Origin of the sequence: Nocardia sp. NPDC049737, assembly GCF_040674755.1 — a bacterium.
Lineage (GTDB): Bacteria > Actinomycetota > Actinomycetes > Mycobacteriales > Mycobacteriaceae > Nocardia.
In genome coordinates this window covers 57,672-115,342 of the sequence record NZ_JBFANH010000020.1, presented here as the reverse complement: position 1 = coordinate 115,342, position 57,671 = coordinate 57,672, and the positions used below count along the sequence as shown (strand labels likewise).

Annotated in this window: 49 protein-coding genes and 1 tRNA gene (2 of these 50 cut by a window edge); 33 read left to right on the top strand and 17 right to left on the bottom strand. The window is 66.0% G+C overall.

Annotated elements, in window-relative coordinates:
- On the bottom strand, positions 1 to 1,231 hold the 5' portion of the coding sequence (locus tag AB0J47_RS25820; RefSeq protein ID WP_364351145.1) for a TM0106 family RecB-like putative nuclease. Its footprint begins 467 nt before the window's first position; 1,231 of the gene's 1,698 nt are visible here — the first part of the coding sequence; it begins with the start codon at positions 1,229 to 1,231; its stop codon lies beyond the left edge, outside the window.
- A 465-nt stretch (positions 1,232 to 1,696) separates the two neighbouring features.
- Here AB0J47_RS25820 and AB0J47_RS25815 point away from each other — a divergent pair, with 465 nt between their 5' ends.
- From AB0J47_RS25815 to rraA, 9 genes are all read left to right on the top strand, one after another.
- Positions 1,697 to 2,347: a DUF6474 family protein gene (locus AB0J47_RS25815; RefSeq protein ID WP_364350947.1), complete on the top strand. Its 651-nt coding sequence runs from the start codon at positions 1,697 to 1,699 to the stop codon at positions 2,345 to 2,347.
- A gap of 8 nt (positions 2,348 to 2,355) precedes the next feature.
- Positions 2,356 to 2,895 carry a hypothetical protein gene (locus AB0J47_RS25810; RefSeq protein WP_364350944.1) on the top strand — a complete coding sequence of 180 codons (540 nt, stop codon included), beginning with the start codon at positions 2,356 to 2,358 and terminating at the stop codon, positions 2,893 to 2,895.
- A gap of 42 nt (positions 2,896 to 2,937) precedes the next feature.
- Positions 2,938 to 3,597, top strand: a complete 660-nt coding sequence (locus tag AB0J47_RS25805) for a YcnI family protein (RefSeq protein ID WP_364350941.1) — start codon at positions 2,938 to 2,940, stop codon at positions 3,595 to 3,597.
- A 20-nt stretch (positions 3,598 to 3,617) separates the two neighbouring features.
- Positions 3,618 to 4,148, top strand: coding sequence for a copper resistance CopC family protein (locus tag AB0J47_RS25800; protein ID WP_364351142.1), 531 nt, complete (start codon positions 3,618 to 3,620; stop codon positions 4,146 to 4,148).
- Positions 4,149 to 4,170: 22 nt separating this feature from the next.
- Complete coding sequence (locus AB0J47_RS25795) at positions 4,171 to 5,100, top strand: CopD family protein (RefSeq protein ID WP_364351139.1); 930 nt, start codon at positions 4,171 to 4,173, stop codon at positions 5,098 to 5,100.
- Positions 5,101 to 5,157: 57 nt separating this feature from the next.
- Positions 5,158 to 5,616, top strand: a complete 459-nt coding sequence (locus tag AB0J47_RS25790; RefSeq protein ID WP_357476007.1) for an SRPBCC family protein — start codon at positions 5,158 to 5,160, stop codon at positions 5,614 to 5,616.
- Between the two features lie 44 nt (positions 5,617 to 5,660).
- Positions 5,661 to 6,041, top strand: coding sequence for a DUF5313 family protein (locus tag AB0J47_RS25785; RefSeq protein ID WP_364350937.1), 381 nt, complete (start codon positions 5,661 to 5,663; stop codon positions 6,039 to 6,041).
- A gap of 63 nt (positions 6,042 to 6,104) precedes the next feature.
- The gene (locus AB0J47_RS25780) at positions 6,105 to 6,470 is read left to right on the top strand and encodes a DUF5313 family protein (RefSeq protein ID WP_364350934.1); all 366 of its coding nucleotides are present in this window, start codon (positions 6,105 to 6,107) and stop codon (positions 6,468 to 6,470) included.
- A gap of 152 nt (positions 6,471 to 6,622) precedes the next feature.
- A complete protein-coding gene (rraA, locus tag AB0J47_RS25775) occupies positions 6,623 to 7,084 on the top strand; it encodes a ribonuclease E activity regulator RraA (RefSeq protein ID WP_364351136.1) in 462 nt (153 codons plus the stop codon).
- A 10-nt stretch (positions 7,085 to 7,094) separates the two neighbouring features.
- Here the strand turns inward: rraA and AB0J47_RS25770 are convergent, their stop codons facing one another.
- Positions 7,095 to 7,316 carry an RNA-binding S4 domain-containing protein gene (locus tag AB0J47_RS25770; RefSeq protein ID WP_364350931.1) on the bottom strand — a complete coding sequence of 74 codons (222 nt, stop codon included), beginning with the start codon at positions 7,314 to 7,316 and terminating at the stop codon, positions 7,095 to 7,097.
- A 172-nt stretch (positions 7,317 to 7,488) separates the two neighbouring features.
- Between AB0J47_RS25770 and lysX the strand changes: the two genes are divergently transcribed.
- On the top strand, positions 7,489 to 10,785 hold the full coding sequence (lysX, locus tag AB0J47_RS25765) for a bifunctional lysylphosphatidylglycerol synthetase/lysine--tRNA ligase LysX (RefSeq protein ID WP_364351133.1): 3,297 nt from the start codon (positions 7,489 to 7,491) through the stop codon (positions 10,783 to 10,785).
- 128 nt (positions 10,786 to 10,913) lie between these two features.
- Positions 10,914 to 11,141 (top strand): hypothetical protein, encoded by a 228-nt coding sequence (locus tag AB0J47_RS25760; RefSeq protein ID WP_364350928.1) that lies wholly within the window; start codon positions 10,914 to 10,916, stop codon positions 11,139 to 11,141.
- A 58-nt stretch (positions 11,142 to 11,199) separates the two neighbouring features.
- Here the strand turns inward: AB0J47_RS25760 and AB0J47_RS25755 are convergent, their stop codons facing one another.
- Positions 11,200 to 12,711 (bottom strand): MFS transporter, encoded by a 1,512-nt coding sequence (locus tag AB0J47_RS25755; protein ID WP_364350925.1) that lies wholly within the window; start codon positions 12,709 to 12,711, stop codon positions 11,200 to 11,202.
- Positions 12,712 to 12,819: 108 nt separating this feature from the next.
- On the opposite strand from AB0J47_RS25755, the gene AB0J47_RS25750 reads away from it, so the two are divergent.
- Positions 12,820 to 13,527, top strand: a complete 708-nt coding sequence (locus tag AB0J47_RS25750) for a helix-turn-helix domain-containing protein (RefSeq protein ID WP_364350922.1) — start codon at positions 12,820 to 12,822, stop codon at positions 13,525 to 13,527.
- 15 nt (positions 13,528 to 13,542) lie between these two features.
- Here AB0J47_RS25750 and AB0J47_RS25745 read toward each other — a convergent pair whose 3' ends face one another.
- Entirely contained in the window at positions 13,543 to 14,121 is a 579-nt protein-coding gene (locus AB0J47_RS25745) for a Uma2 family endonuclease (RefSeq protein ID WP_364350918.1), read from the bottom strand.
- Positions 14,122 to 14,199: 78 nt separating this feature from the next.
- On the opposite strand from AB0J47_RS25745, the gene AB0J47_RS25740 reads away from it, so the two are divergent.
- The gene (locus AB0J47_RS25740; RefSeq protein WP_364350915.1) at positions 14,200 to 14,817 is read left to right on the top strand and encodes a histidine phosphatase family protein; all 618 of its coding nucleotides are present in this window, start codon (positions 14,200 to 14,202) and stop codon (positions 14,815 to 14,817) included.
- A gap of 159 nt (positions 14,818 to 14,976) precedes the next feature.
- The gene (locus AB0J47_RS25735; protein ID WP_364350912.1) at positions 14,977 to 15,309 is read left to right on the top strand and encodes a hypothetical protein; all 333 of its coding nucleotides are present in this window, start codon (positions 14,977 to 14,979) and stop codon (positions 15,307 to 15,309) included.
- 90 nt (positions 15,310 to 15,399) lie between these two features.
- Here the strand turns inward: AB0J47_RS25735 and AB0J47_RS25730 are convergent, their stop codons facing one another.
- The 4 genes from AB0J47_RS25730 to aroQ all read right to left on the bottom strand — a co-directional run bounded on the left by AB0J47_RS25730 (position 15,400) and on the right by aroQ (position 24,211).
- Positions 15,400 to 16,299, bottom strand: a complete 900-nt coding sequence (locus tag AB0J47_RS25730; RefSeq protein WP_364350909.1) for a cutinase family protein — start codon at positions 16,297 to 16,299, stop codon at positions 15,400 to 15,402.
- 381 nt (positions 16,300 to 16,680) lie between these two features.
- Positions 16,681 to 18,150, bottom strand: coding sequence for a glutamate synthase subunit beta (locus AB0J47_RS25725; protein ID WP_364350906.1), 1,470 nt, complete (start codon positions 18,148 to 18,150; stop codon positions 16,681 to 16,683).
- Between the two features lie 53 nt (positions 18,151 to 18,203).
- The gene (gene gltB, locus AB0J47_RS25720; protein ID WP_364350903.1) at positions 18,204 to 22,856 is read right to left on the bottom strand and encodes a glutamate synthase large subunit; all 4,653 of its coding nucleotides are present in this window, start codon (positions 22,854 to 22,856) and stop codon (positions 18,204 to 18,206) included.
- 764 nt (positions 22,857 to 23,620) lie between these two features.
- Complete coding sequence (gene aroQ, locus AB0J47_RS25715; RefSeq protein WP_364350900.1) at positions 23,621 to 24,211, bottom strand: gamma subclass chorismate mutase AroQ; 591 nt, start codon at positions 24,209 to 24,211, stop codon at positions 23,621 to 23,623.
- A gap of 248 nt (positions 24,212 to 24,459) precedes the next feature.
- Here aroQ and AB0J47_RS25710 point away from each other — a divergent pair, with 248 nt between their 5' ends.
- Together AB0J47_RS25710 and AB0J47_RS25705 are read left to right on the top strand one after the other, a co-directional pair.
- Positions 24,460 to 26,223, top strand: a complete 1,764-nt coding sequence (locus AB0J47_RS25710) for a DUF4407 domain-containing protein (RefSeq protein ID WP_364350897.1) — start codon at positions 24,460 to 24,462, stop codon at positions 26,221 to 26,223.
- A 761-nt stretch (positions 26,224 to 26,984) separates the two neighbouring features.
- Positions 26,985 to 28,556, top strand: coding sequence for an adenylate/guanylate cyclase domain-containing protein (locus AB0J47_RS25705; protein ID WP_364350894.1), 1,572 nt, complete (start codon positions 26,985 to 26,987; stop codon positions 28,554 to 28,556).
- Positions 28,557 to 28,814: 258 nt separating this feature from the next.
- Here the strand turns inward: AB0J47_RS25705 and AB0J47_RS25700 are convergent, their stop codons facing one another.
- Positions 28,815 to 30,344: an MFS transporter gene (locus AB0J47_RS25700; RefSeq protein WP_364351130.1), complete on the bottom strand. Its 1,530-nt coding sequence runs from the start codon at positions 30,342 to 30,344 to the stop codon at positions 28,815 to 28,817.
- An 88-nt stretch (positions 30,345 to 30,432) separates the two neighbouring features.
- On the opposite strand from AB0J47_RS25700, the gene AB0J47_RS25695 reads away from it, so the two are divergent.
- The 5 genes from AB0J47_RS25695 (at position 30,433) to AB0J47_RS25675 (ending at position 35,225) form a co-directional block, all read left to right on the top strand.
- Positions 30,433 to 30,978 (top strand): TetR/AcrR family transcriptional regulator, encoded by a 546-nt coding sequence (locus AB0J47_RS25695; protein ID WP_364350891.1) that lies wholly within the window; start codon positions 30,433 to 30,435, stop codon positions 30,976 to 30,978.
- A gap of 103 nt (positions 30,979 to 31,081) precedes the next feature.
- The gene (locus AB0J47_RS25690; protein ID WP_364350888.1) at positions 31,082 to 31,903 is read left to right on the top strand and encodes a hypothetical protein; all 822 of its coding nucleotides are present in this window, start codon (positions 31,082 to 31,084) and stop codon (positions 31,901 to 31,903) included.
- On the top strand, positions 31,900 to 32,946 hold the full coding sequence (locus AB0J47_RS25685) for a DUF4129 domain-containing protein (protein ID WP_364350885.1): 1,047 nt from the start codon (positions 31,900 to 31,902) through the stop codon (positions 32,944 to 32,946). The genes AB0J47_RS25690 and AB0J47_RS25685 overlap by 4 nt, the downstream gene beginning before the upstream one ends.
- Complete coding sequence (locus tag AB0J47_RS25680) at positions 32,943 to 33,926, top strand: MoxR family ATPase (RefSeq protein WP_364350882.1); 984 nt, start codon at positions 32,943 to 32,945, stop codon at positions 33,924 to 33,926. Before AB0J47_RS25685 ends, AB0J47_RS25680 begins: the two co-directional genes overlap by 4 nt.
- Positions 33,927 to 33,929: 3 nt before the next feature.
- Positions 33,930 to 35,225, top strand: a complete 1,296-nt coding sequence (locus AB0J47_RS25675; protein WP_364350879.1) for a DUF58 domain-containing protein — start codon at positions 33,930 to 33,932, stop codon at positions 35,223 to 35,225.
- 206 nt (positions 35,226 to 35,431) lie between these two features.
- Here AB0J47_RS25675 and AB0J47_RS25670 read toward each other — a convergent pair whose 3' ends face one another.
- Positions 35,432 to 36,238, bottom strand: coding sequence for an RDD family protein (locus AB0J47_RS25670; protein ID WP_364350876.1), 807 nt, complete (start codon positions 36,236 to 36,238; stop codon positions 35,432 to 35,434).
- Between the two features lie 41 nt (positions 36,239 to 36,279).
- Here AB0J47_RS25670 and AB0J47_RS25665 point away from each other — a divergent pair, with 41 nt between their 5' ends.
- A complete protein-coding gene (locus AB0J47_RS25665; protein ID WP_364350873.1) occupies positions 36,280 to 37,311 on the top strand; it encodes a stage II sporulation protein M in 1,032 nt (343 codons plus the stop codon).
- Between the two features lie 724 nt (positions 37,312 to 38,035).
- On the opposite strand, the gene AB0J47_RS25660 is transcribed toward AB0J47_RS25665, so the two are convergent.
- Positions 38,036 to 40,201, bottom strand: coding sequence for an MMPL family transporter (locus tag AB0J47_RS25660; RefSeq protein ID WP_364350870.1), 2,166 nt, complete (start codon positions 40,199 to 40,201; stop codon positions 38,036 to 38,038).
- An 89-nt stretch (positions 40,202 to 40,290) separates the two neighbouring features.
- Between AB0J47_RS25660 and AB0J47_RS25655 the strand changes: the two genes are divergently transcribed.
- Positions 40,291 to 40,923, top strand: coding sequence for a TetR/AcrR family transcriptional regulator (locus tag AB0J47_RS25655; RefSeq protein ID WP_364350867.1), 633 nt, complete (start codon positions 40,291 to 40,293; stop codon positions 40,921 to 40,923).
- Here AB0J47_RS25655 and AB0J47_RS25650 read toward each other — a convergent pair.
- Positions 40,916 to 42,295 carry a hypothetical protein gene (locus AB0J47_RS25650; protein WP_364351127.1) on the bottom strand — a complete coding sequence of 460 codons (1,380 nt, stop codon included), beginning with the start codon at positions 42,293 to 42,295 and terminating at the stop codon, positions 40,916 to 40,918. The genes AB0J47_RS25655 and AB0J47_RS25650 overlap by 8 nt on opposite strands.
- A 48-nt stretch (positions 42,296 to 42,343) precedes the next feature.
- On the opposite strand from AB0J47_RS25650, the gene AB0J47_RS25645 reads away from it, so the two are divergent.
- Entirely contained in the window at positions 42,344 to 42,982 is a 639-nt protein-coding gene (locus AB0J47_RS25645; RefSeq protein WP_364350864.1) for a methyltransferase domain-containing protein, read from the top strand.
- Here AB0J47_RS25645 and AB0J47_RS25640 read toward each other — a convergent pair whose 3' ends face one another.
- Positions 42,983 to 43,750: an SDR family NAD(P)-dependent oxidoreductase gene (locus AB0J47_RS25640; RefSeq protein ID WP_364350861.1), complete on the bottom strand. Its 768-nt coding sequence runs from the start codon at positions 43,748 to 43,750 to the stop codon at positions 42,983 to 42,985.
- 56 nt (positions 43,751 to 43,806) lie between these two features.
- Positions 43,807 to 44,175, bottom strand: coding sequence for a MerR family transcriptional regulator (locus AB0J47_RS25635; RefSeq protein ID WP_364350858.1), 369 nt, complete (start codon positions 44,173 to 44,175; stop codon positions 43,807 to 43,809).
- Positions 44,176 to 44,229: 54 nt separating this feature from the next.
- Between AB0J47_RS25635 and AB0J47_RS25630 the strand changes: the two genes are divergently transcribed.
- The gene (locus AB0J47_RS25630) at positions 44,230 to 45,081 is read left to right on the top strand and encodes a polysaccharide deacetylase family protein (protein WP_364350855.1); all 852 of its coding nucleotides are present in this window, start codon (positions 44,230 to 44,232) and stop codon (positions 45,079 to 45,081) included.
- Between the two features lie 42 nt (positions 45,082 to 45,123).
- Positions 45,124 to 45,600 (top strand): hypothetical protein, encoded by a 477-nt coding sequence (locus AB0J47_RS25625; protein WP_364350852.1) that lies wholly within the window; start codon positions 45,124 to 45,126, stop codon positions 45,598 to 45,600.
- Between the two features lie 132 nt (positions 45,601 to 45,732).
- On the opposite strand, the gene AB0J47_RS25620 is transcribed toward AB0J47_RS25625, so the two are convergent.
- The 3 genes from AB0J47_RS25620 to AB0J47_RS25610 all read right to left on the bottom strand — a co-directional run bounded on the left by AB0J47_RS25620 (position 45,733) and on the right by AB0J47_RS25610 (position 47,944).
- Entirely contained in the window at positions 45,733 to 46,629 is an 897-nt protein-coding gene (locus tag AB0J47_RS25620) for a DMT family transporter (RefSeq protein ID WP_364350849.1), read from the bottom strand.
- A 450-nt stretch (positions 46,630 to 47,079) separates the two neighbouring features.
- Positions 47,080 to 47,625, bottom strand: a complete 546-nt coding sequence (locus tag AB0J47_RS25615; RefSeq protein WP_364350846.1) for a DUF2231 domain-containing protein — start codon at positions 47,623 to 47,625, stop codon at positions 47,080 to 47,082.
- A 236-nt stretch (positions 47,626 to 47,861) separates the two neighbouring features.
- Positions 47,862 to 47,944, bottom strand: a tRNA-Leu gene (locus AB0J47_RS25610).
- Positions 47,945 to 48,168: 224 nt separating this feature from the next.
- Between AB0J47_RS25610 and AB0J47_RS25605 the strand changes: the two genes are divergently transcribed.
- From AB0J47_RS25605 to pknB, 7 genes are all read left to right on the top strand, one after another.
- Positions 48,169 to 49,584: a DUF3662 and FHA domain-containing protein gene (locus AB0J47_RS25605; RefSeq protein WP_364350843.1), complete on the top strand. Its 1,416-nt coding sequence runs from the start codon at positions 48,169 to 48,171 to the stop codon at positions 49,582 to 49,584.
- A gap of 200 nt (positions 49,585 to 49,784) precedes the next feature.
- Positions 49,785 to 50,252, top strand: a complete 468-nt coding sequence (locus AB0J47_RS25600; RefSeq protein WP_014980860.1) for an FHA domain-containing protein — start codon at positions 49,785 to 49,787, stop codon at positions 50,250 to 50,252.
- The gene (locus tag AB0J47_RS25595) at positions 50,249 to 51,733 is read left to right on the top strand and encodes a protein phosphatase 2C domain-containing protein (protein ID WP_364350840.1); all 1,485 of its coding nucleotides are present in this window, start codon (positions 50,249 to 50,251) and stop codon (positions 51,731 to 51,733) included. The genes AB0J47_RS25600 and AB0J47_RS25595 overlap by 4 nt, the downstream gene beginning before the upstream one ends.
- Entirely contained in the window at positions 51,733 to 53,208 is a 1,476-nt protein-coding gene (locus AB0J47_RS25590; protein WP_364350837.1) for an FtsW/RodA/SpoVE family cell cycle protein, read from the top strand. Before AB0J47_RS25595 ends, AB0J47_RS25590 begins: the two co-directional genes overlap by 1 nt.
- Positions 53,205 to 54,671: a penicillin-binding protein 2 gene (locus tag AB0J47_RS25585; protein ID WP_364350834.1), complete on the top strand. Its 1,467-nt coding sequence runs from the start codon at positions 53,205 to 53,207 to the stop codon at positions 54,669 to 54,671. Before AB0J47_RS25590 ends, AB0J47_RS25585 begins: the two co-directional genes overlap by 4 nt.
- A gap of 37 nt (positions 54,672 to 54,708) precedes the next feature.
- Positions 54,709 to 56,226, top strand: a complete 1,518-nt coding sequence (locus tag AB0J47_RS25580) for a protein kinase (RefSeq protein ID WP_364350831.1) — start codon at positions 54,709 to 54,711, stop codon at positions 56,224 to 56,226.
- Positions 56,223 to 57,671, top strand: the 5' portion of a protein-coding gene (pknB, locus tag AB0J47_RS25575) for a Stk1 family PASTA domain-containing Ser/Thr kinase (RefSeq protein ID WP_364350827.1). The gene runs 456 nt beyond the window's last position; only the first 1,449 of its 1,905 coding nucleotides appear in the window; it begins with the start codon at positions 56,223 to 56,225; its stop codon lies off the right edge, out of view. The genes AB0J47_RS25580 and pknB overlap by 4 nt, the downstream gene beginning before the upstream one ends.

The following is a 57,671-nucleotide window of genomic DNA, read 5'->3' as shown; positions in this document are numbered from 1 at the left end:
GCGAATAGCAGTACGCGGCAAAGGTTTTCCCGGCCGCGATGGCCTCGGCGCGGACGGTCATCAGCCAGGTCCAGAATTCGCCGAAGGAGCGGCCCTCATCCTCGGTGGGCAGCGGATCCCAGGTGACGAACGGGCGGTACACGCCGTCGAGCAGCGTGCCCCACAGGTATGCGCCGTACTCCTGGAAGCTCTCCAGATCGACATCCACCTCGACATCGGCCCGGCGCACCCAGACCCGCTCGACCCGGCGCACCAGCGGTGCACCCGCGAGCCAGGCACGTGCGGTCACCACGGCCTCATCGAAGGGGCCGTGCTGCCAGTCCTCCGGATCGTCGCCGACCCAGGCGGCCAGATCGTCGATGGTCTCGACGCCGTGGCCGCGCAACACCTCGGCGCGGGAACCGGGCGCGACCAGGCTCACGTCCCGATGTTCGGTCAGCCAGCCCTCACAGCTCTGACCCGCGACCCGCGCCTCATCGGCGGGTGCTTTGCGCGTCCACCACGGGCACTGGCGGCATTCGGGCACCTTCGACGGAACCGTCGGCAATTCCCCGCGCACCACCGCGATTCGATCGGCATAGCGCCGGTCGTAATCGGCGAGCAGCGGGCCGAGATCGTGCACCAGGATGCGGTCGAAGTGGTAGCCGATCACGCCGCCGACCAGCGCCGGACTGGCCAGACCGTGCCGCTGCAGCATCCGGTACAGATGCGCGAGCCGCTGTTGATCGCGGGGCTGCGGGCGCAGTTTGCGATGCGGGTCCGGTTGCGGATCCCAGTGATACGGGTCCGAGGTGGTGGGGTGGAAATCGGCCGGTTCGGGTTGCCGCGGATCGGTGACCTTGTGATTGACCACGATCACCGGGATGTAGCCGCCGCGATCACGGTCACGCAGCAGGATTTCCGAGCCGCCGCGGCGGCCGGTATCCGGCTCCTGCGGCAGCAGTCCGCCCCAGATGTGTTGCGCGCCTTCGGCACACGCGCGCATGGTGGCCGCGGCCCGCTCCCCGGCGCGTAACGTCGGATCGATCACCACCCAGTTGTCCGGATCCGCGGCGATCAGCGCTTCACGCACCCTGGCGCGATGCGCGGTCGCGGCCTCCCGGCGCTGACGGACCCCGGCATCCTCGATCACCCCGGTCAGCAGGTCCGGATTGGCGGCGTTCAAATGCAAGCGGTGCCGACACCCGATCAACGCTCTGGCATCGACGAATGCGGTCGGCTCGGCGGGCATCGGCGCAGTATTCAACTCGGTCTGCCGCTCGTCGGCTACGCCTTCGTGATTGCGACCCTCGCGGTCACCGCTGCCCGAATACACATACGCAGTATGGTCCAGACCTCTGACAACTCTGTGATCGCATGACGTGGTCGGCCCCCAAGTCGCACAGCAGCCATTGAGTCGCGTGGTACACCGGTGAGCGGCGTGGTAGACCTGTGCCCGGTAGACGAGCAGCGAGATGATTCAATATCAACGCAGCCCGTTCGGAATCAACGCAGCCCGTTCGGAGCGAGTCTTACGAGCGACGTTCGCGGCCCGTCTCGCGGTCGAGCGGTCGAAGCGCACGCGACGAAGTCGCGAGTCTCGACCGCGCCGCTAGCGACTGCTTGCAGGTCGCTCGAAAGGGTCGGCCGCGAGACACCGGGGGACCGCGAACACGCCGGGCCGCAGGCGCGGCAAATTCGACACAGGAGGGCCTCGATGGGGTTGTTCACGAAGCGCAAGCGGCGGCCGAGCCGCAGGGCCGAGGCGAAGGCCCTCAAGCACAAGGCCGCCATGGAGGCGAAACTCGGCGCCAGGAACGACCGCAAGGCCCGCCGCGCGGAGGCCCGCACCCAGAGCAAGGTCGCCAAGGCGCAGATCGCCGCATTGCAGGCAGAGGAGAAGGCAGCACTCAAGGTGGCGGCCAAGGCCGAGCGGGATCCGTTCACCGCGAGCCAGGTCCGCAAGTACCTCGGTGTGGCTCGGGTGCTGGTGCCCGTACTCGCACCGCTGGCCTACCGTGCCGCGACCTATATCCGCGGCCGGATCGATACCCGTCGGGCGCATCAGCTCGGCATCGGCGTCGAACAGCTCGGTGACTTCAGCGGTCACGGCGGTCGACTGCAGGCGCGGATCTCCAATACCGAAGCCGCCCTCGACAAGATCGGCACGCAGTCCAGCGACAAGGCGGGCAAGGGCGAGACCCAGAAATTCGTCGCCGCCACCCAGGATCGACTCGGCAATCTGACCGCCGCGATTCGGACCGCGGAACAGATGCCCGCGCCGCGCCGTCGCGCCGTACACGCGTCGATTTCGAGCGAGCTGTCCGGTATCGAGGCGGATGTCTTGGCGCGCCTCGGCGTCAGCTGATCCACCCGATGTCTCCCGGCCAGCCCTCCGGCAGCCCGCGTGGCTGTCTGGTCGGCGGCACAGTCGGTGCGCTCGCCATCGCCGCACACGGTGCGGCGGGTGGTGGATTTCCGGATTCGGCCGAATCCGCACTGCTGCTGCTTGTTTCGGCGTTGACGGGTTGGGCCGCGGGGCGACTGTGGCAGGGCACCGACGGCCGTTGGGCCGTACTCGGTCCGCTCGCGCTCGGACAGCTCGCCGGGCATGCGGTGCTCTCCGGGCTGATCGACCACACCCACACCCACGCCGCCGCACCGCAAGTCGACCGGTATCTGCCCACCGGCTGGATGTTGTTGGCGCACTCGAGCGCAACGCTCGGCTGCGTCGCGCTGATCCTGATGGCCGAGCGGCTCTACGGGATGGCATCCAGCGTCATTCGCGCGGTTTCCGCCACCGGATCACCGCTCGTGCTCACCCGCCCGGTTCGCTGGTCCGATCCAGTTCCGCGGCCCTACCGCTTTCATCCGAACGGCGCGATCGGTCCGCGCGCGCCTCCGGTGTCGGCCTGATCCGCCACACCCAAACCCCTTCGGACAGAAAGCACTTCACCCATGCGTACGCAGATCACGCGCGCCTGCACGGCCGTGGCCGCCGCCGGTTTCGTTCTCCTCGCGGGCGGCACCGCCTCCGCACACGTCACCGCCGACGCACCCGGCGCGACGCAGGGCGACTACTCGGTGATCACCTTCAAGGTGCCGACCGAATCGGAGACCGCGAACACCACGGCCCTCACCGTCGCCCTGCCCAATCTCAAGAGCGCCCGCACCGAACCCATTCCGGGTTGGAACTCCAAGGTCGACCGCAATGACAAGGCCGAGGCCACCTCGGTCACCTGGACCGCTGATCCCGGCACGCCCGGTGTGCGCCCCGGCCAGTTCCAGCGCTTCGTCCTCTCGGTCGGACCGCTGCCGACCCAGAACGAGGTCAGCTTCCCGGCAACTCAGACCTACAGCGACGGCAAGGTCGTCAAGTGGGATCAGCCCATGGGCGCGGACGGTTCCGAACCCGAACATCCGGCACCGACGCTGACCCTCGCGGCGGCCACCGGCGACGGCCATGACGGCCACCACGTCGGCAGTTCGGCCGCCGCCTCCGAGCAATCGAAGGACACCGACAACACCGCGCGCTGGCTCGGCGGCATCGGTCTCGCACTCGGCCTGCTCGGCGTCGCGCTCGGTCTCGGCAATGTGATCCGCGGACGCCGGGCATGAGTGGCACCGCCCTGCGTCGCATGGTCGGCGGGTTGGTCGCGGGGGTGCTCTTTCTCGGCATGGGCGCGCTCGCGGCTGGAACGGCGGCGGCCCATTCCACGCCGGTCAGCAGCGTGCCCGCCGACGGCGCGAGTATCGAAACCGGTCCGGAGCGGGTGAGCATCACCTTCAACGAACCACTGCAGGAAGGCTTTCCAGCACTCACCGTGGTGGGGCCGGACGGGAATCTGTGGTCCAAGGGCGACCCGAAGGTGGACGGCCCGACCGTGAGCGTCGCCGTCGGCGAACTCGGCCCGACCGGCGTCTACAAGATCGGCTACCGAGTCACCTCCGCCGACGGCCACCCGGTCAAGGGTGAGCGGACCTTCACCCTCACCAAGGCGGGCAACGGAACCCCGGGCCCGAAGGCCAACGCCCAGAACAACTCCGGCGGAGGTGGCGATTCCGACGGAATTCCGCTGTGGGTCTTCATCATCGGCGCGGTCGTCCTGTTCGGCGGTGGGCTGGCATTCGCCCTGTTCGGCGGCAGGAGCCGCAAATCGCAGCGGTGAGAAGAGCACGCGGGTGAACAAGGTGCAGCCGACGACCGGTGGCGGAAACGCGCAAGCTCTGCTGCTGGTCGTCCCGGCCGGGCTGCTGGGGGTGGCGCTCGCGCTGATCCTGGCCGTCCCGGCCCCCGCACAGTCCGAGAGCATCGTCCGGGTGCTGGCGGACTGCACCGGGGCGACCGTGCTCGGGCTGGCCGCACTGCCCCGGCTGCACGATCGGCTGCGGCCACCGTGGCGGGTGCTCGCGGTACTGGCCGGGATCTGGTGTGTCACCGAATTCATGGTGCTCGTCTTCGAGGCGGCGGCCGTCGTCGGAGTGCCCGTCGGCACGCTCAGCGCTAGGCAGTTCGGCAATTTCCTGGTGGAGATCAGCGCCGGTCAGGTCGGCATCGCGGTACTGATCGGCAGTGGTGCGGTCGCCTGCTATTCGGCGATCGCGTTCCGACGACCGGAAACCGCATCGGCGGATCTGGTGTTGGTCTTCACCGCAGTGGCGTTAGCGCTGCGGCCGATCACCGGGCATATGTCACAGCAGCCGTTCGGCTCGGTGCTCGCGGCGGTGCACGCGCTGGCGGCGGCGTCCTGGTTCGGGCTGTTGGTCGCGCTGGCACTGGTAGTGCGCGCCCGGGGTGAGTGGGCGGTGACGCTGCCCCGGTATTCGGCGGTGGCGCTGCCGCTGGTCGGCATCGTCACGGTCACCGGCCTGGTCAACGGGTTGGTGCGGGTCGGCGGGATCGCCCCGTTCGTGACGACCGGCTACGGCCGCATTCTGCTGGCGAAAACCCTTGTGCTGGTTGGATTACTGGCGCTGGGCTGGTGGTGGCGACGGAGCTGGGTACCGCAGGCGACGGGACATCGAATGCCTGCGGAATCCTCACTGCGTCGGGCGATCATCGAGGTGGCGGTGATGTCCGTGGCCTTCGGACTGGCGGCTACCCTGGCGGTCACCGCTTGACGCTTGCAAATGCAAGCACCTGCTGCCGGGCCGATAGCAACCCGTTACAGTTGTGCCATGACCGAGGTGAAGATCATCGAAGACTGTGCGGCATCGGCCGAAACAGCCTTCGCGTATGTCAACGACTACCGGAATCTGTCGCGTTTCATCACCGAGGTACAGGACTTCACACCGATCACCGAGCAGGTCGAGGGTGTCGGAGCGACCTTCGACGGCACCATCAAACTCGGTCCCGCCGCGCTGCATTCGCGCCTGCAGGTCGTGCGGTGGGAGGAGAACTACGCGATCGCGGTGAAGTCGATCAAGGGTTTCGAGATCGAATCCACCTTCCTGTTCCACGCCAAGGGGACCGACAGTTGCACGGTCGACGCGATCGTCGACTATCGCGTGCCGGGCGGGATCGCGGGCAAGGTGCTCGGCAAGACCATCGAGCCGTTCGTGAAGCTCGCCGTCAAACACTCCACACACAACCTGACCACCCAGATCGCCGAATTCCACGCCAGCAGGCAGGGCTAGCCAGAACTTGTCCGAGCCGGTCCGCCCGGAGGATGCTTGGCACTATGGTCGACCGAACGACACCAACATTCGCGCAGCGCATCGCCTACATCTGCGGGCGCACGCTGCCGGAGTCGATGTCGGCGTGGGTGCTCGAGGATCTGACCGGCCCCGGTGCGGCACGTCGCTATCTGATGCGCTTCCTCATCCCGATGATTCCGGTACTGAGCCTGTTCCTGCTGGTACCCGGACCGAAATGGATGGGCCTGGCGATGATGGCCCTGCTGTATCTGCCGCTGATCTATTTCACCGCGGCGCTGATGTATGTGTATCGCAGGGCGCGTCTGGTCAAGCACGGCCTCGATCCAGCGCTGGCCGACGCCGCGTCCAGCAAGCGCGCGGAGACCGAGCGGCGGGCCTACGAACGCCGCCACGGTCGCGCTTGATTCCGGCTGCCGAATATTCGCCGAACCTGGCGATGACGCATCTCACAGGCATAGCCTGAACATATGAAACGCCCCACGATAGGCCAGCGGATCTCTTACGATCTCGGCCGCGAGCTCCCCGAGGAGCTGCACGAGTGGGTCATCCACGACCTCGTCGGGCACGGGGCCGAGGTGCGCTATCTCGTCCGGTTCATCGTTCCATTCATCCCGCTCTTGCTGGTCCCGCTGCTGTTCCCCGGGCCGATCGCATTGAAGATCGGCGTGATCATCATGATGGTCGTGCCGCTGGTCGTGTTCACTGTGGCGCGCAGCTATGTCTGGCGCCGCTACCGGATGAGGCAGCACGGCCTCGACCCGCAATGGATCAACCACAACAAGATGCGCGAAACCGAGCGAATCAAGTACCAGATGCATTACGGGCATCGCTAGCGACCGGGTTTGCAGCGGGCGCGCCGGTGAATGCCGACCATCGTCACCCACTCGACCACGACGGAGCGAGTCTTACGAGCGACCGTTCGCAGACACCAGGGGGCCGCGAACACGCCGCGCCGAAGGCGCGGCAGAATGTCACAGTGGACACCATTGCTACCGCGGACCTCGCCGACGAGATCGGCCCCGAAATCCGTAGCTGCGATACGCAGTTCATCCAGTTCGGTGGGCGCGCGGAGTTCTCCGGGCGCATCACCACGATCCGCTGCTTCCAAGACAACCTGCTGGTCAAGCAAACGCTGAGCGAGCCGGGCAACGGCGGCGTGCTAGTCGTCGACGGCGGCGCCAGCGTGCACACCGCACTGGTCGGCGACATCATCGCCGGACGCGGTGTGGCCAACGGCTGGTCCGGCGTCATCGTCAACGGTGCGGTGCGCGACTCGGCCATCCTGCGCACGCTCGATATCGGCATCAAGGCACTCGGCACCAATCCGCGCAAGAGCACCCAGACCGGCTCCGGCGAGCGCGATATCCCGGTCGAATTCGGCGGTGTGACGTTCGTGCCCGGCCATATGCTCTACAGCGACCACGACGGCATCGTGGTCCGTGCTTGAGCCCGAGCGACTAGACCGCTGCCACCCTGGCCTTATGACCGGCGATGGCCACAATGTCGCCGATATGCAATTGCCGTCCGCGACGCAGTTCCACCTCCTCGTTCACCCGTACCAGACCCGCGGCGATCACGGTCTTGGCCTCCGATCCGGAATCGATCAGATTGGCCAGCTTGAGGAACTGACCGAGTCGAATGACGTCGTCATCGATTGGTACATCGACTGCATCGGACATGGGATACATCCTTACTCCGTTGCCGTCGAACCGGAAATCCAACCCCCCGCCCACACGACCCGACACTCATGAATGACTCGCCGATAACCGACATGCCCGGGTGGTCTTCGAGCACCACTACCGCGGCACCGTACACACTGGTGCTGTGACAACCACGCACGCCGGGCAACGCATCGACACCGAAGCACCCCCGGAAAGATCGGCACCACCGGTTCCGCATCGCGGACACGGACGGCTGCGGGAGGTCCCACATATCGCGGGTCTGCTCCTGGGTGTCTTCGCCGTGCTCTGCTTCCTGTGGAGCCTCTCGCCCGGACTGCGATATCTGACGCATGTGCCGCGGCGCTACATCGACCTGTACTACTTCGACGCACCGGATACCAGCCTCGTGTGGGCGCTGGTGGTCGGGTTGCTCGCGGGGGCGACGGCCAGCCGCAAGCGCATCGCCTGGTGGTTGCTGCTCGGCTATATAGCGCTCTACGCCCTCGCGAATGTGCTCGAATTCGCCGACGAGGCCAATATGCACGCACTGGTGGCCGCGGTGGTACAGATCGCCGCGATCGGCGTGCTGCTCGCGTCCTGGCGGGAGTTCTACACAAAGGTGCGCCCGGGGGCGGGCTGGAAGGCGTTGGGCGTACTGGCAGGCGGTCTCGCGGTCGGCTGTCTGCTCGGCTGGGGTCTGGTGGAGTTGCTCCCCGGTTCGCTGCCCCGAGGCGTGCAGCGGCCGCTGTGGTCGATCTATCGGGTGACGGCCGCGGTGCTGGTGGACAACGAACATTTCGACGGCCATCCGCGCCCGTTCGTCAACTTCCTGCTCGGCCTGTTCGGCGCCATCGCCCTATTGGCCGCGGTGGTCATCCTGCTGCGCTCGCAACGTGCGGGCAACGCGATGACCGGCACCGACGAATCCGCGATCCGCGGTCTGCTGGAACGCTCCGATGTCGAGGATTCGCTCGGCTACTTCGCGACCCGGCGCGATAAGGCGGTGGTCTTCGCGTCGAGCGGCAAGGCGGCGCTCACCTATCGCGTCGAATTGGGCGTGTGCCTCGCCAGTGGCGATCCGGTCGGCATTCGCGAGTCGTGGCCGCAGGCGATCGATGCGTGGCTGCGGCTGGCCGACCAATTCGGTTGGGCCCCAGCGGTCATGGGCGCGAGCGAGCTCGGTGCGACGGCGTACCGACGGGCCGGACTTTCGGCGCTGCGCCTCGGTGACGAGGCCATTCTCGACACCAGGACCTTCTCGCTCGCGGGCCCGGAGATGAAGCAGGTCCGTCAGGCCGCGAACCGGTTGCGCAAACACGGGATCACCGTGCGCATCCGCCGCCATCGCGATATTCCGGCCGCGGAATTCCGGCAGGTGATCGCCCGTGCGGATGCCTGGCGCGATACCGAAACCGAGCGCGGCTTCTCCATGGCGCTCGGACGCCTCGGCGATCCGCTGGACGGCGACTGCCTGCTCGTCGAAGCGGTGAATTCCCAGGAGCGGGTGCTCGGCATGCTCTCGCTGGTGCCGTGGGGACGCACCGGCGCGTCACTCGAGCTGATGCGCCGAGATCCACACGGCCCCAACGGTGTCATGGAGCTGATGATCTCCCAGCTCGCGCTGACCTCGGAACAGCATGGCATCACCAAGGTTTCACTGAACTTCGCGGTCTTCCGCTCGGTCTTCGAGGAGGGCGGCCGCATCGGCGCCGGACCGGTGCTTCGGCTGTGGCGCGGCGTGTTGCTGTTCTTTTCGCGCTGGTGGCAGTTGGAGGCGCTGTACCGGTCGAATGTGAAGTATCAGCCGTACTGGGTGCCCCGGTTCTTCCTGTTCGAGGATCGCAGGCAACTACCACGGGTTGCCATGGCCAGTGCGCTCGCCGAGGGCTTCCTACCGCGCTTCGGTAAGGAACCCGAAACCATTACCCACACCGGTCTGCACAGTGCGGTACCCGCGGGCATCACCGGACTGCACGCCGACGGCAGTCCGCCGGATCTGCCGGATAACGTTGGTGTGGAACTGCTTCCACGCCGCCCGGAACAGGTGCGGGTGCGCATGGACAAGCTCGACCGGCTAGCGGCCGCCGGTGTCGATGCCTATCCGGTCGCCTATCCCCCGACGCATGCCGTCGCGGCGGCGCGTCGTTCACCGCGCGGCACCACGGTGCGGGTCTGTGGCCGACTGTTGCGCATTCGCGATTACGGCGGGGTGATCTTCGCGGTGGTCCGGGACTGGACCGACGATATCCAGCTGGTCATCGACCGCGATCGGGTCGGTGCCGAACGCAGCGCCGAATTCGGCGAATTCTTCGATCTCGGTGACCTCATCGAGGTCAGTGGCCAGATCGGGCACAGCCGCCGCGGCGAACTTTCGCTGCTGGCCGCGGACTGGCGGATGATCGGCAAATGCCTGCATCCGCTGCCGGACAAATGGAAGGGACTGGCCGATCCCGAGGCCAGGGTGCGTCAGCGCTACGTCGATATGGCGATCAATCCGGAGGTCCGCGAGATGCTGAGCAAGCGCACCGCGGTGGTGCGCTCGCTGCGGGATTCGTTGAACGCCTGGGGATATCTCGAGGTCGAGACGCCGATCCTGCAAAAGGTGCACGGCGGTGCCAATGCGACACCGTTCCTCACCCATATCAATGCCTACGATCTGGACCTGTATCTGCGGATCGCGCCCGAGCTGTATCTCAAACGGCTGTGCGTCGGCGGTATGGAGAAGGTCTTCGAAATCGGGCGCAACTTCCGCAACGAGGGTGTGGACTTCAGCCATAACCCGGAGTTCACCAGCCTGGAAGCCTATGAGGCACATGCCGATTACGAGCGGATGATGCAGCTGGCGCGCCTACTCATCCAGAACGCGGCGCAGGCGGCCAATGGTTCGATGGTGGCGCTGCGCCCCAGGCCGGACGGCTCGTTCGAAGAGGTGGACATCTCCGGGGAGTGGACGGTGAAGACCGTGCACGGCGCGGTATCGGAGGCACTCGACTCCAAGATCACCCCGCAGACCACGCTCGAGGAGCTGCGCGAACTCTGCGATAAGGCGCAAGTGCCCTATCAGCACGGCTGGGATGCCGGGCAGGTCGTGCAGGAAATGTATGAGCATCTGGTCGAATCCCGTACCGAGAAGCCGACTTTCTACATCGACTTCCCCACCTCGGTCTCTCCGCTGACCCGCGCGCACCGCAGCATTCCCGGCGTGACCGAGCGCTGGGATCTGGTCGCCTGGGGCGTCGAATTGGGTACGGCCTACAGCGAACTCACCGATCCGATCGAACAGCGCCGCAGGCTCACCGAGCAGTCGATGCTGGCGGCCAATGGCGATCCGGAAGCCATGGAGCTCGACGAGGACTTTCTGCAGGCGCTCGAGCATGCGATGCCGCCCACCGGCGGATTGGGAATGGGCGTGGACCGCATCGTCATGTTGATCACCGGACGCAGCATTCGCGAGACGCTGCCGTTCCCATTGGTCAAGCCGCGCTGAGGAACTCGAATCGAGTATCTCAATATGAAAGATTGCAGTCCGGAAAAGTTCCATTTGCCGTATTTGCCCGCTACCCTTGGTAATTCGGCCCCGGGAGGAGGCCGGTACCTTCGACCATGGGGATGCATATGTACCTTGACCTGCTGACCAACACCGCACTGCTGGACCCGCAGGTGTGGGCGAGCGCGGACACCTGGACCAACTCCGACACCGTCGCATCAGCAGTAGAGTTCGCCGCCAAGAAAAAGAAGAAGAGCAGCAGCGGACTGCTGATCGGCGGCATCTGCTGCCTGGTCATCGTCGCCCTGATCGTCGGCGGCATCTACCTGCTGACTCAGCGCAAGAAGCAGCAGTAAGCCCACGAAAACGGCCCGGCTCGCAGATCGCGAACCGGGCCGTTTCGGTATTTCCGGACTAGATGACGGTGCGTTCGGAGGCCACCTCGGCCTCGAGCAACAGCTCGTCATCGAGTTGGTCGTGCGGCTGCGCCGGCACCGACTTCAGCACCACCACCGCCGTGACCAGCGCGGCGACCACCAGTGCGACGCCGATCCAGAACGCGAGCTGGAATCCATTGGTGAGCGCCACATTTGCCGCGACACCGTCCTTCAGCAGATGTTCGGTCTTGCTAGCCGACAGGGTGGCGAGCACCGCCAGACCGAGCGCGCCACCGACCTGCATGGTGGTGTTGGCCAGACCCGAGGCCAGACCGGCCTCCTGCGGCTCGACCCCCGACATCGCCAGATTCATCAGCGACGGGAAGGCCAGACCCGCACCGGTGCCGAACAGCACCATCGGCCCGAAGATGTTGAGCCAGTAGTTGCCGTCCACCGGCGCCTGGGTCAGCCAGAGCAGCGCGACGAGAATCAACAGCAGACCGGGAATCAGCACCCTGCGGGCGCCGAAGCGCATCACCAGATGTTCGGAATAGCGCACCGACAGCAGACCCATGATCGCCGCGACCGGGAAGAAGGCCGTGCCGAGTTGGATCGGCGAATAGCCGAGCACCTGCTTCAGGTACAGCGAACCCATGAAGAACATGCCGAACATGCCGGCCACGGTCAGCACCTGGATCACATTGGCACCGGACAGATTCCGCGAGCGGAAGATCTTCAGCGGCATCAGCGGGGTGGCCGCCGTCGCCTCCCGCGCGATGAATCCGGCGAGCAGTACCAGCGCGGCCGCTCCCAGACCCAGTGTGACCGGATCGGTCCAGCCGTATTCGGCCGCCGGCTTGACGATCGTGTAGACGCCGAGCATCAGCGCCGCCGTGATCAGTACGGCGCCGGGCACATCCGCGCCATCCTTCAATCCGGCACCCTTGTCCTTGTCCAGGATCTTCAGCGCGCCGAGGCCGACCGTGATACCGATCGGCAAGTTGACCAGGAAGATCAGCCGCCAGTCCAGGGCGGTCAGGAAACCGCCGAGCAGCAGGCCGATCGCACCACCGGCCGACGCGACGAAGGCATAGCGACCGATCGCCTTGGCCTGCTCGCGCGGATCCGGGAACATCGCGAAGATCATGCCGAGGATGACCGCCGAGGTCATGGCGCCGCCGATGCCCTGCAGGAAGCGGGCCGCGATGAGTGTCACCTCGTTGACGGCCGCGCCACACAGCGCCGAGGCCAGGGTGAAGACCACCAGACCCGACAGGAACATGGTGCGGCGACCGATGAGGTCACCGAGTCGGCCGGCCAGCATGAGCAGGCCGCCGAAGGAGATCAGATATCCGTTCACCACCCAGGCCAGACCCGATGCGGTGAAGCCGAGGTCGGTCTGGATATCCGCCAGCGCGACATTCACGATCGTCGCATCGAGCACGATCATGAGCATGCCGCCACACAACACATAGAGGGCGAGCCAGCGCTTGCCGTCCGAACCGGGGGCGTCCCCCACCTGTCTATGTCGTTCTTTTGCTTCCGTCACCACAGACGCCTTCCACCCGAAGATCGTTACTGTGGCACGCTAGCAATGGTTAGTCCTAAAAGACAACTAATTAATTCAGTTGAAGAATCGACTGATATGCTGTAGCACATGACTATTGCCCCGGAGCAGCGCGCTAAGCGCAGCTACCACGACGCCTGCGGTGCCGCCCGCGCGCTCGACCTCGTCGGCGAGCGCTGGACCCTGCTGGTGGTGCGCGAACTACTCCTGGGCCCCAAACGCTTCACCGATCTGCGCGCCGGACTGCCCGGCATCAGTCCCAATGTGCTCTCCCAGCGCCTCGAGGAACTCGTCCAGATCGGCGTCGTACACAAACGCAAGCTCCCGCCACCGGTCGCCGCCGCCGTCTACGACCTCACCGACTGGGGTCGCGAACTCGACGATGTGATCGTCGCACTCAACCGCTGGGGCGCTCGCACCCCCAACAGCTACAGCTGCTCCGATATGTCGACCGATTCGCTGATGGTGACCCTGCGCACCTTCTTCCAGCCCGAGCAGGCGGCGGGTGTGCACGCCGACTACGACCTCTACTTCACCGGATCCGATTCCGGCACAGACGAATTCCACGCCGTGGTGTCCGACGGCACCATCACCATCAGCCGCGGCGCCTCCGGCACCGGCGCCACCACCATCCACACCACCGTCGCGGCCTTCATCGCCGTCGCCATCCACGGCCGGCCGCTGGCAGACAGCTTGGCATCGGGCGAGACCGAGATCAGCGGTGACAGCGCGGCCGTTGCGAAGTTCGTGAGCTTCTTCGAACTCCCACCGGAGTGCACCGCGACTCCACGCGGGTGAAAAGGCTGGGCGAAGCTACAGCCGTTCGATGTCGGTCAGATCAATATCGATATCGAACGGCACACTGAGCTTCAGTTGCTCATGATGAATGCCGGTGAGCGCGTACACCTTAGTGGCCGGGTCGAGCTCGTACACATAAACGACCGGTCGCCCGTCGACATTCTCAACGCGCCAGAAGTGTGTAATGCCCGCCTGGGCGTACAACTGCGGCTTGCGTTCCCGATCGCGGCTGCGTGATTCAGGCGAGACAACTTCCACGGCGAGAACAACATCGTCGGCCTGATATGTCGTGAGCTCTAAGCCTCCGTCACGGTCTGCGTGAACCACAACGATGTCTGGCTCCGGACGTTGGTTACGCCCCAACGTCACCGTCATTTCCCGCCGAATACGCAAGTGACTGGGCACCAGACGATGCAAGGCGATATCGAGCAAGGTGATGACCAGCACATGAAACTTCGCCTGCGGGCTCACGAAGACAAGACTCCCGTCGATCAACTCGGTATGCGGAGGCAGGTCGGGCAGGCGGTCCAGGTCCTCGGCGACAAAACCGCCCGGCGGCGGGCGCAGCCACTGCGGAAACGGTTCGACGGTCATGACTTCGAGTATGGCACCCATACGTCGCTTACTCCCCCTAGTACGAATGAACGCCGATCGTACGGCAGAGTGGGCGAGGTGCAGTTGATATTCGTTCGTCATGCTCAGCCATTGCGGGTGCAAGGCTCCGGTGGACCGGCCGATCCCGGGTTGGCGCCGGTCGGCCTAGAGCAGGCCGAACGAGTGCCAGCGGCATTGAGTCAGCATCGGATCAGCCGGATCGTGAGCAGCCCGCAGCGGCGGGCGCGGGAGACGGCCGAGCCGACGGCGGCGAAGCTGGGGCTAGCGGTGGATGTGGTCGACGATCTGGCCGAATACGATCGCGACCTGCCCGCCTACATTCCGATCGAGGATGCCAAGGTCGAATTCGCGGCCGTCTACGAGCGGATCAAGTCCGGGCATCTGCCCGAGCAGATCGACGGGCCCGCCTTCATCACGCGGGTGCGCGAGGCCATCACCTCGATCGCCGCGCACACCGATCCCGCGGATACGGTGCTCGTCTTCGCGCACGGCGGGGTGATCAATGTGATCCTGCAGGATGTGCTCGGCCTGGCCAGACCGCTGACCTTCCCGATCGACTACTGCTCGATCACCCGAATCCTGTTCTCCCGCAGCGGACGCCGCACCGCGGCCACCATCAACGAGAACGGCCATGTCTGGGATCTGTTGCCACGCAACATCTCACAGCAATCCTGACGGCTATTCACAGACTTCGGCTTCACAGCCGACTGCCAGACAGATCCCACCCCAATCCCAGTGACGGAGCCTTGTATTGGTCCGGTGAGCCGCCGCAGCGACTACTGACAGGTCGCTCGGAACAACCAGCGACTCACAGTCCGAGGAAAGGAATCCGTTTTGCTCTCCAAGACATCGACCTCCTTCAGGCGGAGCTTCGCTCGAATTGCGATCGCAGGCGCGCTGGCCGCGGTTCCGCTCAGCGCGCTCGCGGTCACCGCATCCGCGGCCACGGCCGATTCGTCCGTGCCGACGGTTCAGGCGGCATCGGATCAGATTCCGTTGCAAGGCGCCGATATCGACCGCCACCACCATGGTGACTGGGACGGACCGCGCGGCGACCATGACGATCGCGGCCCCGGCGATTGGCGCCATGGCCCCGGCGATCAAAACAACGGTCCCTGGCAGCCCGGCCAGCCGCCGATCCTGCCGCCGACCGGTTCGGCTGGCTAGTCTGCCCAGAACCGTTGGACAAAGCGAAGGCCACCCCTCCAGACCGGAAGGGTGGCCTTCGCTTTTGCCTTGGGAACTACCGCCCTGGGATCAGGCCATGCCCGCGATCCAGTTGTGCATCCAGGAGATAGCGTTCTGCCCGCCACCCACCGGGTAGCTGCCGTAGAGCGTATGCGCGTGCGAGTCGTAGAAGCGCTCCAGATCCTTCGCCCGCTGCTGGTTGGCGGATTCGGTGAGCTGCGACTGCAGCGTCGGGATGCCGCCGAGGTTCATCAGGTCGTTCATGATCGTGCCCGCCTCGAGCTGGTAGCGCCAGAGGTTGGCCGGATTCGCCTCGGAGGTCTGCGCGAGGAAGCCGGCGAACCGGGTCACGAAATCGTCGGGGGCGGTGGCGCAGTAGAGATCGTCGAGCGCGCAGATGGTGCGGGTGCGATCGCTGAGCCAGCCGAAGCCGCCGACCCGAGCGCCACCGGCGCCCGCGCCCGGCGCGACCGGTCCGACCTGGATGTCGGTGGGCGAGCGACGCGGATCGGAGATCAGGCCGACACCCGCGATCCGGTCCGCCGGAATCGAGCTCAAGCCGGTGCCGATTTCGGCGGCGAGGTCGCCCGCCGCATCCGCGCCCTGGCTGTAGCCGACGATCGCGATCTTGGTGCCGCCACAGCTCTGTGCCATCTCGGTGGCCAGGCCACGGGCGCGATCGGTCGCTTCCTTCTTCGACGCGCCGTAGACATCGCCTTCCCACGGGAAGGCGGTCGCGGCATAGGTCACGTAGTCGACGTCGACCGACCGGGGCAGATTGTTCGTGACACCGGACAGCATGCCGGGCTGTGGCGTCTTGTCCTTTCCGGTCTCCCAAGTACCCGGAATCGCAACCACATAGAGGCTCGGGCAGCCCGGATCGGCCGTTACCGAACCGCTACCAAGGACTACGCCGGATGCTACAGCCGCGCACGCACCGAGTGCGGCGGTCACCTTCTTCAACCGCATACTGCTCCAGTTCAAAACATCGCCCCTTGCGAGAGCAAGCTTCCGACAGTTGTTTACCAACCGTGCTGACCTCGGCGGATGTCGGTCCAGTGCATCTGGGTCGACGCGAGCAACCCACCGGTATGACATGCACGTAGCGACCGCATCCCAAGATCACGCACCACGCCGCTGATCACAATAAGGCAACACCGCAACCAGCGCCATTCGAACCCCGTGAGCGTGTCCGATTCCCGTCACCGCTTACGACGAAAACGGTTCCGCTCGGCGCCCTTCCGTGGGTTCCACCAAGTTCGAATACGTGCGAAGGGCGAATGCGCGGCACAAAAAAGGCGCCTGCGGACCGAAATCCACAGGCGCCCTTCCGCTCCGGTAAGAGAGGGTCTAGCGTTGCGCGACCGCCGTCGGCGGGATCGGCGCGGGTAGCGCGGTCTCGCCTTCGAGGAACTTGTCGACCGCCGACGCGGCGGCGCGGCCCTCGGCGATGGCCCAGACGATCAGCGACTGGCCGCGGCCCATATCACCGGCGACGAAGACGCCCGGGATATTGGTCGCCCAGTTCTTATCGCGCTGGACATTGCCGCGCTGGTCGTAGCCGACACCGAGACCTTCGAGCAGGCCCGGCTTCTCGGGTCCGGTGAAGCCCATGGCGAGCAGCACCAGATCGGCCTCGAGAGTGAAGTCGGTGCCCTCGACCTTCTCGAAGCGGCCGTTGACCATCTTGACCTCGTGCGCCTCGAGCGCGGTGACCTTGCCGTCCTTGCCGACGAAACGCTCGGTGTTGACCGAGAACACGCGTTCGCCGCCCTCCTCATGCGCCGAGGAGACCCGGTACATGAGCGGGTAGGTCGGCCACGGGGTTGAGGAGGCGCGCTCCTCCGGCGGCCGCGGCATGATCTCGAACTGGTGGATGCTGGCCGCGCCCTGGCGATGCGAGGTGCCGAGGCAGTCCGCGCCAGTGTCACCGCCACCGATGATGACGACCTTCTTGTCCTTCGCATGGATCGGCGGCAGGCCGTTCTCGTCGGTGACATCGTCGCCGAGCTGTACCCGGTTGGACCACGGCAGGAATTCCATCGCCTGGTGGATGCCGTCCAGATCCCGGCCCGGGATCGGCAGGTCACGCGCCAGGGTGGCGCCACCGGCCAGCACGATCGCGTCGAACCGCTCGCGCAGCTGCGCGGCGGTGATATCGACACCGACGTTCACTCCGGTCTTGAAGATGGTGCCCTCGGCCTCCATCTGCGCGAGACGGCGGTCGATGAAGCGCTTCTCCATCTTGAACTCCGGGATGCCGTAGCGCAGCAGACCACCGATGCGGTCGGCGCGCTCGAAGACGGTCACGGTGTGACCGGCCCTGGTCAGCTGCTGCGCGGCGGCCAACCCGGCCGGGCCGGAGCCGACCACGGCGACCTTCTTGCCGGTGAGGCGGGTCGGGTAGACAGGGGTCACCCAGCCCTCGTCGAAGGCGTTCTCGATGAGCTCGACCTCGACCTGCTTGATCGTCACCGGATCCTGGTTGATGCCGAGGACACAGGACGCCTCGCACGGTGCCGGGCAAAGCCGACCGGTGAACTCCGGGAAGTTGTTGGTCGCGTGCAGCCGGTCGATGCCCTCACGCCACTGGCCCTTGTGAACCAGGTCGTTCCACTCCGGGATGAGGTTGCCCAGCGGACAACCGTTGTGACAGAACGGAATACCGCAGTCCATACAACGGCTGGCCTGGGTCTGCAGGGTCTGGTGCGAGAAATCCTGCTCGTAGACCTCTTTCCAGTCCATCAGGCGCAGCGGAACCGGACGACGCGTCGGCAGTTCCCGTTTGGTGTGCTTCAGAAATCCTTGCGGGTCAGCCACGTGCCGCCCCCGAATAGTCACAGCGCCTCGTCGACATTTTTAGAACTTTCTGGTCAGCCACGTGCCGCCTCCATAATCGCCTCGTCGACATCCGTGCCGTTCTTCTCGGCTTCGGAAATCGCGAGCAAAACCTTCTTGTATTCGCGCGGCATAACCTTCACGAAGTGGTTCACCTGCTGGGACCAGTCGCTCAGGATGCGTTCGGCGACAGCCGAACCCGTCTGATCGCGGTGCTGGGTGATGATGTCGCGCAGCCAGGTGAAGTCGTCACCGGCGAGCTGCTCGACCGCGTCGGCCTGCTCCGGGTTGAGCTTTGCCTCGAAGGTGCCGTTCGGGTTGTAGACGAAGGCGACACCGCCGGACATACCGGCACCGAAGTTGCGGCCGGTCTCACCGAGGATGACCACCCGACCGCCGGTCATGTACTCACAGCCGTGGTCACCGACGCCCTCGACCACCGCGGTGGCGCCGGAGTTGCGCACGGCGAACCGCTCGCCGACCACACCGTTGATGAAGGCCTGGCCGCTGGTGGCGCCGAACAGGATCACGTTGCCCGCGATGATGTTCTGCTCGGCGACGAATTCGGCCGGCGCGTTCAGCGACGGCCGCACGATGATGTGGCCACCGGAAAGACCCTTGCCCACATAGTCGTTCGCGTCACCCTGCACCCGCAGCGTGATGCCCGCGGGCACGAACGCGCCGAAGCTGTTGCCCGCCGAACCGGTGAAGGTGATGTCGATGGTGTCGTCGGGCAGGCCCGCGCCACCGTAGAGCTTGGTCACCTCGTGGCCGAGCATGGTGCCGACGGTGCGGTTCACGTTCGTGATCTTGGTCTCGAACTTCACCGCCTGACCGCGCTCGAGCGCATCGGCGCTCTGCGCGATCAACTGCACGTCCAACGCTCGGTCCAGACCGTGGTCCTGGGTCTTGGTGCGGTACCGGTCCTGGCGCATGAATGCCGTCTCGACATCGTCGAGGATCGGCGACAGATCCAGCTTGCTGGCCTTCCAATGCGCCTTGGCCTGGGCGGTGTCGAGCATATCGACCCGGCCGATGGCCTCATCCAGGGTGCGGAAGCCCAACTCCGCCAACAGTTCCCGGACCTCTTCGGCGATGAACAGCATGAAGTTCTCGACGAATTCCGGCTTGCCGGTGAAGCGTTCGCGCAGCACCGGATTCTGCGTCGCGACACCGACGGGGCAGGTGTCGAGGTGACAGACCCGCATCATGATGCAGCCCGAAACGACTAGAGGCGCGGTGGCGAAACCGAATTCCTCGGCGCCGAGCAGTGCGGCGATCACCACGTCGCGGCCGGTCTTCATCTGGCCGTCGACCTGCACGACGATGCGATCGCGAAGTCCGTTGAGCAGCAACGTCTGCTGGGTTTCGGCAAGACCGAGCTCCCAGGGACCACCCGCATGCTTGAGCGAGGTCAGCGGCGAGGCGCCGGTACCGCCGTCATGGCCGGAGATCAGCACCACGTCCGCATGCGCCTTCGACACACCGGCGGCAACCGTGCCGACACCGGGCTCCGCAACAAGTTTCACGTGAATCCGCGCCTGCGGGTTCGCGTTCTTCAGGTCGTGGATCAGCTGCGCCAGATCCTCGATCGAGTAGATGTCGTGATGCGGCGGCGGCGAGATCAGGCCGACGCCCGGCGTCGAGTGCCGCACCTCGGCCACCCACGGGTACACCTTGTGCGCGGGCAGCTGACCGCCCTCACCGGGCTTGGCGCCCTGGGCCATCTTGATCTGGATATCGGTGCAGTTGGTCAGGTAGTGCGCGGTGACACCGAAGCGACCCGAGGCGACCTGCTTGATCGCCGAACGCCGCCAGTCACCGTTCTCCTCGACCTCGAAGCGGGCCGGATGTTCGCCGCCCTCACCGGAATTCGAGCGACCGCCGAGGCGGTTCATCGCGATCGCGAGAGTCTCGTGCGCCTCGGAGGAGATGGAGCCGTAGCTCATCGCGCCGGTGGAGAAACGCTTGACGATGGCGCTGGCCGGTTCGACCTCGTCGATCGAAATCGGCTTGCGCTCACCGGTCTTGAACTTGAACAGACCGCGCAGCGAGGCCAGCCGCTCGGACTGATCGTCGACCAGCTTGGTGTACTCCTTGAAGATCGAGTACTGACCGCTGCGGGTGGCGTGCTGCAGCTTGAAGACGGTGTCCGGGTTGAACAGGTGGTATTCACCCTCGCGCCGCCACTGGTATTCACCGCCCACCTCGAGTTCGCGGTGCGCGCGCTCGTTACGGTTCTCCAGGAACGCCACGGTGTGTCGGGCCGCCACATCGGCGGCGATCTCGTCCAGACCGATGCCGTCCAGGTGGGAACGCAGACCGGTGAAGTACTCGTCCACCAACTCCTGCGACAGGCCGATGACCTGGAACAGCTGCGCTCCGGTGTAGGAGGCGATGGTGGAGATGCCCATCTTGGACATCACCTTCAGCACACCCTTGCTCGCGGCCTTGTTGTAGTTCGCGACCGCCTTGCGGTAGTCGGCGGGCAGATCGCCGGTGCTGCCGGGCATCTGGAGCCCGCCACGCTCGAGCAGGTCCTCGATGGTCTCGAAGGCCATGTACGGGTTGATCGCGGCCGCGCCGAAGCCGACCAGCATGGCCATGTGGTGCACCTCGCGGGCGTCACCGGCCTCGACGACCAGGCCGACCATGGTGCGGGTGCGCTCGCGCACCAGGTGGTGGTGCACCGACGCGGTCAGCAGCAGCGACGGAATCGGCGCCAGCTTCTCATTGGACTCGCGGTCGGACAGCACGATGATCCGCGCGCCGCCCTCGATGGCGGCCGAGACCTGGGTGTTGATGGCCTCGAGCGCCTTGCGCAGGCCCTTGCCACCCTTCTTCACCGGATACAGACCGTGCACAACCACCGAGCGCAGCTCCGGATGCGAGCCGTCGTCGTTGATGTGGATGAGCTTGGCCAGCTCGTCGTTGTCCAGGATCGGCTGCGGGATGGTGATCTGGTGGCAGGACTCCGGTCCCGGATGCAGCAGATCGGCCTCCGGACCCAGAGCCCGCCGCAGGCTGGTCACCACTTCTTCGCGGATCGCGTCCAGCGGCGGGTTGGTCACCTGCGCGAAGAGCTGGGAGAAGTAGTCGAAAAGCAGTCGAGGGCGCGAGGACAGCACCGCGATCGGGGTGTCGGTGCCCATCGAGCCGAGCGCCTCACCGCCGGTCTTGGCCATCGGCGAGATCAGCAGGTTCAGCTCTTCATTGGTGTATCCGAAGATCTGCTGCCGGATCAGTACGCGGTCGTGGGACATGTGCTCATGCGGACGATCGGGCAGATCGGCAAGCTTGGTGACACCGGCGTCGAGCCAGTCCTGGTAGGGGTGCTCGCCGGCGAGCTGGCTCTTGAGCTCATCGTCGCCGACGATGCGGCCCTGCGAGGTGTCGACCAGGAACATGCGGCCCGGCTGCAGCCGGACCTTCTTGACCACCTTGGCCGGATCGATGTCGAGCACCCCGACCTCGGAGGCCATGACGACCAGACCGTCATCGGTGACCCAGATGCGGCTGGGGCGCAGGCCGTTGCGGTCGAGGACGGCGCCGACCACGGTGCCGTCGGAGAAGCACACCGATGCCGGGCCGTCCCACGGCTCCATCAGCATCGAGTGGTAGCGGTAGAACGCCCGCCGCTGCGGGTCCATGTTCTCGTTGCGTTCCCAGGCCTCGGGAATCATCATCAGCACCGCGTGGGGCAAGCTGCGGCCGCCGAGATGCAGCAGTTCCAGCACCTCGTCGAAGCGCGCGGTATCGCTCGCCCCCGGGGTACAGACGGGGAAGATCTTCTGCAGGCGGTTGTTGCCCGCCTCGTCGATGCCGAAAACATCCGAACGCAGTAGCGCCTCGCGGGCGCGCATCCAGTTCTCGTTACCGGTGACGGTGTTGATCTCACCGTTGTGCGCGACCCGGCGGAACGGATGCGCCAGCGGCCACGACGGGAAGGTGTTGGTGGAGAACCGGGAGTGCACGATGCCGAGCGCGGACTCCATCCGGCCGTCCTGCAGGTCCAGGTAGAACGCGCGCAGCTGCGGCGTGGTGAACATGCCCTTGTAGACGAAGGTCTGACCGGACAGGCTCGGGAAGTACACCGATTCCTTGCCGACCGCGCCCTCACCCGCGCCGGCTTTGCCCAGTTCGTGCTCGACGCGCTTGCGCACGACGTAGGCCCGACGTTCCAGATCCATGCCCGAGAGCGGTTCGGCCGAACCCTTCGGCGAGCCGATGAAGACCTGCCGGAATGTCGGCATGGCGTCGCGGGCCAGCGCACCCAGGGTGGACTCATCGGTGGGCACTTCGCGCCAGCCGAGCACGGCCAGGCCCTCGGATTCGACGATCCGCTCCAGGCCGTAGGCGGCCTTGGTCGCCTCGCGGCGGGCCTGCGGCAGGAAGGCGATACCGGTGGCGTAGGAACCCTCCGGCGGCAACTCGAAATCGACCACGGCACGGAAGAACCGGTCCGGAATCTGGATCAGGATGCCGGCGCCGTCACCACTATTGGGTTCGGCACCTGCGGCACCGCGGTGCTCCAGGTTCAACAGAGCCGTAATAGCCTTGTCGACGATGTCGCGGCTGCGGCGGCCGTGCATGTCGACGACGAATGCGACACCGCAGGCGTCGTGCTCGTTCGCCGGGTCATAGAGCCCGATGGGTCCGGGGGACCTGTGGCCAGGAAGTTGCGTCATGCCTCTGCCTTCAAGAAAGTCGGCCTCGATGAATCGGCCTATGGGAAAGGGGCCTTTCGTCGATTGCCTCCGTCAAGACTGCGCCTGTACGTTGCGAAACCAGCCGCGCTGATGGTCTTCTTCGTGCAGTCACGTCTCCAGTTGTCCACCCGCTGCGATGACGTAGGGGTGCTCGTCGGTAACGGAACGCTTACGTGTTCCTTACCTCCGCACGGGTGCGCGCCCGCTACGCTTGGGCACCGGATTTCCGAGCCCGAGCGGGCGCTATTGCCGAACATTGTTGTGTTCGGCGTAAGAGCAAACGATAAGTCAGGTCCGGGGCCCAACCAACTTAGGTCGTGCTAATAACCGGGTCTAGCTGGGCTTCTTCAATCGGTCCTCCACGTGTGCGCGTCGTCCAGTGTAAAGCAGCGAACGCAGTGCGATCGATCCCCTTGGCACCGGGTGCCAACCAGCGAGAACGGGCGCCCAGGACCCGCACAACGGCGCACCTCGCACCCAGAGAACCGGCGCTCACCTGCATCGAAGTGGATTTCCCCTGCTTCAGTCGAGGCAAACCCGATTCGCTGTGGCTAACCGGTCAGCGGGCTGGATGAGAGATTTCTGACAGGGGTGTGACAAGCACACAACCCGATCCGACCGTCCGGACTCTTTTGCTCGATGTGGGATTCAGCACATCTCCAGCAATCTGATTCGAGTGGTTTACGACACATTTACACCGGGCGACACGCGGTGCCTGAAAACATGGCTCGCGGCACATACATCTAGGAACCGCATAGCGCGGCGGCGGCGCGGACCAGCGCCGCCTGATGCAGCGCATCGCGGTCGGCGGCGAGCACTCCGAAAACGGGCGGTACCAGGCGCTCGGTACAGGTCGGTCCGGTGAGCTCGGCACGCCGCAGAGCGAGTTGGTCGACGATTTCCACATTCACCCGGTCGATCACCGGGCGCACGGACGCCAGATCGGGCGGCGCGCTCGGGACCGCGGCCGGATCGAAGCGCCAGCGGGTGACCAGGCCGCGCTGCACGATTTTGTTGGCCTCGATCTGGCCGTAGAACACCTGGTGGATCCAGCTTTCCGGGAGACCCCGATCGGCGCCGAGGCGCGCCATCGCGTCGTAGACCTGCGCTTCGCGGACCGGATCGTCGATGGATGGTTCGCCCCCGTTCTGCGTGGCGGTCGCCCATTTGGCCGCGGCGACGGCGTCGGCGGTATCCAGGCGTTCGGTCACCAACGCGACGATGCGGTCCAAGGCCGGATCGTTGTCGAGTGTTTGCGCACGGCTATCGGGGGCGGCCAGCAACAGGGTCGCCGCCACACACACCAAAACCCTTGCCGAGCCTCGGAAAAGCATTCGCAACACCTCGTTCAGGTCCGGTCATTCATGCCAGATTAAGGGTGAGCGGGGGCACAAGTCCGGCGGCGTTGGCGAACGCTGTGAGCCTGACCACATCCCCGGCTCCGTGCTCGGTGTGTCGCGGTCGCGCCTGTCACGCTGTGACAACGAATCTGTGACAGTTTCGGCGAGTTCTTTCGAGCGACCTGCAAGCAGTCGCTAGCGGGCAGCCACTTTGACTTGGGATGTAGAGGATGTGGGATCCCATGACAATTACCGGCTTGTTCACCTGGCTCGGCGGGGGTCTCGGGCGCGAGCAGGGTGGGACCGAACTCTATTACCCGCATGAGCGGGCGGATTATGCCGTGACCGGCACCGTTGTACTGCTGTTCGCGGCGGTGGCCGGGATCGTCGGCACGGTCGCCCTTGCCACGGCCGATGCCATGCCGCTGTTCGCGGTCGCGTTCGTCGCGTTGGTCATCGCGCTGCTGGCCGGCGCGGTGGCCCGCGCCTTGGCGACCGCACGCCCCGCCGGTGGGCCGGATCGTCGCGGTCTCGTCGGACGGATCGCGGTCGCGATGCTCGCCGGGGTACTGGTCGCGGAGCTCGCTTCGACGGTGCTCTTCGGCGGCACCATAGATCGGCTGCTCGATGAAAAAGCGCAGCGTGCGGTCGATTCCGCACCCGCCGTGAGCACCGTGCGAACCGAGCTCGAGCGTGCGAAGGCCGATCGCGCCGCACTGGATCAGTCGATTACCAAGGCGCAGGCCGATATCGACCACGCGCTGGTGATCGCGCGCTGCGAATACAACCCGACGCCGGAGTGCCCGCAGACCAGGATCACCGGAGTGCCCGGTCGCGGCCCCGAATCGCAGACCGCCAATGCGATGCTCGATGACGCGCGCAAGCAGTTGGTCGCGGCGCAGGACCGGGTGGCCGGACTGGATCAACGAGTCACCGATGACCAGAAGGCCCTCGACACAGCCGGTTCCGCCGCGTTCACCGCAGCCGATCGCGGCCTCGGGGCGCGCTGGCTGGCCATGAACGACTACACCACCGGCAGCGCGGGCGCATTTCTGCTCCGGGTGCTGACCATCGGCACCTTCGTACTGCTCGCGCTGCTGCCGCTGACCCTGCGGTGGTGGCGCGGTGAGACCTCACTCGATCGGAGACTGGCCTTCCACACCGTGCAAGATCGCGCCGAACGCAGCGCCGATGCCGCCATCGCGGTGAAACGCGCCGAGGTGCGGACCGAGGCCGAAAATCTGCGCGCCGAACAACTATTGACCGCCGCCCGACTGGCCGTCGAGGCCGATACCGCCATCGATCGGGAGCGTCAGCGCACCCGGATCATCGCCGCCATCGGCGGGTTGGAAATCGGCGTGACCGAACCGGGGCGAGGTGAACTTCCAGCCGGTACGGCTGGAGATCGAGAGGACAGCACCGTGTCTCATGAGGTGACCCCCAATCTTCCGGCCACCGTGAGTGCGGGTGCGCTCGCACCGACCGGCGGTGCAGGCGCGGTGGTGCCGCATACCGCCTCGGCCGCACCCAAGGGCGGCGGCCTGGAACTTCCGCTGATCGGCACCGTGCCGTTCTCCGATACCGCGGCCCGCTTCATCCGCCCGCTGGTACCCGCCTTCGTCGCCAATGCGATCGACACCGCGACCCACCCCCTGCGCACCGCCCGCCAGGCCTTCGAAGAGGTCGAGGAAATCACCTTCACCCTGCGCCGCACCCGCAAAGTGACCGTGGACTCCCAGGACTCACACGCCCAGGCCATGACCCAGCCCCCGCACCCCGGCTACCAATTGCCCGGCACCCCCGACTCCTGGCACGCCCAGCGCGTCGCGGCCACCGTCGTCGACGCGGACTACACCCAGGACCCCCGCTACTCGGCCCTCCCCCCGGCCACCGCACCCCAAGGCTATGGCCTGCCCCAAGCCGTGCAGCGCGACGAGCTCTCGGCCCACCACCGCAACGAACTCCCCAACCACCGCGGCCCACGCGAACTACCACCCGCCAACTAGCCGATCGCACCATCCGGCGGGCCGATTCGTGCGGCCTACGGATTGCACCAGCCACGGCGCGACGCCCCCGGATCAGCCGCCGTGACTGGTGCACCCGAATAGCTCGGCGCGCGGGACGTGGAGCCCCCCTGCTGGCCGAAGTCACTCCGAAGGCGGAGGGAACTGTCCCGTCAACTGACCGGCGGCCGCACGATGCGGGCGACACGATGGCCACCCCTGGTGCATCGCGGCATTATTCGGCGTCCGCGGGGTGGTGCCCTCCTAGGCGATTCACTCCGCGGCCCGAAGACTGCAGCCCGCCGACTGACCGGCACGATCCAGCCGCCGATGCCGCCTGACAGATCGCACCATCCGAGACCCGACTTCCTTGGATCAGCCGCCTGGGCCACATCTGATGCATCGCAGCATCGTTCGACCGCGCACGATGCGATGCCCCGCTGCTGGCGAAACTCACTCAGCGACCGAGGAACTGCCGCCAACTGACCGCCGGCCGCACGACGCGACGCGCCACGCGGCCACACCTGATGCATCACAGCATTGCTCGACCGCGCACGACGCGATGCCCCGCTGCTGGCGAAACTCACTCAGCGACCCGAGGAACTGCCGCCCACCAACTGAGCGCCGCCGCACGACGCGATGCGCCACGCGGCCACACCTGATGCACCGCGGCATTGCTCGACGCATGCGGGAGGGGTGCCGGACATCGGTCGGCGGCGATGCGGGCAGCGCTGGCTGCAGGTGGGGCGCATAGTCTGCAACGCATGCCCGACAGTGACTTGCCGACCGTGCCGGATGCTGGGGCTGCCCCTTGGGGGTCGCGGCTGCTCGGGTCGGCGGCGGAGTCGGCTGGGAAGCGGCGGGTTCGGGTTCAGTTGTTGTTGACGGTGCCGTTGTTGATTGCGAATGTCACCGGTATCACTGTCTCGATCGCATTGATCGGCTTCGTATTGCCCGGGCCGACGGTGTTCACCAGGCGGTTGGTGCTGCTCAATTTTGTTGCGACGCCGCTGTATGGGGTGCTGGCGCTGCTGATCGGGATGTGGTGGGGCACGACGCGCGGGCTGCGGGCGTTGCGCTGGGCCATCGACCCGGATCAGGTGCCGAACGAGGCGGAGCAGGTCGCCGCGACGCGAGTGCCGATGCTGCTCGTAGGGTGCCAGGCGGTGCTGTGGCTGGGCGGGATGACGCTGCTGACCACGCTGTACGGATTGTCGGATCCGGCGCTGATTCCGAAGATCGTCTTCGGCATCGGGATCAGCGCAATCGTGGTGTCCGCCAATAGTTATCTGATCATCGAGTTCGCACTGCGACCCGCGACCGCGCGAGTCCTCGAAGCCGCGGTCTCCCGACAGCGGCGCGGGATCGGCGTCTTCGGCCGCTCGATTCTGGCCTGGACGCTCGGTTCCGCGGTACCGGTCGCGGGCTCCATGGTGCTCGCCCTCATGGCGCTGGCCATGGACAACATCAGCACGGCGCGACTGGCGGTGTGCATGCTCGCGCTCGGCGGGGCCGGGTTGTGCTTCGGTCTATTGCTGATGGCGCAGACGCTTTCGGCGACGGTCGCACCCATTCGTGGTGTGCGGCGCGCACTGCGTCAAGTAGAGGACGGCGATCTCGATGTCGCTGTCACGGTGTACGACGGCACCGAATTGGGTGAGCTGCAAAGCGGATTCAATCGCATGGTCGCGGGACTGCGTGAGCGCGAACAGATCAGGGACCTGTTCGGTCGACATGTCGGCCACGAGGTCGCCGAGGCGGCGCTCGAGCGCGAGCCGAATCTCGGCGGTGTGGAGTGCGAGGCGGCGGTGCTGTTCATCGACATCATCGGCTCGACGACCATGACCGCCACCCATCCCGCCACCGAAATCGTCGCCATTCTGAACAGCTTCTTCGAGATCGTGGTCGACGAGGTCGAAGGGTGCGGCGGCCTGCTCAACAAATTCGAGGGCGACGCCGCGCTCGCCGTCTTCGGTACGCCGGCACCGCTCGACGACGCGGCGGGCGCAGCCCTGGCCTGTGCCCGCGCCATCCGAAACCGCTTGACCGCAAAGGCGTCCGATTTCACCGCCGCCATCGGCGTTGCCGCGGGCCGCGTCGTCGCGGGCAATGTCGGCGCGCACCAACGCTACGAATTCACCGTCATCGGTGATGCGGTCAACGAGGCCGCCCGCCTCTGCGAACTCGCCAAAACCGATCCCGGTCGCCTGCTCACCTCGGCATCCACCATCGCCGCCGCCGATTCGTCCGAGGCGATGCATTGGCAGCTCGGCGAATCCGTCACCCTCCGCGGCCGTGTCACACCGACCGGATTGGGACGGCCGCGACTGGATTAGCCGGTCGGCACAGCACACCCGTATCCGCACCGATTACCCGCTACCGGGCTTCAACACGGAACCGGACAACTGTTCCGAACCGGACAGATATCCCGGTGATCTAGTGAAGTCGCAGGTCAGCATCGTAATTTCGAGACAATACGATACGAGCGCACGGCCGGGTGCGCACCAAGCAAATTCAGACCGATTGGTATCTAAAATGACTTCGCCCCCGCTCCGGATACGGAACAGGGGCGAAATCTTCACCGAGATATGCCGTTACGCATGAGCCGTCCGCAGCCGCAAGGCGACCACAGCGGCGATCAAAAGCACCACGGCGGTACCAACGGCGGCCGTATGCACACCCGAGACGAATGCCTCGTGCACCGAGGTCAGAAATCCATCGGCCACCGACTGCGGTAGCTGACGAGCGAATTCGGTAGCACCGCCGAGGGATTCCGACGCCGCACCGGCCTGCGCGCTCGGCACTTCGGACAGGTCGAGCCCAGCACGGAACACCGCCATGGTCACGCTGCCGAGGACGGCGACACCGAGTGCGATGCCGATCTCGTAGGCGGTCTCCGAAACCGCCGCGGCCGCGCCGGCCCGCTGCGCCGGAGCCGAACTCACGACCAGATCCGACGAAACCGTCAGCGCCACACCGACGCCTGCCCCGATGAACAGGAACCCGAGGACGAACGGCAACGTACTGGTCGCCGCATCCGGGCTCAGCCACAGCAACAGCACCGAACCCACCGCGGCAAGCACCAGCGCACCACCGAGCACCGATCCCGGACGCAGCACCCGAACCAACCACGCCGCCGCCAGCGAAGCGAATACGCTGGCCGCGAGACCGGGCAGCAGGAGCAGTCCGGCCTGCATCGGCGACTGCCCCAGCACCAACTGCAGATACTGCGAACCGGAGAACAGCACACCGGCCAGCGCGAATACCGCGAGCAGATTGGTCAGCACCGCGGTTCGGAATCCGGGCAATGCGAACAGCTTCAGATCGAGCATCGGATGCGCGAGTCCGCGCTGCCTGCGCACGAACAGCGCACCGGCGAGCACACCGATCGCACCGATTACCAAGAGCCGCAGGCTCATACCGTGCGCCGCGGCCTCCTTGACGGCGTACACCGCCGGCACCAGGGCCAGCATTGACAGCACCGCACTCACCGGATCGAAGCGGCCGGGCTTGGGGTCACGGGATTCCGGAACGAGCACCGGCCCCACCGCGAGCAGCACCAGCATGACCGGCAGATTCACCAGGAATACCGAACCCCACCAGTAGTGCTCGAGCAGCCAGCCGCCGAGCAGTGGACCGGCCGCCGCACCGCCACCGGCCATCGCCGCCCAGACCGAAATGGCGACGGTGCGCTGTCGCGGATCCAGGAACATCGACCGGATCAGTCCCAGCGTCGCGGGCATGAGAGTCGCACCGGCGACACCCTGCAGTACCCGTGCGGTGATGAGCATTTCCGGATTGACCGACCAGGCGGCGAGCAACGACGCGAGACCGAATCCGACAGCGCCGATCAGCAGCAACCTGCGCCGTCCGATCCGGTCACCCAGATTGCCCATTACGACGAGCAGTCCGGCCAGCACGAACGAGTACACGTCGATGATCCACAGCAGCTGCGGTGTGGTCGGCGCCAGTTCCGCGCTGATCGCGGGCACCGCGAGGTCGAGCACGGTCGCGTCGACGGCGAGCAACAGCAGGGCCAATGCCAGCACCACCAGACCGGCCCAATCACGCGCCGTGGCGCGCGGCGGCACGTGTCCGTTGTCCTTCTCGATCTGTGTGGTCATCGCCTTCTCGACTGCCATCGTTCGGTCTTATTACCGTCCAGACGGTACAGTACACCGACCTTACCGTCCAGCCGGTATAGTGACCGGAGTGACCGCAAACACCCGCGACCGGATCCTGGACGCGCTCGAGACCCTGCTGCTGGAAAAGGGCATGTCCCAGGTGACCCTGGAGAATGTGGCCGCGACCGCCGGGGTCTCCAAGGGTGGCCTGCTCTACCACTTCAAGAGCAAGGACGCCCTACTCGCAGGCCTGGTGCACCGGCTGAACGAACGCGCCGAACAACAACTCGGCGCCGCCGTCGCCAAGGGCTCATCCGTCGCCGAGTGGTATCTGCAGACCCCGAATCCGGACAATGCCGCGGACGCGCTCGAATTGGCGCTCTACCGTTCGATGGTCGCGGCCATGCGCACCGTCGACGCCAACTCCGGCCCGGCAGCCGACGAGGTGCGGCAGGCGCTGTCGGACATGATGGACAGCTGGTCGGACAGCCTGGACATCGACATCGACGATCCGGTGCGGGCCGACATCATCCGTTTGGTCGGCGACGGTGTGTACCTGCGCGCACTGCTGGGCTTCCCACCGGTCGACCCGAAGCGGTACCGAAAAGTCGTCGACCGACTGCTCGAGCGTTGACCCCCTATGTTGCGGCCAGCCCGGCGGGTCCCCGGCGGCTAGACTCGGCCGCGTGCTACCAGCCGCCGAGCCGGCCGGTGCCGTCGGGGCGGGGAATGATCCGGTGCCAACCTCCCCTGGAACGACGGTGCCGATCCGCCCACTGAGCTTCCGCGAACTGCTCGACGAGCCGTTCGCGCTGATCCAGGCGAATGTCATCGTGCTGGCATGCACGACCGCGATCGGACTCGTCCTCGCCGAACTGCTGGTCGTCGCGGTCACCGGCGCAATCTCCCATCTGACCGACGGCTCCGACGCGGGCACCGCATGGGCGGCCATCCTGACGACGGCGGCCGCCGCATGGTTGCTCCGGTTTTTGCTGCGCGGGATGACGGTCGCGCTCGGCCTCGCGACGGTCGCTGGATCACCGATCGGCTGGCGCACGGCGCTGGGCCGGGTGGGTGCGGTCGGCGGTCCGCTGTTGGTCTTCCACGTGCTGTTCACGCTGGTCGGTATCGGCGTGCTCATCCTCGGCAGCCTGCTGATCATCACGTATCCGTTCGCGCTGATCTGGCTGGGCTATCTGCGGGCCGGACGCTTCGTCGCGGTGCCGGTGATCTTCGTCGAACGGACCACGCACGCCGGGGCGGTCGCACGCTCGAAACTGCTCGTCCAGGGCGCGCAGTCGTCGATAACCGGATTGTGGTTCACGTGCCGCGCACTGGTCGTCCTCGTCGCCGTACCGCTGCTCGGCATTCCGTGGTACCTCTCGGATTTCACCGGCACCCATCGCTGGCAGATCATCGTCCTGCTTTCGACGTGCGCATTGTTGATCATCGCCTTCGGCGAGGTGGTCGAATCGGCGACGCGGGTGGTCTCGTATGTGGATCGCCGGTGCCGTCGCGAAGGGCTCGATATCCGGGTCCCCGGGACGGATAAGCGATGACAAAACCCACCTCGAACGAGCCCGCGGCCCCGGCCCCGCCACGACTCGGACCCGCCGACGCCCACCGCGACGCCGCCGAAAGCGCCGCACTGCACCGGGATTTCGATACCGCACTACGCGAGCGGTTCCGCGCGGTACTGCGCGGACTGGAACAGCGCGGCATGCTGGAGGTCCGCCGCTCGCGAACCGCGCGGGAAACCGCTGACGACGCGACCACCGCGCTGCCACTCGAGGATGCGAGCGAATTACATCCGGCCGCACACAGTTTCGACGAGGTCGTCTACGGCGGCCGCCGCGCCACCGAGGACGAATACCGCCGCCTCGAATACGCCGACCGCTACTCGCGCAGCGCCCCACCGCCCGCACCGGAACCGGTCGAGGCGACGATAACCGAGAAAACCAAGACCCGCAGACAACTTCCACCGCTGCCCGATCTACTGCGCAACCCGAAATTCTGGGCCGCGGTGCTCGCCGCCATCGCGCTGGTAGTGCTGCTGTACGCGGTGCTGAATTCGTGTGCGGCGCCCGCGCCACATAAGCCGACACCACCGGATATTCCGCCACCCAAACCGCCCGAGCAGCCGCCGGATGACAACCGCGACGACTCCGGCTTCGGTGCGGGCCAGGACTCCATATTCGGCCGGCTGCCCGCACCGGTCGCCTTCGGCGGCCTGCAATTCCTCATCGCCGCGGCGGTGCTGGTGTGGTGGCGGGCGCGTCGTCGCGGTGCGCTGGTCGGTGAACCGCGACCGGTGGAGGTGGCCGCGAACGAACTACTCGGCGGCCAGGCAGCGCTCTATCGCCGGTCGAAGGACTACGAACATGTGGCCGTCCGACTGCGCGCAGCCACCCTGCGCCGCATCCGGCCGATGCTCGGCGTCGGCACCGATGTCACGCCGGAGCGGCTGGTCGCGACCGTCGCCGCGCGTACCCGAGCCGATCCGTCCATGGTCGGCCCTGCACTGTACGGACCGGTGCCCGATGCGAGCACCCTGCAACTCGTTGCAACACAACTCGAATGGATAGAGGCAGAGGTCGGATGACCAGCACGGACACCAACCACACCCCGACCGCCGAGGAGGCGGGCGCCGCATTCGCCGCACTGCGTGCCGAGATCGGCAAGGCGGTGATCGGCAACGATAACGCGATCATGTACCTGGTGCTCGCACTGCTCTGCCGTGGCCATGTGCTGCTGGAAGGCGTTCCCGGCGTGGCGAAGACGCTGTTGGTCCGTGCGCTCGCGACGGCCCTGGACCTCGAGCACGCCAGGGTCCAGTTCACCCCGGACCTGATGCCGGGCGATGTGACCGGTTCGCAGATCTACGATCCGCACACCACCGAATTCACCTTCCGGCACGGCCCGGTCTTCACCAATCTGCTGCTCGCCGACGAGATCAACCGGACGCCCCCGAAAACCCAATCGGCGCTGCTGGAATCGATGGAGGAGCGTCAGGTTTCGGTGGACGGAAAGCCGCAGCCACTGCCGGACCCATTCGTCGTGGTCGCTACCCAGAACCCGATCGAGCAGGAGGGCACCTATCCGCTGCCGGAGGCGCAGCTGGACCGGTTCCTGTTCAAGGTCGATATCCAATTGCCCGGTCGCGATGACGAATTCCGCATTCTGCAGCGGCATGCGGGCGGCTTCGATCCGCGCGATCTGACCGCGGCCGGTCTGCGTCCGGTCGCGGGCGCGGCGCATATCGCCGCGGCGCGGGCGGCGATCACCCGGGTCACCATCAGTCCGGAGGTGCTCGCCTATACGGTGGATATCTGCCGGGCCACCCGCAACTCCCCGGCGGTCCAACACGGTGCGTCCACCCGCGGCGCGACCGCTTTGATGGCGGCCTCGCGCGCCTTCGCCTGGCTGAACGGGCGCGGGTTCGTGACCCCGGACGATGTGAAATCGGTTGCGGTCGCGGTGCTTCGGCATCGGCTGCAGCTGCGGCCCGAGGCCGAGTTGGACGGTGTGACGACCGAGGGTGTCATGTCGTCGCTGCTGCTTTCGGTTCCGGTTCCGGTGTAGCTCGTGGTCGTTACCGGTCGGCTCGCCCTGACGGCGGCGGTGCTCGCGCTGTTCGTCTGCTTCGTCATGCCGTCGTGGCTCGGTGTCGTCTTGATGACGAGTGTGCTCGCCGCCCTTGTTCTTTTCGACCTGGGCACGGTGGCGCGAGCACGCGACCTCATGCTGACCAGGGAATCGTTGACCGTGATCCGGCTCGGGCGCAGCGCCGAAGTGGAACTCGGCGTGGTGAACAACGGAACCAGAACCGCTCGCGGGCGGCTGTGGGACGACTGGCCCGGCAGTGCCCGCGCCGAAACCCGCACGCACCGCCTGGATCTGCCACCGAATACCCGCATGCGAGTGCAAACCACATTGACCCCGACCTACCGCGGCGATCGAGTCGCCGGTCCGGTGACGGTCCGATTGTTCGGCCTGCTCGGCATGGCCGGATGGCAGAGCCGCCACACCGTGCCCGCGCGGGTCCGCGCGCTGCCCGAATTTCGCAGCGAACGGCTGCTGCGCTCGAAAGTCAAACGGCTGCAACATCTCGAGGGCCGCAATGTCGCGAATATGCGTGGTCAGGGTACCGAATTCGATTCCTTCCGCGAGTATGTCGCCGGTGACGATGTGCGAGCCATCGACTGGCGCGCCACCGCCCGCGCTACCGATGTGCTGGTACGGACCTGGCGTCCGGAACGCAACCGGCACATGCTGATGATGCTCGATACCGGCCGCATCAGCGCGGGTCGCGTCGGTACGGGTACCCGTCTGGACGCGAGTATCGAGGCCGCGCTGCTGCTCGGCGGATTGGCCGCGGCCGCAGGCGATTCGGTGGATCTGCTCGCCTACGACCGCCGAGTCCGCACCGAGGTCCGCGGTGTCGGTGGCCGCCGCCTGCAACTGAAGCTCATGCACGCCATGGCGGGCCTCACCCCAGCGCTGGTCGATACCGACAGCGCGGGCCTGGTGCGCGCCGCCATTCAACGTGCTCGCCGACGCAGCCTGGTCGTCTGGTTCACCAGTCTGGATGGGGCTGCCGTCGAAGAGAACCTGCTGCCGGTCCTGCCGACCCTCGCCCAACGCCATCGCGTCCTGATCGTCTCGGTCACCGACCCTGACGTCGCTGCGGCCGCCGCCAAACGCGACACCCTCGCCGACCTCTATCCGGCTGCCGCCGCCGAATCCCTGATCGCCGAACGCGCCCTGGTCCAGGAATCCCTGCGCCGCATGGGCATTGCCGTCGTCGCGGCATCTCCGGAACGTCTCCCAGAAGCCTTGGCCGACGAATACTTGGAGCTCAAACAGTCCGGCACTATGTGACTCCAAGATCGCTCGGCGGGCCCGACGCCGCCTTGGCATCGATATCGATCCGGGACAACGGCATCATCCGTACCTGATCGCGATCTCCCGTTGTGGGGTGCCGCCAGCGGGTCGATCTTCCCCTCAGCGCGGCGTCCTGCGTCGACATCGTGTCCAGCTCGAGTTACGGCCGAATGACCGTATTGCCGAGAAAGATTCGACGAGGCTCAGCTCGCGCGGGCGATCGGCATCGGCCGCGGACCCGCCATCACCATCGGTGTGATGATCGGGGCGAGGGTGCGGCGTTGGCGTTCGGCGATGACCGCGCCGAGGATCTGCACAGGCGGGTACCCGGCGGGTACCGGGATTTGCATGCGGTCACAGACGGCGAGGAGCAGGGTGTGGCCGAGGTTCGCTTGGGCGGCAGGGGTGAGGGTATTGATGCGCGACAGGTACTGACGTATCGCGAGTGCGAGATCCTCGGTGATGCCGGACAGGTCCAACTGGCCGGACCAGGCGATGAGCCAGGGCGGTGCGACGGCCAGCAGCGGGTAGGGCACGCGGCGCTGACCGTGCACGACAACGGTGCCCGCGAGCACATCGCCGACCCGGCGCGCATTCGGCGAGCACATCGAGGTGATCACCCCGACCGCACCGAATGCGCCCAACATCCAGAAGTCGACGATCACACCCGCCAGACCCCGCGTCAGGGCATGGCGGAAATCAATCGGTCCGCCGTCGCCCCGCACCACCCGCAGCCCGAGCGCGAGCTTTCCGACGGTACGTCCGCGCAGGAGGGTTTCGCAGACCACCGGATAGCCGACCAGCGTCCCGACGATCGTGGTGATCGCCGCGGCGCCGTACCAGGCGGAGTCGGCGCCGAAGTACAGCAGTGCCATGCTGAGGCCGAGCATCAGCGTGCTGCCCAGCATGAATTGCACCAGCACGTCCAAGAGGAACGCGGTGGCCCTGGTCGGGATCCGCGCGATCGGCAGCTGGAGTGCGACCGCTTCGCCGGTGGTGAATTCAGCCATGTCGATAGCATTCTTCCGACCGGCGGTATGGGAGGCAACCAATGGACGTAGATGCGTACAGCTACGCGCAGCGGGGGGCATGGGATCGACTGGCGTATCTGGCCGGCCGACGCAAGCTCAGTGGCACGGAGGCCGACGAACTGGTCGCGCTGTACCGGCGCACCTCACAGCAGTTGGCGCGGCTGCAATCGCGCAGTCCGGATCCGGAACTCATCGCCGGACTCAGCGCACTGCTGACCAAGGCGCGCGGCCGAGTGCTCGGCACCAAGGGGGATGCGTGGAGCCAAGTCGGCCGCTTCTTCACCCATCGCTTCCCCGCGACGCTGTATCGGGCGTGGCCGTGGTGGGTCGCGGTGGCGGCGGTCTTCATCATCGTCGCCACCGGTCTGGCGGTCTGGATTGCCGGATCCGGTTCGGCCCGCGATCTGTTCGGCATCTCCGATGACAACGACTGGCTCACCGCACCCGGCGGTGAATTCGAGACGTACTACTCCGAACATCCACACGACGCGTTCGCCGCGCAGGTGTGGACCAATAACGCCTGGGTGACCGCGATGGTGCTGTTCACCGGGGTGCTGATCCTGCCTGCGGTGTACCTGCTGTTCGGGAATGCACTCAATACGGCGGTGACCGGCGGGTTGATGGCCGATGCCGGTCGGATCGATTCGTTCTTCGGATTCATCCTGCCGCACGGCACGCTCGAGCTGACCGCGATCTTCGTGGCGGGCGGAGTCGGCCTGAAGCTGGGCTGGACGCTGATCGATCCCGGGCGGTCGAGTCGGCTGGAGGCGGTCGCGCGCCAGGGCCGGGCCACCGCGACGGTCGCGCTCGGTCTGGTCGCGGTGCTGCTGGCCTGCGGGCTGCTGGAGGGTTTCGTGACACCGAGTTCGCTGCCGGTACCGGTGAAGGTCGGCATCGGATTCATCGCGGAGGCACTGTTTCTCGGCTACGTGTTCGTGGTGGGTCGCCGGGCCGCACTCGAGCAGGATGCCCGAGCCGCGGCTGCATTGGGATTCGGTGGCGCTGAGGAGGATTCCGCGAAGCGCTGGCAGACAACGCCGAGCACACGGTGAGTGAAATGGGTCCGGGGAATCAGTAGCAACGCTACGTTACGGATCAGTTCGGAAGTCCCCCAATTGAGTTCCGCTGGCCGCAGCGAGTCCAGCTCAGCTGCGGCCAGCGTTACCGTCAACTCTACACAATCGTTATCCCGACGCAACCCTCCCCGCCGAGGTCAGGCGTATAAAGCAGCGCTCCAGCAAACCCTGGTGAGTACCTCATTTTTCAGCCGTCCAGCAAACTTTTGGCGGTCATTTGGCGGGCTATACCGGACCGCCGAACCGACCATCGGCGGCCGATCCCAGATCACGATCCAGAAACCATAGGTCTCCTACAAACATTCTTCGAGCGATTAGCTATTTTGTTAACATAGAGCCCTCAATGGTCGCCGAATGCCAGTCGGACCTGCGCATTCACTACCCTATAATTAGGGTTGCTGACAGTTGGATGAGGTAAAAGAAACTTCAGGTTGGTTTACCGCGTTATAAACGTGATGTACACCTAGCCGTAACGCCTCGAGGTGGACTTACATCCGGTCAAGATCATGATTAACCAGTTGCGGAAATGTGGTCGCCGGAGTACGAGATCGGATCGCGGTCAGCACCACGACCGCAACCATAACCGGCTCTGTGATCTCTGCCACCTTCCGCTCCCAACCTGGCCGAATCGGGCGAAAACGACAGTGCGACAAGCGAACGCGGCCCCGCACTACGCATGCGGAGCCGCGTGACGTACGTCTCAGGCTTCGGCCAGGCCTACCCGCCCATGCACCAATCGCAACGGCTTCGGCGCGTACCAGGCGGCCCGACCGAGCAGTCGCATCGCCACCGGCACCAGCACGCCACGCACCAGCGTCGCGTCGATCAGAATCGCCAGGCCCGCGCCGAGCCCGAAGAACTGGATAAACCGGACATCACTGCTGGTGAAGGCCAGGAAGCTGATCGAAATCAGCGCCGCCGCGGTGGTCACCAAGCGCCCGGTGCGGGCCAGCCCTTCGATAACGGCTTCCTTCGTGGACGCACCGCGATCGTGCAGTTCCTTGATCCGGCTGATCACGAACACCTCATAGTCCATCGACAGTCCGAAGGTGATGCAGAACAGCAGCAGCAACATCGAAACATCCAGCGGCGCAGGGGTGAATCCGATCAATCCGGACAGGTGCCCCTGCTGGAAGATGAACACCATCAGTCCGAGCGTGGCGGCCAGACTCAACACATTCGACAGCAGAGCGCGCAGCGGCTGCACGACGCTGCCGGTGAACAGGAACAGCAGCACGAAGGTCGTCACCACGATCCACCCGATGGCGATCGGCAGTTTCGCACCGATCGATGCGAGACTGTCGCGCAGTTCGGCCACCTGCCCCCCGACCAGCGCATTGGCCCCGGCCGGACCTGGTATGTCACGCACTCGATCGACCAGATCGCGGGCGGCGGAGGAATTGCGGTCCAGATCGGTGAGCACGGTCAGGCGCTGCGCATCCGGTCGCGCGAACCGGGCATCGGCAGGGGTGCTCGCCGTCAGCTCGCCGCGCACGAATGTGCCAGCACTCGAATCGACCTGGGTGACGTGCTCGACGCGGGACAGATTGCGCGCGTAATCCGCGAGCGGCGCTGCGGCGACGCCGGTTTCGGTGACCACCGACAGCGCATTGACATCTCCGCCGCCGAAATCGTCGCGCATCGCGTCACCGACCTGACGCACCTCGGTGCTCGTGGGCAGCACCCGATCGTCGGGCGTCCCGAACTGCACATGCAATAGCGGCGCGGCAGCGAGCAGCAGCACCGCCACCACCGGCACACCCGCCAGCAGCGGCCGACGCATTGCGAATCCGGCCACTGCGGCCCAGAACGGCGTCGCGTCACCGCGGATGCCGCGGACACCGGGCACCCGCCACGCATCGGCCCGCGTGCCGAGCACCGCGAGCAGTGCGGGCAATACGACCACCGCGGCAATGGCGGAGATGGCGACCACGCCGATGCCACCGTAGGCGAAGGACCGCAGGAAGTACTGCGGGAAGATCACCAATGCGGATAGGGCCGCCACAACGGTGGCCGCACTGAAGGCGATGGTGCGCCCGGCCGTCGATACAGCCGCGATCACCGCGTCGTCCGGTTCGGCTCCGGCCGCGCGGCGCTCGCGGAAGCGGCTCACCATCAGCAGCCCGTAATCCACCGCGAGCCCGAGTCCGAGTCCGGTGGTCAGATTGACCGCGTAGATCGACACATCGGTCACGGACCCGAGGATGGATAGTTCGGTGAAGGTGCCGAGGATGGCGATCCCACCGACCACCAGGGTGAGCAGCGCGGCGACCACATTGCCGAAGGCAAGCACCAGCAGCGCCAGAATCAGCGGCACCGCAACGGCTTCCGCGAGACCGAGATCCTTGCCGATCTGCTCGGTAATCGAGTGGAAGATCGCGGTGCCGCCGCCGACCTTGATCTGCGCGACCGGGCCGTCGCCACGGTAGGTATCGACAATCGAGGCGGCGGACTTTTCCTTGTCGGTAGCGTCCTTGTCGACATTGCCCGCCAGGACAACGGCCGCGGTCCCGTCACCGGAGCGCATGGCCGTGGATCCGGTATCCCAATACGAGACGACATTGGTCAGGCGCTGGTCAGCCGCGAGCCGCCGAGCCAGATCACGGCCGACGGCGGCAACCGCATCGCCGTCGACCGTGCCCTGCTTCGCCTCGACCAGGAAGACGTAGTCGGTATCGGTGCCGAACTTATCGGCCAATTGGGTTATCGCGGCACTGGATTGGGCGTTGGGATCCTCCTGGCCACCGGGCTGCATCTTGCTGAAGGCCGTAGCGCCGACCACACCGCCCGCGATGAGGGCGAGCACGCCGACGACCAGGATCCAGCGGGCGCGGTGGACAACGAAGCTGCCGAGTCTTTCGAACATATCGGGTCTCCGATCGGACATGTTGTCATGCGTAAACTTTATGGGTGTTAACTTGCCACGCCATGTGTGCAGGTGTCAACATCGAACTGATGACAGATTCGGAAGCAGCAACGAAGCACTCCACTCGCGACGGCCCGTATCACCACGGAGACCTGCGCAATGCCCTGGTGCGCGCGGCCGCCGAACTCGCCGAGATCGGCGGTCCGGAGGCGGTGACCGTGCGCGCGGCGGCACGGCATGTCGGCGTCACGCCGACCGCGGCCTATCGGCACTTCACCAATCACGAGGAGTTGCTGAACGCCGCGCAGGAACAGGCACAGCAGACCCTGTTCGGCGCGATGGCCGAGACGATGGCGAGCCTGGCGCCGCAAGCGGATGCGATCACTCGACTCGGTGCGGTGGGTCGGGGCTACATCACCTTCGCGCTGCGCGAACCCGGACTGTTTCGAACCGCATTCTGCGGCGACCAGATGCCGTCGCCCGCCTTCGATCTGCTGGCCGGACTCCTGGACGAACTCGTCGACGTCGGCTTCCTCGCCCCGGCGGACCGACCGGACGCCGAATACGCCGCCTGGTCAACGGTGCACGGCATGGCTTCGCTGATCATCGATGGGGTACTCGACGAGCTCGACGATGCGGCCAGGGATCAGGCGATTCACCGGACCCTCGCGGTGGTCGAGCGAGGTTTGGCCACCGGACCGAATGCCCGCGACTTCAGCTGACGCGCAGGATCCCGGTGATCGTGCCCTGCAGGATCTTGCGGTCGTGCGTGATAAGCGGTGATGTCTGCAGCGGGTCGTCGACAATGGTTCCGGCCAGCGGCCTATTCGAAATCACCGCGCCGGTATCGGGATCGACGACGGTGAAGGCGTAACCGTCGAGCGGGGTCGTGATGTCGAGTCCGATGCGGGTCACGGTGTAGATGGAACCGTCGGCGGTGGACAGATGCGGAACGGCTGCGCTGCGGACGGTGTTGTCCCACACCGTGTGGCAGCCGGTGTCGTCGACATCGACCCTGGTCATGCCGCCGACGAACGGCGCGGACGCCGGCACCGCTGGACCCGCGCCGTCGGGGACCGTCGGATACGGGTAGCCGTATGTGCTGGCGACGAACAGCGACCGGCCGATGCCGATCGGCGAGTTCTCGCTGCCCGCACCGCCGTGGGAGAGTACCGGCTGCGAGCACACCAATTGTCCAGTGCCGGAACCGAAGACCAGCGCGTGGACCTGTCCGTCCGCATTGTCGACGATGGTCAGATATTCCGCGCCCGAACTCGGCCCGAAGTAGGTCGGGGTTGAGCCGGTACCCCAACTGAGTTGGCCGGGCTTGCGCGCGGATCCGCGATCGTAGGCCGCGCGCCACAGCACCTCCGGCCGCCCCGCGGCATCGGCGCGCAATTCGTACAGCGCGTGCGTCGTGGCCACCGCGACCCGACCGCTCGGTGCCGACGAGATGCTGTTGGCCACCGATTCACCCGCTGGCAGCGCGACGATGGCCGCCGCGCCCGCGGGCGTCACCAGCCCGACCACACTTTTACCGGTGGCGAACCAGACATTGCCGGACCAGTCCGGCACCAGCCCGGTCACGTTGTCGCCCACCGGAATTACCGAGCTGAGATCGGTGGACGAATCGATCGATAGCCGCCATTTGCCCGTCGCGTCGCGCGCATGGCCGACGCGCAGCAGGGTGCGGTTACCGTCCACGATGACCAGGCGGTCGGCATTGTCGAGATAGGCGTAGACACCGCCGAGCAGGCTGCCCTTGGCGATCTCCAGCGAAGCCAGTGGCGTGCCGGCCGGACCTGCGAAGGACGGATCGAGCAGATGGATGGTCGGAGTCTGGCCGATGACGGGTGTGCACAGCGCGACGACCAGATTGTCCGCCCCCTGCAGCAGCGTCGGACAGGCCGATGCCAACGGGTACCCGGCCACCGAGATCCCGCCGGTGCCAGGCCCGGCCAGCGGCGTCGCATCCGACGATCCGGCATCGCCGTGCATGGTCGAGGTGCCAAGCGGCCCGAGGTACGGATTGGGCGGTGCCAGCGGACCCCAGGAGCCCGCCGCTTCGGCGGTACCGGTCGGCACGAGCGCCAGGACGGCGGCGGCAAGGAGTACGAAATACCGGCCGATACTATGGCCGCCATGAACGGTATCCGGACCCGCGTGCTGTCCACGATCGCCGGTCAGCTCGGCAATCCGCACGGAACGCTCGGCAAGGGCTTCGCCTTCATTCTCAATCGTGGTAATAAACGCGCCATCGCGGGCGCGGTCGATGCGGCCGGGATCGCGGCGGGTGCGACGGTCGCGGATATCGGATTCGGCGGTGGCGCAGGGCTTTCGATACTGCTCGAGCGGGTCGGCGCGAGCGGGACGGTGCACGGTTTCGAGATCTCGCCGGACATGTTGGCCAGGGCGAAGTCGAAGTTCGCCGAGGAAATCGGTACGGGCCGAATGCAACTCACGCAGGGCTCGATGACCGATCTGCCGCTGGCCGATGACGCCCTCGATGCCGCCATCACCGTCAACACCGTCTACTTCGTGCCGGATCTGGCCGCCGCCTGTGCCGAACTCGTGCGCGTCGTCCGTCCCGGCGGCAGTCTTGTCGTCGGTATCGGCGATCCGGACGCGATGGCGAAAATGCCGTTCACCGCATACGGTTTCACGCTGCGGCCGGTGGCCGAGGTAATCGCCGCGCTGGAAAGCGCGGGCTGCGCCGTCGACCATAAGCAACTTGCCAATCCACCGATTCCGCATCATCTACTCGTCGCCCGACCCGCCTGACTACATCAGGGCGCCGCCGTCGATGCGGATCTCGGTTCCGGTCATGTAGCGGCCGTCATCGGAGGCGACCATGGCGACCACACCGGCGATATCCTCCGGACTGCCGAGCGCACCGCCGTTGAGCCAGCCGGTCATGCGGGAGAACAGCTTCGGATCGAAGCCCTCCGGCTGATCGAGGATGGACTTGGTGGTGATCCCACTGGTGATGCCCGCGGGCACGATATTCACCGCGCGCAATCCCTGCTTGGCGTATTCCAGCGCGATCGCGTGCGTGAAGGCGTTCACCCCGCCCTTCGACGCCGCATACGACGCCAGATACGGCGCCGCGCTGAAGGCCGCGGTCGAGGAGAGGTTCACCACGACGCCGTGGCCGGACTCCAACAGCGCGGGCAATGCGCTCTGGGTCATCAGGAAGGTCCCGGTCAGATTGACCCCGATCACCTGATTCCACACTTCGAGCGGCATCTCCTCGGTGCGCGCGGGCCGCAGAATGCCCGCCGCGTTCACCAGCACATCCAGACCGCCGAGGAATTCGACCGCCTCGCCCGTCGCGGTGCGCACCGACTCGATATCGGCGATATTCACCTGCACGGTGCGCAGCCGCTCAGCCGCATCACCCGCCTTCGCCGCGGTGCTCTCCAGACCCGCCGCATCGATATCGGCGGCGACCAACGTCGCCCCCTCATCGAGCAGCCGCAGGGCGATCCCCTGCCCGATACCCGATCCCGCTCCGGTGACCAATACGCGGCGGTCGTCAAATCTACGCATGCCAAAAATTAGAACAGGTTCTCATTAGGAGTCAACAGGTTCTGGCGGAACCGAGGTCAGGAGGCGGCGTTGCCACGGACTGCCTCGAGGTATTCGGCGATGGCGTCGCGGTTGCGGGACAGGCAGCTGATGCGGTCGGACATGCGTTCGCGTTCGCGTTCCAGGGTGGCCAGCATTTCCGGGGTCGCGTCCGGGAAGTAGATGGTGCGCGGCTTGTCCAGGCAGGGCAGGATCTGTTTGATGATACGGGTCGGCAGGCCCGCGTCGAGTAGGCCGCGGATCTGCAGGACGCGGTCGACAAAGCGGTCGTCGTAGGTGCGATAGCCATTGGCGCAGCGGTCGGCGACGATGAGGCCCTGCTCCTCGTAGTAGCGCAGCAGCCGCCGCGAGGTGCCGGTGCGCTCCGACAGTTCTCCGATCCGCATATTTCACCTCGCATTTGACCTTCACATGTATGTGATGGTTCGAGCATAGGCCGCATGGACAACACACTCTTCGACTACAGCCCGATCGTCGACCGCGCACCGATTCGCTGGCCCAACGATGCTCGGGTCGCGTTCTACGTCGGGCTCAATATCGAGCACTACCAGGTGGACCGGCCCTCGACCAGCATCTTCCCCGGCACGGCCACCCTCACCCCGGATCCGCTGAACTACGGCTGGCGCGATTACGGTCCCCGGGTCGGCATCTGGCGGATCGTGCAGGCGCTGGACAAGTACGGCATCCGCGCCAGCGCCCTGCTCAACTCCGATGTCGCACACCATAATCCGCAGATCATCGCCGCCGGGCGGGAGCGGAACTGGACCTGGTTGGCACATGGCAAGAACAACTCGATCTTCCAGGCCGATATGTCCATCGACGACGAGCGCGCCTACCTCACCGATATCGTCGAAACCATCGAGCGCGCGACCGGCCGCCGCCCGCACGGCTGGATGGGCCCCGCGCTCACCGAGACCTTCCATACGCCGGAACTGCTCGCCGAACTCGGCCTCGATTACGTACTGGACTGGACCAATGACGATCAGCCGTATCGGCTCAATGTGCCCGGGCTGCTCAGCGTTCCGTACTCGGTCGAACTCAATGACAACAGCCTGTTCCTCGGAACCGGTTTGCGCGGTGCGGATTTCGTGCAGATCGTCAAGGACCAGTTGGACCGGCTCTACGAGGAGTCCGGTCGCGTCATGGCCCTTGCCCTGCACCCGTTCGTCATCGGGCAGGCCTTCCGCATCAAATATCTGGAGCAGGCCTTGGACTATGTGGCGAACCACCCGGGCGTATGGCTCACCACCAGTGACGAGATCGCCGACCATTACGGCGCTGCGGTTGGGTGAACAGCTATTGCGAGCAACGCCGCCTAGGACCATTATTCACATATGAGTAAGGTAACCCTAACTACAGAGCTGCCGATCGGCGCCGAGGTGGCGTGCGCACTGGCACGCACGTCGGAGTTGTTCGCATACGTTGTGGCACCGATCCTTTCGGTGCCACAACTGCAAATCCCGGACCACATCGAACCGGGCTCCGAGGGTTGCGCCCGTCTCTGGTGGTTCGGCATCATCCCCTCCTGGCGCCATCACCTGCGTCTGGTGCGACTCGATGCCCGGGAGATCTACACCAACGAATGGGGCGGCCCCATCCGCACCTGGAACCATCGCCTCACCTTTGAGCCGATCACCGAATCCAGCTGCCGCTACACCGACGAAATCGAAATCGAGTCCGGCCTGCGCGGTGCCCCAGCCCGCATCTTCGTCCACCTGATGTTCCGTCACCGCCACCGCCGCTGGCACCAACTCGCCACCCTCCTCGCCAACAGCCCCGTCGAGCTCAGCGCCCCGGCCCGCGACCACTGACTACGACCGTGCTCACCGGTCGAAGCCTTCGGTGCCGTCCTGAATTCGGTTGCCGCACAGATACCGCGCCGGAATCGGTATCCGCCGGCGTCGACGAGGCGACCGGGATGGCACTGGCGGTCACTTTCCGGATCATCGCCCCGGCTGAAGGCTGGTTTGGACGAGTGCCACAGTCAGTAGGGCCGCCCCCAGCAGACCGGTTGGGGTCAGCCGTTCGCCGAGGATTGCGGCGGCCAATATCGCGCCGGTGAGGGGTTCGAGGAGGGCGAGCACCGCGGCTGTGCCCGGACCGACTTCGGCGAGACCGCGGAAATACAGGGTGTATGCCATTGCCGTCGAGATCAGGCCGAACACGATTGCCAGGCCGACGCTGTGTGGAGTCGGGTCGAAGGTGAGTCCGGATATCGCGGCGAGTGGCGTCAGCAGCACGGCGCCGCCGGTGACGGCGAAACCCGTTGTGGTCATCGCGTCGAGGCCCGGCACCGGACGAGCACTTATCAGGGTGACCGTCGCGAAGGCGCAAGCGGAGACCAATGCCATTGCCGCACCGGCGAATATCGCACCGACTGCGGCGTAATCGGCGGGCGCGCCGACCAACAGGATCACACCGAACACCGCGATTCCGATCGTCGCCGCATGCCGACGATCCAGAACCCGCCTGCCGGTAAGATGTTCCAGCAGCGAGACAACCACCGGGGACAGACCAAGGGTGATCAGCGTCGCAAGGCTCACCGACGAGGCCGCGACCGCACCGAAGTAGCCCGCCTGAATGATCGCGAGAAGAACCGCGACCACACCGATCCTGCGCCAAGCCGAGGCATTTCGTGGCAACGGCCGCCGTGTCACGGTCAGGAGAGCGATCAGCAAAAGCCCGCCGACGGCGAGCCGACAGGCGGCGACGGATACCGGCGAAAGACCGGTCGCACGGTGCAGGAGGGTGCCGACTGAACCGCCGGTCCCCGCCGACAGCCCGGCGCCGAGAAGACAGACCAACCCGAATCGGTTGACCGTGGATAGCGGCGTGGACATTCGCGCTCCTGCGACAGAAATGGATTGCGGTCGCGGAAGCGAGGTGCACAACCAGATGGGCGCGCGGTCCTACACCTCGCTCAGGAGCGCGGCGGCGGGGTAATTACGAACCATCGGTACACCCGACCGATACTAAGGATCGCCGGAACGAGCTGTCATTCGATTTTCCGCCGTGGTCGGAGCGGGCCACGGGCATAGCTGGTTCGGCGTTGGCCGCCGCGCCAGCAAATCGAGTTCGATGGGCCGACCAGATCGAGATACTTCGCGACGGTAACCGGCACGCCGGGATGCCGCCGCTGTGCCAGCTACCAGCCCTATTGCGCCTTCGACAGTGGATACCTCGGCTCTACCGTGGCATCCGCGCACACCATCGACGCGCCTCCCCGGATTCGGAAACGGTCAGCCGAAAGAATTCCGGCAAACTTACGGCATTTGCCTATATGGGATCAGTTATTCGAGCGAGTCGACGCCGGTGGACGGGACCGAGTGTCGGTAGCCGGCGGCCTGAGTCGTTTCGTCGGCCACCCGGACGCCGTAGTGGTAGGCGAGCTTGCCACCGAGAAAACCCGAGACGCCGAGGACGGCGAGGGCAATGATCGACAACACCAACTGGCCGATCGGCACGGCGCCATCCGGTCCGCGACCGGACTGCCGCCACCAGAAGTCGATGGCGAAGGTGACCGTCACTATCAAATTCAGACTCATGTGGACTAGGCCGGTGCGAAACGCCGTAGTGCCGGTCGGGATCGCGAGCAGATCCAGCAGACCGATCACGGCCGCGACCAGCGCACCGAGCACACCGACCGCGAGAAGCCACGCCGAGCCACGGGCGAGGGCCTGCGGGTCACCCGCCACATGCGAAGCGATATCGAATACCAGACTCGCCACCCATGCCCCGATCGGCACGGTGACCAGGATCGGATGGAACGGGTGTCCGTACGGACCGGCCAGCATCGCGCTGACCGGACGCTTGGCATGTTGCATGTCACTGGTCACGACAACCTCCTAGCGCGACTCGGCCGAGTGGGACCACTCGGCCACAGTGGGCGCATACCCACTCGGTTTCGACCAACACGCCGACAGGGAGGTCAGGATCGGCCGCCGCGCCGGAACCGAATGGGGCCTGATACGTCAAAACCACTGCCGCACAAGGGAAATGCAGACAGAACCCCGCAGACGACAAAAGCCGCAGACCGGAGAAATTCTCTGATCCGCGGCTTTCCGCATATCTGTGGGCGAAGGGGGACTTGAACCCCCACGTCCCGAAGGACACTGGCACCTGAAGCCAGCGCGTCTGCCATTCCGCCACTCGCCCGAGCGACTGAGAGACAGTATCACGCGGGTCAGCGAGACACGAAATCGCCTGTTGACGGCACTGGGTGCCGGTCCGGACCGGCACGGGAACCCCGGCTGGCTTCCAGGAGTTACAGGTGTGGACGATCGTGGATATCATGCAATGAACGTGGTCGATACGCGACACGCCATATCCGCGTGTCGTTGTTATGAATCAACACAGACGCTCACCGAAGGGAGGCCGAGATGGGCATCGTTTCTCGATTCGAGCGTCGCCTGCAAGGCGCCGTCGGTGACGTGTTCGCCAGAGCCTTCGGGGGCAGTGTCGTTCCCCAGGAGGTGGAAGCGGCACTCAAGCAGGAGGCCGCCGACAGTATCCAGGATCTGGGTGGCGGACATCTGTTGGCGCCCAACAGTTATGTGATCACCATCAACACCTCTGATCACCAACAACTCGCCGCCGACCACGACCTCACCACCCGCGCATTCGCCAAACACCTTCAGGACTACATCCGCGAGCAAGGCTGGCAGACCTACGGCGAAGTACACGTGGCATTCGAGGCATCACCTACGCTGCACACCGGACAGTTCAGGGCGAGCGGTCGGGTCGATCCCGACATCGGCCGCAGAGCCACCCCGGCTCGCAGCCCCGAACCCACGCCACAACGACCTGCACACCCGCAACCAGGAGCTGGCCCCATGACGCAGAACTCAGGCTACGACCCAAGCCGTGAGCCCGCGGAGTCCGATCCACGCAGCCGCGGGTACGCACCGCCGCCTGCGGGCCGGTCCGGGCCGCCGAACGGTGCGTACCGCGAAGACTACGGCCGGGGCGGGGCGCCCTACGGCGGTGGCTCCGATTACCAGGCGCCGGACGCGCAACAGGGTTACGGCGACTACCAGAACGGCTACGACTACCAACAGGGTGGCCAGGGCTACGGCCAGCAGGCCTATCAGGAGCCGGGGTACGGCCAGGGCTACGGCGAGCGCGGCGGCTACGGCCAGCAGCAGGGTGGCTACGCCGAACAGGACTATGGCCAGCAAGGCTACGGACAGGCCGGCTACGGCGAACAGGGCTACGCCGAACAGGGTTATGGCCAGCAAGGCTACGGACAGGCCGGCTACGGCGAACAGGGCTACGCCGAACAGGGCGGTTACGGTCAGCAGCCGGGTTACGGCCAGCAGGGCTACGCGCAGGCCGGCTACGGCGAACAGGGCTACGCGGAACCGGGTTACGGCGAGCCGGGCTACGCCGCGCCCGAGGAGCCGGGCGGCTATGGTCAGGCCTACTCGCAACAGCCCGGCTACGGCGCGCAGGGCGGCGGCTACCAGGCCCCCGCGCCCGCGTATGGCGGTGGCGCACAAGCCGGTTCGGGCTACTCCGCGACGCTGCAGCTCGACGACGGCAGCGGCCGCACCTACCAGCTCCGCGAGGGCAGCAACATCATCGGCCGCGGTCAGGACGCGCACTTCCGGCTGCCGGATACCGGAGTTTCGCGCAGGCACATCGAAGTCCGCTGGGACGGGCAGACCGCGATGCTCTCGGACCTGGGTTCGACCAACGGCACGCTCGTCAACGGCTCCCCGGTTCAGGACTGGCAGCTGGCCGACGGCGATGTTATCCGCGCCGGGCACTCCGAGATCCTGATCCGTATCGTCTGATCCCGTAAGCTCGCGGTGCAGGTCACGACATGGCGTACAGGGATTCTGCCGCCGTATCGTGATCGAACTCGACCCACGGCCCTATGATGCTGCCAACACACGCGCGTCGCCAGGACCGGGGCTCGCGAAACCAGCAAGCCGGTGGGGGCGAACTCGCACCTACGGGCACCGATACACGGTCGAACAGGAGGTGGAGCGCCGTGCAGGGACTGATCCTGCAATTGACCCGTGCGGGGTTCCTGCTGCTGCTGTGGTTATTCGTGTGGGCGGTATTGCGCACCCTGCGCAGCGACATCTACGCGGCATCCGGCATCCGGATCCAGCCCAGGGCCGCACGCGGTTCCGCGGTGCTGCCGTCTTTCAGCCGAGGCCAGAAGGGCGCCAAATTTCTTGTGGTGACTCAAGGTTCACTCGCCGGCACTCGCATCTCGCTCGGCACCCAACCGGTGCTGATCGGACGTGCGGACGACTCAACGCTGGTACTCACCGATGATTACGCCTCGACCAGACATGCGCGGCTCTCGCCGCGCGGTGACGACTGGTACGTCGAAGACCTCGGCTCGACGAACGGCACCTACCTCGACCGCGCGAAAGTCACCACCGCAGTCCGAGTTCCACTCGGCACCCCCGTCCGTGTCGGCAAAACAGTGATCGAGCTGCGATCGTGACACTTGTTCTCCGCTACGCAGCGCGTAGCGACCGCGGTCTTGTCCGAGGCAACAACGAGGACTCCGTCTATGCGGGCGCACGGCTGCTCGCACTAGCCGACGGTATGGGCGGCCACGCCGCCGGCGAGGTGGCGTCGCAGTTGATGATCGCCGCGCTCGCCCACCTCGACGACGACGAACCAGGCGACGATCTGCTCGGCAAGCTCAATACCGCCGTCCACGAGGGCAATGCCGCCATTGCCGATCACGTCGAGGAAGAGCCCGAACTGGACGGCATGGGCACCACGCTCACCGCAATCCTGTTCGCGGGCAAAAAACTCGGCCTGGTCCACATCGGCGACTCGCGCGCGTATCTGCTGCGCGGCGGCGAGCTGGCCCAGATCACCCGCGACGACACCTTCGTCCAGTCGCTGGTCGACGAGGGCCGGATCACCCCCGAGCAGGCGCACACCCATCCGCAACGTTCGCTGATCATGCGCGCCCTGACCGGCAACGAGATCGAGCCGACGCTGATCATGCGCGAAGCCCGCGCCGGTGATCGCTATCTGCTGTGCTCCGACGGTCTGTCCGATGTGGTCAGCGATGAGACCATCGCCAACACCATGCGCGAGGGCAGCACCGACGAATGTGCCGACCGGCTCATCGAACTCGCCTTGCGCAGCGGCGGTCCGGACAACGTCACCGTGGTCGTCGCCGATGTCATAGATCTGGACTACGGGCAGAGCCATCCGATCGTCGCGGGCGCGGCATCAGGTCAGGACGAGGACACCCCACCGCCCAATACCGCCGCCGGGCGGGCCGCCGCGATGCGTCCACCGCGGGCCGAACCGCGCAGGGCCGCCGCCACACCGCAGACGCCGCCGCAGGGCAAATCGCATAAGCTGCGCTGGATTCTGCTCGCCGCCGCCCTGGTGCTGGCCGCGGCAATCGGACTGCTGGTCGGCTACAACATGATTCGCAGCAACTACTACGTCGGCGCGGATAACGACCAGGTCGTCATCATGCGTGGTCTGCCGGGTTCGGTGCTGGGTTACTCGATCCACGAGGTCGAAACGATCGCCTGTGTCGACCCGACCGGCTCCCTCACCCTGCTGCAGCCGGGCGAGAGTCTGCCGGCGAAATGCAAGGTGCTCAAGGTTTCCGATCTCAAGCAGACCGGACACGACCAGGTTGACAAGGGACTGCCGCCGGGTTCGCTGGACGAGGCGCGCAAGCAGATGCAGATGCTGGCGCGCAACGAACTGCTGCGTGCCTGCCCGTCCAAGGAGCCGGTGCCGCAGCCCGGCGTCGTGCCGCCCAGCGAACCGCCGACGCAGCCCGGTGCATCCGCGCCGACCACGGTCGCGCCGACCACCGAGAACCGGGCGCCCGCGCCCGAACCGCAGCCGGCCGAGACCAAGAGCCCCGACGCCAAGACCCCGACGGCGACGGCGTCGCCGAACCCCCAGACGGCGGGGGAGCCTTGCCGGGTGACGGACTGATGTCCGCTCCGGCACCACCGTCCGCTGGGGCCTTTCCCAGTCCCCCCGGCGGATTCGCGCCAGCGCCGCCGCCGTCGACGAAGCGCAATGCCGAACTCATCTTGCTCGCCGGTGCGACGGGCATCGTCACTGTTTCGCTGTTCCTTGTCGAGGCGAGTCAGGAACAATCGGTCACCTGGGATATCGCCAAGTACGGTCTCGCCTATCTGGCCCTCTTCGCGGTGGCGCATCTCGCGGTGCGGCGCTTCGCACCGTTCGCCGATCCGCTGCTCTTACCGATCGCCGCGCTGCTCAACGGACTCGGCTTGGTGCTGATCCATCGGCTCGATCTCGCCGATGCGCAGACCGCCGCCTACAATTCCTGGCCCATCCCCTCCCCCGACGCCAATCAACAGATCCTGTGGACCGGTCTGGGGATGATCATCTTCATCGCGATCCTGGTCGTGCTGAACGATTACCGCACGCTGGCCAAATACAGCTATACCCTGGGCCTGGTAGGCCTTGTCGCGCTGGCGATTCCGGCATTGCTGCCCGGGGCGTATTCGGAGACCAACGGCTCCAAGATCTGGATCAGACTGCCCGGATTGAGCGTGCAGCCGGGTGAATTCGCGAAGATCCTGCTGATCATCTTCTTCGCCTCGGTGCTGGTCGCCAAGCGCGATCTGTTCACCGCGGCCGGTCGGCATTTCCTCGGCATGGAGTTCCCGCGCGCCCGCGACCTCGGCCCGATTCTGGTGGTCTGGATCGTCTGCATCGGCGTGCTGGTCTTCGAAAAGGACCTCGGCACTTCACTGTTGATCTTCAGCACGGTGCTGGTGATGCTCTATATCGCGACCGAACGGGTCGGCTGGCTCGTCATCGGCGGCGCACTGCTGTGCATCGGATTCTTCTTCGCCTACCAGGCCTTCAGTCATGTGCGCGTGCGCACCCAGACCTGGTTGCACCCGTTCGCGGATTACAACAACACCGGCTACCAGATCTCGCAGTCGCTGTTCGGCCTGGCCACCGGCGGATTGGCGGGCACCGGCCTGGGCAGCGGACGGCCATCGCAGGTGCCCTTCGCCAAGACCGACTTCATCATCACCACCATCGGCGAGGAACTCGGCCTGTTCGGACTTGCCGCGGTGCTGCTGCTGTTCCTGGTGTTCGTGGTGCGCGGTCTGCGGACCGCACTGGCCGTGCGTGACAGCTTCGGCAAACTGCTGGCCGCCGGGTTGTCGTTCACCATCGCCATCCAGCTGTTCGTGGTGGTCGGCGGTGTCACCAAACTGATTCCGCTGACCGGTCTCACCACGCCGTTCATGTCCTACGGCGGTTCGTCGCTGCTGGCCAACTACGCCCTACTGGCACTGTTGATCAAGGTTTCCGACGCGGCACGTGCCCCGGCGCCGGTGCGCAAGAAGGATCCGGTGGCCCCGATCGCGGATGCGACCACCGAGCTTCTGCGCAAACCGGAAGCGAGGCCGCAGGAATGAACACGCCGCTACGACGGGTCGCGGTCGCGGTGATGCTCATGATCGTCGCGCTGCTGCTCAATGCCACCTATGTGCAGGTGATCAAGGCCGACGACTACCGCACCGATCCACGCAACTCACGCGTGCTGCTCGACGAATACGCCCGCCAGCGCGGGCAGATCTCCGCGGGCGGTACGGTACTGGCCAGTTCGGTCGCCACCGACGACCGTTACAAGTACCTGCGCACCTACCCCACCGACCCGGAAGCGTACGCACCGGCCACCGGCTTCTACTCGATGCAGTACGGCAGCACGGGTCTGGAGCGCGCCGAGGATACGGTGCTGAACGGTTCGGACAATGCGCTGTTCGGACGCCGCCTGATCGATATGATCTCCGGTCGTGATCCGCGCGGCGGCAATGTGCTCACCACGTTGGACCCGGTGATGCAGCAGACCGCCTACGAACAGTTGACCGCCAAGGGCTACACCGGTTCGGTGGTGGCGATCGAGCCGAGTACCGGCAAGATTCTCACCATGGTGTCCACCCCCAGCTACGACCCGAACCTGTTGTCCGGGCACGATGGCGCCCAGGGCACCAAGTCTTGGGAAGAGCTGAGTGCGGACCAGCGCCAACCCATGTTGAATCGTGCTGTGTCGCAGACCTATCCGCCGGGCTCCACCTTCAAGGTGGTCCTCACCGCCGCCGCGTTGGCCAACGGCACCGCAAACCCGGACGACCAGTTCACCGCCGCGCCGAACATCACATTGCCGGGGACAACCACGACGCTGGAGAACTACAACGGCACCACATGCGGCAGCGGGCCCACCGCGACGCTCACCGAGGCGTTCCGCAGATCCTGCAATACCGCATTCGTCGAACTCGGACTCAAGGTCGGCTCCTCCAACCTCAAGGACGAGGCCGCCGCATTCGGCATCGGCGCGCACCGCGGCATCCCGATTCCGGTCGCGGAGAGCACCGTCGGTACGATTCCGGACAATGCCGCGCTGGCCCAGAGCAGCATCGGCCAGCGCGATGTCGCACTCACCCCACTGGACAATGCGGTCATCGCCGCGACCATCGCGAACGGCGGCGTCCGCATGGAGCCGTACCTGGTCGACCAACTGCAGGGACCCGATCTGAGCGAGCTCTCGAAAAATAAACCGGTCTCGGTCGGCCAAGCTGTCAGCGCCCAGGTAGCGTCGACGCTGACCAACCTGATGATCGCGTCGGAGGACAACACCGTCGGACACGGCCAGACCCGGTACCAAATCGCCTCTAAGACCGGAACCGCCGAACACGGAAGCAATCCGCGCAATACGCCACCACACGCCTGGTACATCGCCTTCGCGCCCGCCCAGAACCCCAAGATCGCCATCGCGGTGATCGTGGAGAACGGCGGCGACCGGGCGTTGGCCGCGACCGGTGGCTCGGTGGCCGCGCCGATTGCCCGCGCGGTGTTAGACGCCGGTTTGCGAGGGCGCTGAGGGATATGAACGTGCGAGTGGATGTACGGGGGCCGGGATGCTGAACAACGGCGCGATGATCGCCGACCGATATCGGCTGCAACGCCTGATCGCCACGGGCGGTATGGGTCAGGTATGGGAGGCACTCGACACCCGGCTGGACCGCCGGGTTGCGGTGAAGGTGCTCAAATCCGAGTTCTCCGCCGACCCGACCTTCCGGCATCGGTTCCGCAGTGAGGCCAAGACCACGGCCCAGCTGAATCACCCGGGTATCGCCGGAATCTACGACTACGGCGAAACCATGGATCCCAGCGGCGGGGAAACCGCCTATCTGGTCATGGAATTGGTGCAGGGCGAACCGCTCAATACGGTGCTGAACCGGCTGGGCCGACTTTCGGTGGTCCAGGGTCTGGACATGCTGGAGCAGACCGGTCGCGCACTCGAGGTGGCGCACGCCGCGGGCGTCGTGCACCGTGACGTTAAGCCGGGCAATATCCTCGTCACGCCGACCGGTCAGGTGAAGATCACCGACTTCGGCATCGCCAAGGCGGTCGACGCCTCCCCGGTGACCAAGACCGGCATGGTGATGGGCACCGCCCAGTACATCGCGCCCGAGCAGGCGGTCGGCGAGGACGCGACCTCGGCCAGTGATGTGTACGCACTCGGCGTGGTCGGCTACGAGGCGCTGGCCGGGCAGCGGCCGTTCACCGGTGATGGTGCGATCACCGTCGCGATGAAACATGTGCGCGAGGCCCCGCCGCCGATGCCGTCGGATCTGCCGCCCAATGTGCGCGAGCTGATCGAGATCACCATGGGCAAGGATCCGGCCCTGCGCTATGCCAGCGGCGGCGAATTCGCCGATGCCGTTGCCGCCGTGCGCGCCGGACGCCGCCCACCACCGCCGATCGCCACCGGCGCACCGACGGCGACCGGTGCGACCCGGGTGCTGCCGCCAGGTCCGACCGTGATTCTGCCGTCGCATGACCACGATGGCCCGACGGTCCGGTACAACACCCCGGCCACCCCGATGGGGGTAGGGGGCGCTGCTTCGACCAGACAAACGCCCGCGCCCAGGACTGTGATGAGCTCCGGCGCCACGCGCACCAATCCCGGGCCCGATCCGGAGACCTCGAGGTTCACCACCGGCCAGAAGGTCGGCGCTGCCGTCGCGGTCGGCGCGGTGCTGCTCGTCGGTCTGGTGCTGTGGCTGCTGTTCGGCGGCGATACCAATCCGGATACCGTGCGCCCTGCCACCAGCACGTCGAAAGTCGCGCCGCCACCACCGGTCACCACACCGCCGACCACGACAACCGAGCCGCCGACGACCGTCATCACCACGACCAGACCGGCTCCGCCACCGCCGCCGACCGCGGAACCCACGACGACGACGCAGCCGCCGACCACAACACCGACCACCACAACGCCGACCACGACGAAGTCGTCGAAGACAACGAGTCCGTCGACCACCACAAGAAGCTCGTGGTTCCCTACGCTCGATTTACCATTTCCGGATAGTCCCGGTGCCCGAGGACCCTCGGCCACTCCAGGCGCTGCTACTCCGCAAGGACAACCATGACGACCCCGAAGAATCTCTCCTCCCGCTACGAGCTGGGTGAGATCATCGGGTTCGGCGGCATGTCCGAAGTCCACAAGGCGCGGGATCTACGGCTCAGCCGAGATGTCGCGATCAAGGTGTTGCGTGCCGATCTGGCCCGCGACCCGACGTTCTATCTGCGCTTCAAGCGCGAGGCGCAGAACGCCGCCGCACTGAACCATCCGGCCATCGTCGCGGTCTACGACACCGGTGAGGCGGAGGTGGACGGCGGACCGCTGCCGTACATCGTGATGGAGTACGTCGACGGTGAGACGCTGCGTGACATCGTGCGCGGTAAGGGTCCGATACCACCGCGCCGGGCCATGGAGGTCGTCGCCGACGTCTGCGCCGCACTGGATTTCAGCCATAAGGCCGGAATCGTGCATCGCGATATGAAGCCCGCCAACATCATGATCAACCGGGCCGGTGCGGTGAAGGTGATGGACTTCGGCATCGCGCGCGCACTCGCCGACAGCTCCAACCCGATGACCCAGACCGCGGCCGTTATCGGTACCGCGCAATATCTTTCGCCCGAGCAGGCGCGCGGTGAGACCGTCGACGCCCGCTCGGATGTGTATTCCGTCGGCTGTGTGCTGTTCGAAATCCTCACCGGCGAGCCGCCTTTCACCGGTGACTCGCCGATCGCCGTCGCCTACCAGCACGTCCGGGAGGATCCGCGGCTGCCTTCGCATGTGCACACCGGGGTGCCGCGCGAATTGGATTCCGTGGTGCTCAAGGCGATGAGCAAGAATCCGGCCAACCGGTACCAGTCGGCCGCCGAGATGCGTGCCGATCTGATCCGGGTGCTCGGCGGCCAGAAGCCGAGCGCGCCGATGGTGATGACCGACGAGGACCGCACCACCATCCTCGGCTCGAACGAACCGGCGCCGCGCAGCTTCCGCACCGTCGAACGCAATGACGACACCGCTGAGCAGGAACCCGCGGAACCGGCGAGTCCGCGACGCAATCTCTATATCGCGCTCGGCGCCGCCGCGGCGGTAATCGTGGCGTTCGCCCTGTTCTGGGTATTGATCGGGCCGGGCGCGCGCCCGGATCAGGTCGCCATACCCGACCTTTCGAACAAATCCGCGCAACAGGCCCAGGATTCGCTGCAGAAGCTCGGCTTCACGGTGGCCATCCAGCAGAAGCCGGATAACAAGGTCGCCACCGGCAATGTCATCTCCACCCAGCCGCTCGGCGGTTCCCGGGTCGATAAGGGCAGCACGATCACCGTGCAGGTCTCTGCCGGACCGGCGCAGGTGCAGATTCCTCGCCTCGACGGCATGACGCAGGAGCAGGCCGAGCAACAGCTGAACGCGAGCGGGTTGCGGATGGATCCGAATGTGCAGCGCAAGCCTTCGAGTGCGCAGGAGACGGACAAGGTGATCGGCACCGATCCGTCGGCGGGTTCGCGCGTCGATGTCGAC

Bases quoted from the DNA above. Each gene is read 5' to 3' on its own strand.
- AB0J47_RS25810 (WP_364350944.1), top strand. From the start codon at position 2,356: ATGTCTCCCGGCCAGCCCTCCGGCAGCCCGCGTGGCTGTCTGGTCGGC.
- AB0J47_RS25635 (WP_364350858.1), bottom strand. From the start codon at position 44,175: ATGCGGATCGGAGAACTGTCGGAGCGCACCGGCACCTCGCGGCGGCTG.
- AB0J47_RS25655 (WP_364350867.1), top strand. From the start codon at position 40,291: ATGACAGATTCGGAAGCAGCAACGAAGCACTCCACTCGCGACGGCCCG.
- AB0J47_RS25625 (WP_364350852.1), top strand. From the start codon at position 45,124: ATGAGTAAGGTAACCCTAACTACAGAGCTGCCGATCGGCGCCGAGGTG.
- AB0J47_RS25630 (WP_364350855.1), top strand. From the start codon at position 44,230: ATGGACAACACACTCTTCGACTACAGCCCGATCGTCGACCGCGCACCG.
- AB0J47_RS25580 (WP_364350831.1), top strand. From the start codon at position 54,709: ATGCTGAACAACGGCGCGATGATCGCCGACCGATATCGGCTGCAACGC.
- AB0J47_RS25660 (WP_364350870.1), bottom strand. From the start codon at position 40,201: ATGTTCGAAAGACTCGGCAGCTTCGTTGTCCACCGCGCCCGCTGGATC.
- AB0J47_RS25815 (WP_364350947.1), top strand. From the start codon at position 1,697: ATGGGGTTGTTCACGAAGCGCAAGCGGCGGCCGAGCCGCAGGGCCGAG.
- AB0J47_RS25645 (WP_364350864.1), top strand. From the start codon at position 42,344: ATGAACGGTATCCGGACCCGCGTGCTGTCCACGATCGCCGGTCAGCTC.
- AB0J47_RS25730 (WP_364350909.1), bottom strand. From the start codon at position 16,299: ATGCGGTTGAAGAAGGTGACCGCCGCACTCGGTGCGTGCGCGGCTGTA.
- gltB (WP_364350903.1), bottom strand. From the start codon at position 22,856: ATGACGCAACTTCCTGGCCACAGGTCCCCCGGACCCATCGGGCTCTAT.
- AB0J47_RS25620 (WP_364350849.1), bottom strand. From the start codon at position 46,629: ATGTCCACGCCGCTATCCACGGTCAACCGATTCGGGTTGGTCTGTCTT.
- AB0J47_RS25785 (WP_364350937.1), top strand. From the start codon at position 5,661: ATGGTCGACCGAACGACACCAACATTCGCGCAGCGCATCGCCTACATC.
- AB0J47_RS25670 (WP_364350876.1), bottom strand. From the start codon at position 36,238: ATGGCTGAATTCACCACCGGCGAAGCGGTCGCACTCCAGCTGCCGATC.
- AB0J47_RS25590 (WP_364350837.1), top strand. From the start codon at position 51,733: ATGTCCGCTCCGGCACCACCGTCCGCTGGGGCCTTTCCCAGTCCCCCC.
- AB0J47_RS25805 (WP_364350941.1), top strand. From the start codon at position 2,938: ATGCGTACGCAGATCACGCGCGCCTGCACGGCCGTGGCCGCCGCCGGT.
- AB0J47_RS25750 (WP_364350922.1), top strand. From the start codon at position 12,820: ATGACTATTGCCCCGGAGCAGCGCGCTAAGCGCAGCTACCACGACGCC.
- AB0J47_RS25585 (WP_364350834.1), top strand. From the start codon at position 53,205: ATGAACACGCCGCTACGACGGGTCGCGGTCGCGGTGATGCTCATGATC.
- AB0J47_RS25700 (WP_364351130.1), bottom strand. From the start codon at position 30,344: ATGACCACACAGATCGAGAAGGACAACGGACACGTGCCGCCGCGCGCC.
- aroQ (WP_364350900.1), bottom strand. From the start codon at position 24,211: ATGCTTTTCCGAGGCTCGGCAAGGGTTTTGGTGTGTGTGGCGGCGACC.
- AB0J47_RS25760 (WP_364350928.1), top strand. From the start codon at position 10,914: ATGTACCTTGACCTGCTGACCAACACCGCACTGCTGGACCCGCAGGTG.
- AB0J47_RS25770 (WP_364350931.1), bottom strand. From the start codon at position 7,316: ATGTCCGATGCAGTCGATGTACCAATCGATGACGACGTCATTCGACTC.
- AB0J47_RS25605 (WP_364350843.1), top strand. From the start codon at position 48,169: ATGGGCATCGTTTCTCGATTCGAGCGTCGCCTGCAAGGCGCCGTCGGT.
- AB0J47_RS25685 (WP_364350885.1), top strand. From the start codon at position 31,900: ATGACAAAACCCACCTCGAACGAGCCCGCGGCCCCGGCCCCGCCACGA.
- AB0J47_RS25640 (WP_364350861.1), bottom strand. From the start codon at position 43,750: ATGCGTAGATTTGACGACCGCCGCGTATTGGTCACCGGAGCGGGATCG.
- AB0J47_RS25665 (WP_364350873.1), top strand. From the start codon at position 36,280: ATGGACGTAGATGCGTACAGCTACGCGCAGCGGGGGGCATGGGATCGA.
- AB0J47_RS25745 (WP_364350918.1), bottom strand. From the start codon at position 14,121: ATGACCGTCGAACCGTTTCCGCAGTGGCTGCGCCCGCCGCCGGGCGGT.
- AB0J47_RS25780 (WP_364350934.1), top strand. From the start codon at position 6,105: ATGAAACGCCCCACGATAGGCCAGCGGATCTCTTACGATCTCGGCCGC.
- AB0J47_RS25710 (WP_364350897.1), top strand. From the start codon at position 24,460: ATGACAATTACCGGCTTGTTCACCTGGCTCGGCGGGGGTCTCGGGCGC.
- AB0J47_RS25680 (WP_364350882.1), top strand. From the start codon at position 32,943: ATGACCAGCACGGACACCAACCACACCCCGACCGCCGAGGAGGCGGGC.
- AB0J47_RS25705 (WP_364350894.1), top strand. From the start codon at position 26,985: ATGCCCGACAGTGACTTGCCGACCGTGCCGGATGCTGGGGCTGCCCCT.
- AB0J47_RS25790 (WP_357476007.1), top strand. From the start codon at position 5,158: ATGACCGAGGTGAAGATCATCGAAGACTGTGCGGCATCGGCCGAAACA.
- AB0J47_RS25800 (WP_364351142.1), top strand. From the start codon at position 3,618: ATGGTCGGCGGGTTGGTCGCGGGGGTGCTCTTTCTCGGCATGGGCGCG.